Annotated in this window: 61 protein-coding genes and 1 pseudogene (2 of these 62 cut by a window edge); 19 read left to right on the forward strand and 43 right to left on the reverse strand. The window is 45.7% G+C overall.

Translation table 11 applies throughout. The features are described 5' to 3' along the window. Positions 1-698, reverse strand: the 5' portion of a protein-coding gene (glsA, locus tag AC1DN5_RS05955; protein WP_016936239.1) for a glutaminase A. Its footprint begins 232 nt before the window's first position; only the first 698 of its 930 coding nucleotides appear in the window; the start codon lies at positions 696-698; its stop codon lies off the left edge, out of view. A 102-nt stretch (positions 699-800) separates the two neighbouring features. On the opposite strand from glsA, the gene AC1DN5_RS05960 reads away from it, so the two are divergent. Next, positions 801-1277 carry a hypothetical protein gene (locus AC1DN5_RS05960; protein ID WP_016936240.1) on the forward strand — a complete coding sequence of 159 codons (477 nt, stop codon included), beginning with the start codon at positions 801-803 and terminating at the stop codon, positions 1275-1277. On the opposite strand, the gene AC1DN5_RS05965 is transcribed toward AC1DN5_RS05960, so the two are convergent. Beyond that, a complete protein-coding gene (locus AC1DN5_RS05965; protein WP_016936241.1) occupies positions 1272-2600 on the reverse strand; it encodes a PhoH family protein in 1329 nt (442 codons plus the stop codon). The genes AC1DN5_RS05960 and AC1DN5_RS05965 overlap by 6 nt on opposite strands. 155 nt (positions 2601-2755) lie before the next feature. Between AC1DN5_RS05965 and AC1DN5_RS05970 the strand changes: the two genes are divergently transcribed. Beyond that, the gene (locus AC1DN5_RS05970) at positions 2756-3382 is read left to right on the forward strand and encodes a YhcN/YlaJ family sporulation lipoprotein (RefSeq protein WP_016936242.1); all 627 of its coding nucleotides are present in this window, start codon (positions 2756-2758) and stop codon (positions 3380-3382) included. A gap of 102 nt (positions 3383-3484) precedes the next feature. After that, on the forward strand, positions 3485-3694 hold the full coding sequence (locus AC1DN5_RS05975; protein WP_016936243.1) for a YlaI family protein: 210 nt from the start codon (positions 3485-3487) through the stop codon (positions 3692-3694). A 41-nt stretch (positions 3695-3735) separates the two neighbouring features. On the opposite strand, the gene AC1DN5_RS05980 is transcribed toward AC1DN5_RS05975, so the two are convergent. Together AC1DN5_RS05980 and typA are read right to left on the reverse strand one after the other, a co-directional pair. After that, a complete protein-coding gene (locus AC1DN5_RS05980) occupies positions 3736-4056 on the reverse strand; it encodes a YlaH-like family protein (RefSeq protein WP_015239793.1) in 321 nt (106 codons plus the stop codon). Between the two features lie 55 nt (positions 4057-4111). After that, positions 4112-5950, reverse strand: coding sequence for a translational GTPase TypA (gene typA, locus AC1DN5_RS05985; protein WP_016936244.1), 1839 nt, complete (start codon positions 5948-5950; stop codon positions 4112-4114). A gap of 111 nt (positions 5951-6061) precedes the next feature. On the opposite strand from typA, the gene AC1DN5_RS05990 reads away from it, so the two are divergent. Then, entirely contained in the window at positions 6062-6250 is a 189-nt protein-coding gene (locus AC1DN5_RS05990) for a YlaF family protein (protein ID WP_016936245.1), read from the forward strand. Positions 6251-6559: 309 nt separating this feature from the next. Then, entirely contained in the window at positions 6560-7177 is a 618-nt protein-coding gene (locus AC1DN5_RS05995; protein WP_016936246.1) for a hypothetical protein, read from the forward strand. A gap of 37 nt (positions 7178-7214) precedes the next feature. Here AC1DN5_RS05995 and AC1DN5_RS06000 read toward each other — a convergent pair whose 3' ends face one another. The 4 genes and pseudogenes from AC1DN5_RS06000 to AC1DN5_RS06015 form a co-directional block, all read right to left on the reverse strand. Further along, positions 7215-7508 carry a zf-HC2 domain-containing protein gene (locus tag AC1DN5_RS06000; protein WP_016936247.1) on the reverse strand — a complete coding sequence of 98 codons (294 nt, stop codon included), beginning with the start codon at positions 7506-7508 and terminating at the stop codon, positions 7215-7217. Further along, positions 7505-8026 carry a sigma-70 family RNA polymerase sigma factor gene (locus AC1DN5_RS06005; RefSeq protein ID WP_016936248.1) on the reverse strand — a complete coding sequence of 174 codons (522 nt, stop codon included), beginning with the start codon at positions 8024-8026 and terminating at the stop codon, positions 7505-7507. The genes AC1DN5_RS06000 and AC1DN5_RS06005 overlap by 4 nt, the downstream gene beginning before the upstream one ends. Next, entirely contained in the window at positions 8027-8296 is a 270-nt protein-coding gene (locus AC1DN5_RS06010) for a hypothetical protein (RefSeq protein WP_016936249.1), read from the reverse strand. After that, positions 8286-10223: pseudogene (locus tag AC1DN5_RS06015) on the reverse strand (hypothetical protein). Before AC1DN5_RS06015 ends, AC1DN5_RS06010 begins: the two are co-directional and overlap by 11 nt. Before the next feature lie 322 nt (positions 10224-10545). On the opposite strand from AC1DN5_RS06015, the gene AC1DN5_RS06020 reads away from it, so the two are divergent. Next, entirely contained in the window at positions 10546-12111 is a 1566-nt protein-coding gene (locus tag AC1DN5_RS06020) for a M4 family metallopeptidase (protein ID WP_064778851.1), read from the forward strand. A gap of 49 nt (positions 12112-12160) precedes the next feature. Here AC1DN5_RS06020 and AC1DN5_RS06025 read toward each other — a convergent pair whose 3' ends face one another. From AC1DN5_RS06025 to AC1DN5_RS06035, 3 genes are all read right to left on the reverse strand, one after another. After that, positions 12161-12613: a GNAT family N-acetyltransferase gene (locus AC1DN5_RS06025; RefSeq protein ID WP_047475188.1), complete on the reverse strand. Its 453-nt coding sequence runs from the start codon at positions 12611-12613 to the stop codon at positions 12161-12163. Next, positions 12600-13397: an inositol-1-monophosphatase gene (gene suhB, locus AC1DN5_RS06030; protein ID WP_016936254.1), complete on the reverse strand. Its 798-nt coding sequence runs from the start codon at positions 13395-13397 to the stop codon at positions 12600-12602. Before suhB ends, AC1DN5_RS06025 begins: the two co-directional genes overlap by 14 nt. Positions 13398-13530: 133 nt before the next feature. Then, entirely contained in the window at positions 13531-13719 is a 189-nt protein-coding gene (locus AC1DN5_RS06035; RefSeq protein WP_366969430.1) for a hypothetical protein, read from the reverse strand. A 238-nt stretch (positions 13720-13957) separates the two neighbouring features. Here AC1DN5_RS06035 and AC1DN5_RS06040 point away from each other — a divergent pair, with 238 nt between their 5' ends. Next, entirely contained in the window at positions 13958-14590 is a 633-nt protein-coding gene (locus AC1DN5_RS06040) for a DUF1054 domain-containing protein (RefSeq protein ID WP_366969431.1), read from the forward strand. A gap of 35 nt (positions 14591-14625) precedes the next feature. On the opposite strand, the gene AC1DN5_RS06045 is transcribed toward AC1DN5_RS06040, so the two are convergent. Continuing rightward, positions 14626-14892 (reverse strand): UPF0223 family protein, encoded by a 267-nt coding sequence (locus AC1DN5_RS06045; RefSeq protein WP_016936256.1) that lies wholly within the window; start codon positions 14890-14892, stop codon positions 14626-14628. Between the two features lie 179 nt (positions 14893-15071). On the opposite strand from AC1DN5_RS06045, the gene AC1DN5_RS06050 reads away from it, so the two are divergent. Then, positions 15072-16544, forward strand: coding sequence for an aminotransferase class I/II-fold pyridoxal phosphate-dependent enzyme (locus tag AC1DN5_RS06050; protein ID WP_045926937.1), 1473 nt, complete (start codon positions 15072-15074; stop codon positions 16542-16544). Positions 16545-16591: 47 nt separating this feature from the next. Here the strand turns inward: AC1DN5_RS06050 and AC1DN5_RS06055 are convergent, their stop codons facing one another. Together AC1DN5_RS06055 and AC1DN5_RS06060 are read right to left on the reverse strand one after the other, a co-directional pair. Continuing rightward, entirely contained in the window at positions 16592-16711 is a 120-nt protein-coding gene (locus AC1DN5_RS06055; protein ID WP_076982563.1) for a GapA-binding peptide SR1P, read from the reverse strand. Positions 16712-16824: 113 nt separating this feature from the next. Next, a complete protein-coding gene (locus AC1DN5_RS06060) occupies positions 16825-17628 on the reverse strand; it encodes a polysaccharide deacetylase family protein (protein WP_366969434.1) in 804 nt (267 codons plus the stop codon). 248 nt (positions 17629-17876) lie between these two features. Between AC1DN5_RS06060 and AC1DN5_RS06065 the strand changes: the two genes are divergently transcribed. Continuing rightward, entirely contained in the window at positions 17877-18251 is a 375-nt protein-coding gene (locus tag AC1DN5_RS06065; protein WP_016936259.1) for a hypothetical protein, read from the forward strand. 49 nt (positions 18252-18300) lie between these two features. On the opposite strand, the gene lpdA is transcribed toward AC1DN5_RS06065, so the two are convergent. The 5 genes from lpdA to AC1DN5_RS06090 all read right to left on the reverse strand — a co-directional run bounded on the left by lpdA (position 18301) and on the right by AC1DN5_RS06090 (position 24353). Then, positions 18301-19713, reverse strand: coding sequence for a dihydrolipoyl dehydrogenase (lpdA, locus tag AC1DN5_RS06070; protein ID WP_045926934.1), 1413 nt, complete (start codon positions 19711-19713; stop codon positions 18301-18303). 4 nt (positions 19714-19717) lie between these two features. Continuing rightward, a complete protein-coding gene (gene pdhC, locus AC1DN5_RS06075) occupies positions 19718-21043 on the reverse strand; it encodes a pyruvate dehydrogenase complex dihydrolipoyllysine-residue acetyltransferase (protein WP_045926933.1) in 1326 nt (441 codons plus the stop codon). Between the two features lie 124 nt (positions 21044-21167). After that, the gene (gene pdhB, locus AC1DN5_RS06080) at positions 21168-22145 is read right to left on the reverse strand and encodes a pyruvate dehydrogenase complex E1 component subunit beta (protein ID WP_016936262.1); all 978 of its coding nucleotides are present in this window, start codon (positions 22143-22145) and stop codon (positions 21168-21170) included. Between the two features lie 3 nt (positions 22146-22148). Beyond that, a complete protein-coding gene (gene pdhA / locus AC1DN5_RS06085) occupies positions 22149-23264 on the reverse strand; it encodes a pyruvate dehydrogenase (acetyl-transferring) E1 component subunit alpha (protein WP_366969436.1) in 1116 nt (371 codons plus the stop codon). A 420-nt stretch (positions 23265-23684) separates the two neighbouring features. Further along, the gene (locus AC1DN5_RS06090; protein ID WP_366969438.1) at positions 23685-24353 is read right to left on the reverse strand and encodes a YkyA family protein; all 669 of its coding nucleotides are present in this window, start codon (positions 24351-24353) and stop codon (positions 23685-23687) included. A gap of 246 nt (positions 24354-24599) precedes the next feature. On the opposite strand from AC1DN5_RS06090, the gene AC1DN5_RS06095 reads away from it, so the two are divergent. Both AC1DN5_RS06095 and def read left to right on the forward strand, forming a co-directional pair. After that, a complete protein-coding gene (locus AC1DN5_RS06095; protein WP_060962889.1) occupies positions 24600-24776 on the forward strand; it encodes a YjcZ family sporulation protein in 177 nt (58 codons plus the stop codon). A gap of 112 nt (positions 24777-24888) precedes the next feature. Further along, entirely contained in the window at positions 24889-25443 is a 555-nt protein-coding gene (gene def, locus AC1DN5_RS06100; protein ID WP_016936264.1) for a peptide deformylase, read from the forward strand. Between the two features lie 34 nt (positions 25444-25477). Here def and AC1DN5_RS06105 read toward each other — a convergent pair whose 3' ends face one another. Continuing rightward, positions 25478-26251: a Cof-type HAD-IIB family hydrolase gene (locus AC1DN5_RS06105; RefSeq protein ID WP_045926931.1), complete on the reverse strand. Its 774-nt coding sequence runs from the start codon at positions 26249-26251 to the stop codon at positions 25478-25480. 354 nt (positions 26252-26605) lie between these two features. On the opposite strand from AC1DN5_RS06105, the gene AC1DN5_RS06110 reads away from it, so the two are divergent. Then, entirely contained in the window at positions 26606-26815 is a 210-nt protein-coding gene (locus AC1DN5_RS06110) for a DNA-dependent RNA polymerase subunit epsilon (protein WP_016936266.1), read from the forward strand. A gap of 5 nt (positions 26816-26820) precedes the next feature. After that, positions 26821-28488 (forward strand): ribonuclease J1, encoded by a 1668-nt coding sequence (gene rnjA, locus AC1DN5_RS06115; protein WP_029575210.1) that lies wholly within the window; start codon positions 26821-26823, stop codon positions 28486-28488. Between the two features lie 32 nt (positions 28489-28520). Here rnjA and ade read toward each other — a convergent pair whose 3' ends face one another. The 5 genes from ade to AC1DN5_RS06140 all read right to left on the reverse strand — a co-directional run bounded on the left by ade (position 28521) and on the right by AC1DN5_RS06140 (position 33699). Further along, a complete protein-coding gene (gene ade, locus AC1DN5_RS06120) occupies positions 28521-30254 on the reverse strand; it encodes an adenine deaminase (RefSeq protein WP_366969439.1) in 1734 nt (577 codons plus the stop codon). Positions 30255-30403: 149 nt separating this feature from the next. Then, positions 30404-31069, reverse strand: coding sequence for a Ktr system potassium transporter KtrC (gene ktrC / locus AC1DN5_RS06125; RefSeq protein WP_016936269.1), 666 nt, complete (start codon positions 31067-31069; stop codon positions 30404-30406). A gap of 40 nt (positions 31070-31109) precedes the next feature. Then, positions 31110-31937 carry a gamma-glutamylcyclotransferase family protein gene (locus AC1DN5_RS06130; RefSeq protein WP_016936270.1) on the reverse strand — a complete coding sequence of 276 codons (828 nt, stop codon included), beginning with the start codon at positions 31935-31937 and terminating at the stop codon, positions 31110-31112. 1 nt (position 31938) lies between these two features. Beyond that, on the reverse strand, positions 31939-33243 hold the full coding sequence (locus AC1DN5_RS06135) for an ATP-binding protein (RefSeq protein WP_366969440.1): 1305 nt from the start codon (positions 33241-33243) through the stop codon (positions 31939-31941). A 171-nt stretch (positions 33244-33414) separates the two neighbouring features. Next, positions 33415-33699 (reverse strand): AbrB/MazE/SpoVT family DNA-binding domain-containing protein, encoded by a 285-nt coding sequence (locus tag AC1DN5_RS06140; RefSeq protein WP_013352109.1) that lies wholly within the window; start codon positions 33697-33699, stop codon positions 33415-33417. Between the two features lie 270 nt (positions 33700-33969). On the opposite strand from AC1DN5_RS06140, the gene mreBH reads away from it, so the two are divergent. The 3 genes from mreBH (at position 33970) to AC1DN5_RS06155 (ending at position 36516) form a co-directional block, all read left to right on the forward strand. Then, positions 33970-34977: a cell shape-determining protein MreBH gene (gene mreBH, locus AC1DN5_RS06145; RefSeq protein ID WP_029575211.1), complete on the forward strand. Its 1008-nt coding sequence runs from the start codon at positions 33970-33972 to the stop codon at positions 34975-34977. 71 nt (positions 34978-35048) lie between these two features. Next, positions 35049-35183: a protein YkpC gene (locus AC1DN5_RS06150; protein WP_016936273.1), complete on the forward strand. Its 135-nt coding sequence runs from the start codon at positions 35049-35051 to the stop codon at positions 35181-35183. Between the two features lie 100 nt (positions 35184-35283). After that, positions 35284-36516, forward strand: a complete 1233-nt coding sequence (locus AC1DN5_RS06155) for an aminopeptidase (protein WP_366969442.1) — start codon at positions 35284-35286, stop codon at positions 36514-36516. A 29-nt stretch (positions 36517-36545) separates the two neighbouring features. Here AC1DN5_RS06155 and AC1DN5_RS06160 read toward each other — a convergent pair whose 3' ends face one another. Together AC1DN5_RS06160 and AC1DN5_RS06165 are read right to left on the reverse strand one after the other, a co-directional pair. Continuing rightward, entirely contained in the window at positions 36546-37454 is a 909-nt protein-coding gene (locus tag AC1DN5_RS06160) for a ketopantoate reductase family protein (RefSeq protein ID WP_366969443.1), read from the reverse strand. A gap of 110 nt (positions 37455-37564) precedes the next feature. Continuing rightward, a complete protein-coding gene (locus AC1DN5_RS06165) occupies positions 37565-39184 on the reverse strand; it encodes an ABC-F family ATP-binding cassette domain-containing protein (protein ID WP_016936276.1) in 1620 nt (539 codons plus the stop codon). A gap of 163 nt (positions 39185-39347) precedes the next feature. Here AC1DN5_RS06165 and AC1DN5_RS06170 point away from each other — a divergent pair, with 163 nt between their 5' ends. Next, on the forward strand, positions 39348-39617 hold the full coding sequence (locus tag AC1DN5_RS06170) for a hypothetical protein (protein WP_015239771.1): 270 nt from the start codon (positions 39348-39350) through the stop codon (positions 39615-39617). 37 nt (positions 39618-39654) lie between these two features. Here the strand turns inward: AC1DN5_RS06170 and lepB are convergent, their stop codons facing one another. The 14 genes from lepB to AC1DN5_RS06240 form a co-directional block, all read right to left on the reverse strand. Continuing rightward, a complete protein-coding gene (lepB, locus tag AC1DN5_RS06175) occupies positions 39655-40272 on the reverse strand; it encodes a signal peptidase I (RefSeq protein ID WP_395940959.1) in 618 nt (205 codons plus the stop codon). Between the two features lie 94 nt (positions 40273-40366). Next, positions 40367-42271 carry a PTS fructose transporter subunit IIABC gene (locus tag AC1DN5_RS06180; protein ID WP_045926923.1) on the reverse strand — a complete coding sequence of 635 codons (1905 nt, stop codon included), beginning with the start codon at positions 42269-42271 and terminating at the stop codon, positions 40367-40369. Between the two features lie 14 nt (positions 42272-42285). After that, on the reverse strand, positions 42286-43197 hold the full coding sequence (gene pfkB / locus AC1DN5_RS06185) for a 1-phosphofructokinase (protein WP_016936279.1): 912 nt from the start codon (positions 43195-43197) through the stop codon (positions 42286-42288). Continuing rightward, entirely contained in the window at positions 43194-43949 is a 756-nt protein-coding gene (locus AC1DN5_RS06190; RefSeq protein ID WP_045926921.1) for a DeoR/GlpR family DNA-binding transcription regulator, read from the reverse strand. Before AC1DN5_RS06190 ends, pfkB begins: the two co-directional genes overlap by 4 nt. Before the next feature lie 284 nt (positions 43950-44233). Continuing rightward, positions 44234-45427 carry an ABC transporter permease gene (locus tag AC1DN5_RS06195; RefSeq protein WP_327814110.1) on the reverse strand — a complete coding sequence of 398 codons (1194 nt, stop codon included), beginning with the start codon at positions 45425-45427 and terminating at the stop codon, positions 44234-44236. Then, positions 45424-46116 carry an ABC transporter ATP-binding protein gene (locus AC1DN5_RS06200; protein WP_049628402.1) on the reverse strand — a complete coding sequence of 231 codons (693 nt, stop codon included), beginning with the start codon at positions 46114-46116 and terminating at the stop codon, positions 45424-45426. The genes AC1DN5_RS06195 and AC1DN5_RS06200 overlap by 4 nt, the downstream gene beginning before the upstream one ends. Then, positions 46117-47253 (reverse strand): efflux RND transporter periplasmic adaptor subunit, encoded by a 1137-nt coding sequence (locus AC1DN5_RS06205; protein ID WP_366969444.1) that lies wholly within the window; start codon positions 47251-47253, stop codon positions 46117-46119. Position 47254: 1 nt separating this feature from the next. Continuing rightward, positions 47255-47950 carry a YknW family membrane protein gene (yknW, locus tag AC1DN5_RS06210; protein WP_327814108.1) on the reverse strand — a complete coding sequence of 232 codons (696 nt, stop codon included), beginning with the start codon at positions 47948-47950 and terminating at the stop codon, positions 47255-47257. A gap of 343 nt (positions 47951-48293) precedes the next feature. Then, positions 48294-48527 carry a molybdopterin converting factor subunit 1 gene (gene moaD / locus AC1DN5_RS06215; RefSeq protein ID WP_015417377.1) on the reverse strand — a complete coding sequence of 78 codons (234 nt, stop codon included), beginning with the start codon at positions 48525-48527 and terminating at the stop codon, positions 48294-48296. Then, positions 48524-48994, reverse strand: a complete 471-nt coding sequence (locus AC1DN5_RS06220) for a molybdenum cofactor biosynthesis protein MoaE (RefSeq protein WP_366969446.1) — start codon at positions 48992-48994, stop codon at positions 48524-48526. The genes moaD and AC1DN5_RS06220 overlap by 4 nt, the downstream gene beginning before the upstream one ends. Continuing rightward, positions 48995-49516: a molybdopterin-guanine dinucleotide biosynthesis protein B gene (mobB, locus tag AC1DN5_RS06225; RefSeq protein WP_366969447.1), complete on the reverse strand. Its 522-nt coding sequence runs from the start codon at positions 49514-49516 to the stop codon at positions 48995-48997. It abuts the gene before it with no gap. Then, positions 49477-50769 (reverse strand): molybdopterin molybdotransferase MoeA, encoded by a 1293-nt coding sequence (locus tag AC1DN5_RS06230; protein ID WP_016936288.1) that lies wholly within the window; start codon positions 50767-50769, stop codon positions 49477-49479. The genes mobB and AC1DN5_RS06230 overlap by 40 nt, the downstream gene beginning before the upstream one ends. 17 nt (positions 50770-50786) lie before the next feature. Beyond that, entirely contained in the window at positions 50787-51806 is a 1020-nt protein-coding gene (locus AC1DN5_RS06235; protein WP_095240778.1) for a molybdopterin-synthase adenylyltransferase MoeB, read from the reverse strand. A gap of 51 nt (positions 51807-51857) precedes the next feature. Then, positions 51858-52460, reverse strand: a complete 603-nt coding sequence (locus AC1DN5_RS06240) for a molybdenum cofactor guanylyltransferase (RefSeq protein ID WP_366969448.1) — start codon at positions 52458-52460, stop codon at positions 51858-51860. 144 nt (positions 52461-52604) lie between these two features. Between AC1DN5_RS06240 and AC1DN5_RS06245 the strand changes: the two genes are divergently transcribed. Continuing rightward, positions 52605-53579, forward strand: a complete 975-nt coding sequence (locus tag AC1DN5_RS06245; protein WP_047475242.1) for a coiled-coil domain-containing protein — start codon at positions 52605-52607, stop codon at positions 53577-53579. Between the two features lie 21 nt (positions 53580-53600). On the opposite strand, the gene rok is transcribed toward AC1DN5_RS06245, so the two are convergent. Continuing rightward, the gene (gene rok, locus AC1DN5_RS06250; protein WP_366969450.1) at positions 53601-54197 is read right to left on the reverse strand and encodes a transcriptional regulator Rok; all 597 of its coding nucleotides are present in this window, start codon (positions 54195-54197) and stop codon (positions 53601-53603) included. A gap of 468 nt (positions 54198-54665) precedes the next feature. Next, positions 54666-55124, reverse strand: a complete 459-nt coding sequence (locus AC1DN5_RS06255; RefSeq protein WP_016936293.1) for a TlpA disulfide reductase family protein — start codon at positions 55122-55124, stop codon at positions 54666-54668. Positions 55125-55418: 294 nt separating this feature from the next. Here AC1DN5_RS06255 and AC1DN5_RS06260 point away from each other — a divergent pair, with 294 nt between their 5' ends. Then, on the forward strand, positions 55419-56084 hold the 5' portion of the coding sequence (locus AC1DN5_RS06260) for a mechanosensitive ion channel family protein (protein ID WP_188154010.1). Its footprint extends 141 nt past the window's final position; the window shows 666 of its 807 coding nt (coding positions 1-666); the start codon lies at positions 55419-55421; its stop codon lies beyond the right edge, outside the window.

Below are 56084 nucleotides of genomic sequence, written 5' to 3' on the forward strand. Positions count from 1 at the left end.
CTCGCCACATCTTTTTTTATGACCTGTTCCCCGGTCTCCGGATGCTTGCCGTCAAGTGCGAATACGCAGCCGATTTTGGCTAAATCCAGACTGCTCATCTTAATCGCGCACTGCTTTGTATACAAATCCATGACCTCTTCAACATCGCCTTTAAAAATGTCATACTGCTTCATGTAATAACACATTGCCCGATTGATCATGGAGGAACCGAATTCTGATGCTGCGACATGTCTGCAATATGTAATTTCCTGATTATTCGCAAGCCTTCTGATAAATCCGAGCAGATAATCCAGACGGTCTTTCGGCGTATGCCCTTTAATAAAACTTGTAACGACGAGAGCGCCCGCATTAATCATCGGATTTAAAGGCTTGCCCGGGTTCACCGTCTCAAGCTTCACAATGGAATTAAACGGGTCGCCGGTCGGCTCCTGCCCTACGCAGCTGAATATCTTTTCCTTTCCGTAATCCATCAGGACGAGCGCCAGAGAAAGCACCTTCGAAATGCTCTGCAGCGTAAATGTCCGGTCGGCGTCTCCTGCCGTCAGACATGTATTTTCCGCATGATAAATCGTGACTGAAAGGCTGTCTTGCCCCGATTCTGCCAAAGCCGGAATATAGTCTGCCACTTTGCCTTCTCCGGTCTTTTTTTTCGCTTCTTGAACGAGTGCGTCCAGCTCCTGGTAATGCCGGCATACCATTTCGATCCCCTCACTTTGCTGCCGTTGGTTACGTCTAATTTGCGACGCAAAGTGACAATTCATGCGAAAACTTTTATACTTTAAGTAAAGGGGGGCTTCACCATGAGCGTTATTCAAGTTAAAGGCAATGTTACATACCCGATTACAATTGATCCGAGTGTCTGGATTTTCGATGACCGCAAGTTTCCGTTTGAAAACAATCAGCCCGTTCACTCAGACGGCTCGGCAGAAACTAAGGAGCATACACTCGATCCGGAACGGGTGATCAGAGAAGGGCGCATTTCGCCGCCGACTTTAAAAAGCGAAAAACGTTTTGAAAAAGAAAGATTAATGAACGGCAGTTTCGCCATGAAGCTCGGTGCTGTCTTAGCAAATGCCGAGCCGAAAGAAAGCGCTGTCCTTTGCGTATTTATTTCAGGATCTGAAAGAACCGAGGTGCCGCTTGAAAAGGCGATGGACGCAATCGCCCATTTCTGTGAGTCAGGGAAGCCTCTTCAAGACGGCGGTCCGGTCCATTTTTACGTGAACGGAAACTTTGAAAAACCGATAACAGGCGTCACAGAAATCGAAGTTCTATAACAAATCGGCCGCAAGCTGTGCAAGGCCGGATCTTTCGCCTTTCATAAGCTTCACGCTGCCGGAGACGGTTTGTCCTTTAAACCGCTCTACGACATAAGCAAGTCCGTTATTTAAACTGTCTAAATATGGGTGATCTATTTGCTCCGGGTCACCCATCAGGACAATTTTGCTGCCTTCTCCCACCCGTGTCAAAAGCGTCTTGACCTCGTGCCTCGTCAAATTCTGAGCCTCATCGATAATAATAAACTGATCCGGAATGCTTCTTCCCCGAATGTATGTCAGCGCCTCAACCTGAATTGATCCGATGCCCGCTAAAATCGCTTCAAGTTCACCCGGCTTTTTCGCATTGAACAAAAATTCAAGATTATCAAAGATCGGCTGCATCCACGGCTTGAGCTTCTCCTCTTTTTCACCCGGCAAATATCCGATATCCTTGCCCACCGGGACGATGGGACGTGCGACGATCAGTTTTTTATAAATACCGAGATCCTCAGTCTGCAGAAGCCCCGCTGCGAGAGCTAGCAAAGTTTTTCCCGTTCCCGCTTTTCCGATCAGGGTGACAAGCGGGATATCTTCTCTCAGCAGGAGTTCAAGCGCCATTGTCTGCTGGACGTTTTTCGGCCTGATGCCCCATACGTGCTCATCATCAAAGACGAGTCTTTTTACGGTCTCCCCTTTCTTATCTGTCATGCCGACCGCAGAAGAAGATCCTCCTAATTCATCTTTCATCAGCACAAATTGATTCGGATAAACCTGATGCTGCTGAAGCTCCTTGACTGAAATTTGTTTGTTTTTATAAAACAAGTCAAACCGCTCTTTATTCATAAATATATCCTTGTACCCACTGTATATCTCATCATGGTCAACGACTCTGTCGTTTAAAAAGTCCTCCGCCAAAAGCCCGATGGCATCCGCCTTTACCCTGACCAGCACATCCTTACTGACCAGGATGACGGGGCGGCCGTTTTCTTTCGTTTCCTCCTCAAGGCTTAAATTTTTTGCCACCGCCAAAATGCGGTTATCATTTGTTTTTTCGATAAAAATTTCCTGAAGCTGATGAAATGACCGGTGGTTCAGTTCAATTCTGATCGTTCCTCCGCTTTCAAGCGGAACCTTTTCGTGCAGCCTTCCTTTCTCCCTGAGCCCGTCTATCAGCTTAGATACGTGCCTCGCATTCCTCCCGACCTCGTCCATATACCGCTTTTTTGAATCGACCTCTTCCAGCACGACGGCGGGGATGACAACTTCGTTTTCTTCAAAAGAAAAAATGGCGTTAGGATCCTGCAAAAGTACATTCGTATCTAACACATAAATTTTACTCAAGTCTCAGCCTCCTGAAAAATAAGGATCAAAGCCCAGCGTGTGCTTCTCTTTTCGTGAAAAACGGGGATGCCTGCTAAAATATATGATTTGGTGAATAAAGATAGAAGGTTAATTCAACAATAAAAGAAATGAAAGCATTAAGGAGGGAATCTGACGTGCGAATTCTTTTCATTATCATACAAGCTTTATTTATTCTGACCGGCTGCACAGCTGTACAGGATAGCCGCGGACGCAGCAATATCCAAAACGAATCAACCGATCAGGGCGGAGCAAAACCGATTCATGTGAGTGATACAGCTCCTGAAACAGCTGCGAATCCCGGCCGGACAGATATTGCAAAGCATCTAGTCGAAGTGACTGAAAAAATCCCAGGCATTACAGACGCCACCGCGGTCGTACTCGGGCGATACTCAGTCGTCGGAATCGATGTGGATGACAATTTAGAACGGAGCAAAGTGGAAAGCATTAAATACACCGTTGCCCAAGCATTAAAAAACGATCCTTACGGCGCCAATGCCGTTGTCGTCGCTGATCCTGATACAGTCTCCCGCCTGAGAGGCATGGGCAGCGATATTAAGGCCGGACGTCCGGTTTCAGGCATTTTGGACGAACTCGCCGCAATCGTCGGACGTGTCATGCCGGAAGTTCCGAATGATGTGACCGACAATGAAAAAGAATCACCGACTAAATCGAATGATGACCAGCTGAATCAAAGAGATCAGAACAAGCTGCAAAACGAGCAGAATGATCAATCGGATCATCACATGAATAACCGCCGGTAAAAAGCAGCGCCCGCTACAAAGGAAGGGCGCTGCTTTCTTTCCCTTTGGCAGGCGGGTCATCCATGATATAATGCTTGTCATAGTGAAAGAGGTGAAAAATCAATGAGAGTTAAATGTTCCATTTGCGACAAAATTGAACAAATTGATGATGAAACACTGACAGCCAAACGCCTCCGCAACCGTCCGATTCATACATATATGTGCCAGGAATGCCATGACCGAATCAAAGTCAAAACAGAGGCGCGGCTGAATACCGGACACTTCTCCTTTCATCCAGGGCAAAAAACGAAAAAAGATAAAGTGAAAAAATAAACCAATAAAAAAATGACCCGCCGAAAGGCAGGGTCATTTTTTTATTGCGGTTTAGCTGACTGGCTTTTTTTGGACTGGTGCAGACGGATTTTGTAAATGATCAAAATCAAGGCGGCGACAACAAGCCCTTCTCCGACCGGCAGAAACACACCGAAAAAAGTCAGCACGGTGCAGCCGAGTACGAGAAAGAGATAAACTGCCGCAGCCTTTAAAACCGGCAGCCTTTTGGCAAAGCCGAGTTTAAATACAATCACCGAGAGCACGACGATCGTTCCGTATAACAGCCACATTCCCGTCAGCGGATGCTCATCCACTTGGTAAAGCGCAGCAAAGAACGACAGCCGTTCACTTACTTCATTCAAAAAGATCCCCTCCCCTTTTCCGTTCGGGTTCTATCTTTTCAAATTCTGCAAGTGATTAAGACATTCCTGCTGTTTTTTTCTTTTTCGCCGCTTTTTCACGTTCGTTTTTGTTCAGGATTTTCTTTCTTAAACGGATGGATTCCGGTGTTACTTCACAGTATTCATCATCGTTCAAGTACTCGAGTGATTCTTCAAGCGACATAATGCGCGCTTTCTTAATCGTAGTCGTTTGATCCTTCGTTGCGGAACGGACGTTTGTCTGCTGTTTCATTTTGCTGACATTGACGACAAGGTCATTGTCACGGTTATGTTCGCCGACAATCATGCCTTCATATACTTCTGTGCCCGGCTCAACGAAGATCACGCCGCGGTCTTCAATACCTTGAATTCCGTAAGATGTCGCTTTTCCATTTTCCATGGAAACGAGCACACCCTGACGGCGGCCTCCGACTTGGCCTTTTTGCATCGGCTGATAGCTGTCAAACGTGTGGTTCAGGATACCGAAACCGCGTGTCAGTGACAGAAACTCAGTAGAATAGCCGATGAGCCCGCGTGAAGGTACGGTAAAGATCAGGCGGACCTGGCCGTTTCCGTTATTAATCATATCGAGCATTTCGCCTTTTCTCGCACCCATTGATTCCATAACAGAACCGGTATGCTCTTCAGGCACGTCAATCTGCACGCGCTCAACAGGCTCGCAGCTTACACCGTCGATTTCCTTAATGATAACTTCAGGTTTAGACACTTGAAGCTCATAACCTTCGCGGCGCATGTTTTCAATTAAAATAGACAGGTGAAGCTCACCGCGTCCTGAAACAACCCATGCGTCAGGCGATGCCGTCGGTTCGACACGAAGACTGACGTCTGTTTGAAGCTGTGCGTTCAGACGCTCTTCAATTTTACGGGCTGTGACATATTTGCCTTCACGGCCTGCAAACGGGCTGTTGTTTACGACAAATGTCATTTGAAGCGTAGGCTCATCAATACGCAGAACCGGCAGCGGCTCATGGTGGTCAGCCGGACAAACCGTTTCACCGACGTTGATGTCTTCCATACCGGAAACGGCAACGAGGTCTCCCGCTCTCGCTTCTTCAATTTCCACGCGTTTCAATCCTTGGAAACCGAAGATTTTCGTTACACGGAATGATTTGACCGTTCCGTCAAGTTTCATCAATGAAACCTGCTGGCCGACTTTCATCGTGCCGCGGAAAACGCGTCCGATACCGATACGGCCGACATAGTCATTGTAATCAAGAAGCGCCACTTGGAATTGAAGAGGCTCTTCGGCGTTATCAACCGGCGCAGGGACATGTTCAAGAATCGTTTCATACAGTGATTCCATGTTTTCGTCCTGCTTTTTCGGATCAAGACTTGCCGTTCCGTTAATCGCAGAAGCGTAGACGACAGGGAACTCAAGCTGTTCTTCGTTTGCATCCAGCTCGATGAACAGATCAAGCACTTCATCGATAACTTCTTCCGGGCGGGCGAAATCACGGTCGATTTTGTTTACGACGACAACCGGATTTAAGTTCTGCTCAAGGGCTTTCTTCAGAACGAAACGGGTTTGCGGCATGCAGCCTTCATATGCGTCAACGACTAACAGAACGCCGTCAACCATTTTCATAATCCGTTCAACCTCTCCGCCGAAGTCGGCGTGTCCCGGAGTGTCCAAAATATTAATGCGTGTATCTTTATAGTTAATCGCAGTATTTTTCGCGAGAATTGTAATACCGCGTTCACGTTCAAGATCGTTTGAATCCATTGCGCGTTCGGCAATATTTTCGTTGGCACGGAAGGTTCCGGCTTGGTGAAGCAATTGGTCTACCAAAGTCGTTTTCCCATGGTCAACGTGGGCAATAATCGCGATATTGCGAAGATCGTTTCGAAGTTTCACATTTTCATCTCCTAAAAAAATTAGATAACTTTCATATTATACCACACATCCTCTTTAAAAGCGTCACGTTTTTCTGTAAACTGAAAGTATGACGTTAAAGGGGATGGAAATATGAAAAAATTGAATTGGCTCTTATTATTATTTGCATTCGCAGCAGTCTTCAGCATGATGCTGATCGGCGTATCAATCGCTGAGAAAAGCGCATGGGGTGTCATCGGAAGCATTGTTCTCGTTATCGCCATGATGGGAAGCGGTTTCACTGTAAAGAAAAAAATGCGCGAACAGGGACTGCTTGATTAAAAGCATGACCCTTTGCAAAATTCCGTAAACATGAAAAGCACAATATTGTATGAAGCCTGAATGAAACATTCAGGCTTTTTTGCATCCTCAAAACCGGTGGGATGTAAGGCTTATCTCCCCCGCCGCCTAGTCAAGAAGCCGGAAACAGCAGTATGCATCCTAGTGACAACAGCAGAGTCCCTCAGAAAAGGCAGCCGGAATTAGTCCGGTATTGTTATGAAGAAAATACCAAACTTCCTATTTCAATTCCATCACTGGATTTTTATACTTGTGGCTGTAAGCAAATACACATGACAAGGAGAGAACAAAATGAAAACATCTTTTTTGAAGAAAACCGCTGTAACTGCCGCTGCAACTGCTTCAGCCGCCTTGCTTGCATTCAGTCCGCTTGAGTCTGCCGGTGCAAAAACAATTCAGGCAAATGAATCGCCTGTCTTGCAGGCTTTTGCCGAGAAAACACCGGAAGATGCGGCAAAGCTTTTAGACATCATCAGCCAATCCATTTACGAAAAAGACGGCGTCTATTATTTTGACGGTGAAAAAGCGGTTGAATTGGGATTAGATAAAGAAGCCGCACAGACCATTCAAAAGCTGTGGGACAGCTCAACGGAATTTTTAACCGTCCTTTCCCAATGTATCGAGAAAACGGACGGCGAATATACATTTAATAAAGAAAAAGCAGTGGAGCTCGGCTTTACGGAAAAAGAAGCTCTTATCGTTGATCAGCTGTTCACCGCTTTCTCCCAGAGTCTTCATATTCTTCAATCTGCTCTGGTTGAAGAAGACGGCGTGTATACGTTTGATCAGGAGCTTGCTGAAAAAGCAGGTGCAGGTAAAAAAGAAGCGAAGCTGTGTGCTGAATTCTTTAATTCACTGCCGCAGGAATTACTTGAAAGCATTTATACAGCCTTTCACCCGGCTGAGTAAACGAAAAAAACGCCCGGTCATTCAGCCGGGCGTTTTTTTAATTCAGCAGTTTAAGCGCAAGCATGATGAGAAATACAGCTCCGAACATACAGGCGGCATTTGTCAGCAGCCTCCCGTAATATCTTTCCTGAAACCGCCTCTCCTCGTCTTCATAACCGTCCGGCGCCTTCATCTCAGCTTCGCCAAAGTCAAGCGGCTCCTTCATCATATGATATACCCTTTTGCACTCACCGCATGTATCAAGATGGCGGAAAATATACCGCTCTGTTTCTGTTTCACAATCGCCTTCAATATATAAAGGGAGTAAATCTCTCACTAAACAGCAAGTCATATGTGTCCGTCCTTCCTTTTTTCCGCCAAGTGCTGTTTCAGCTGCATTCTCGCCCTGTATAAGGTGCTCTTCACCTTCGGCAGGCTCCAACCCAAAATATCAGCAATCTCTTCGTATGACAGCTCTTGAAATTCCCTTAAAATTAAAACGGTCTGCTGATCATTTTTCAGACGCTGAATCTGCCCGGCCAGCGCGTTCTTTGTGTCTGTCCGGTCAACGTAATGCTCCGGCAGTTCATATGTTGTTTGCTGAAGCCCTTCATTCAAGGTGATATCTGAAAATTGGTATTTTCTGTCCCGTCTGTACCAATTGATGAAGGTATGGTGGGCAATTGCATAGAGCCACGTGCGGATAGACGAGTGCCCCTTAAATGACTCAAGCCCGTTAAATGCTTTCATAAATGTATCCTGAGCGAGATCTTTAGCGGTCTCAGCGTGATGTGTGCGTCTGTAAAGGTAATACATAATATCTTGATAATGTTCACGGTACAACTGTTCAATTGACACCTTGTTTTTCATTTAAAAATAAAACCACACTGTCATCCAGATTGAGAGCACAATGAAGAAACCATACAGTCCATACGTCAGGCATTTCATATATTTAATTTGGCGGATGTCGCCCGGCGGCGGCTTCATATCATGTTCATTCTGTCTTTTTCTGTTTTCCGCCTCTGCTCCAAATTCAGGTTCATGTTCTTTCATCCATTGAAGCGTACCGCCTTCAAGTTCCCCTTCCTTATACAGGTCGTATAAATCGAAGAAGACAGCCTTTCTTTCTTTATTGTTCATAAAGGTTCACCGCCTCGTAAGTATCCGCGTTTACTACATATGCGTCATGGCGGTTTGAACCGAACGGCTGAATAATAACGAGCCATGCGTTATATGTTACGCCGTCTTTCACCGCTTTGACAGGCTTCACCCGCTTTTTATAAATGATGCCGTTATATGCCCCCGCCACTCTTTTGAAGGCTGTTTCCCCGTCTCTGTATGTATGCGGGAATGTTTTGGCGCTTACCTGTCCGCAGGATGAGGCCTCTATCATGCCTTCTTCATTTCGGAGCGTAAAAACGGATGTTCCTTCAAGGTTTTCAAAAACGAGACCGTCTTCCGATTTGTCAATTTGCTTAAACTTTGAAGTATCCGCGCCCAGCAATGTAAAAAGCCTCTTCTGAAGTTCTTTTTTTGTCAAAACGGTGCTGCCTGATGAGATTCTGATTTTCACAAGGCGCCCGGATTCGGCATCAAATACCAGCTCCGCCCCGTTATTCGCTGTTACGGTCACACTGCTGCCGATCAGGCTGTTGATATCTGTATTTGTGATTTCAAATGTCTGACCAGGCATTTGAAGCGTATGAAAGACGGCTTTTGATGCTTTCATTATGTCTTTTTCCTTCATGTGCACCTACGGCAGCGACTGAAGCTGATAAATAGACGGGTCTTCTGAAAAACCCATGATCGTTTCTTTTTCCCAGTAAAATACAGCACCCGTTTGTTCGTGATGCTTCCCTTGTCTTTTCGGCGCGATCTCCACGACAAACTGTCCGTCTTCTTTTCTCACTGTTGTCTGAATGCCTTGTGTTTTTAGTTTTCGGCCGTGTACCGACAAGAAATCCAGCGACTTTTTCCGGTACTCTTCTTCTGTTAATGTCCGGCCTTCCGGTTTTTTAAGATATTGATAATTTGTAATCATTCGGGAAACCTCGTCCACTTCCGCTTCATAATCTTCCGTTTTAAAGCGGTAAAAGTAATGGAGATCCTGATTGGTTTCTGTCAAATAAATCGGATTCTCAGCCGGAAAAAATGACGTAAGGATCCGTTCCGCCTGGTCTGAAGTAATATGTTCGCCCACATAATCAACAGAATCTTCAGCTATCGGTTTTGAAACCGCAAATGCGGCATCTCCCGCGTTGTACACCGGATTCAAAAAGACAATAAAACCAGCGGCAACGGCCGCCGCAAGAAAGCTTTTCGTCCGCCGTCTGATCCTGTCTGACCGATGAAATAAATGATGGGTCATCAGAAAACCCGCCATTGTTAAATACACCGTAAACGGGAGAAGCCTGCCGTAATCTTTTGATACCCCGGCCGAGGACGGAGAGAGCACCCACACCAATAGCCCGATGACCGCTGCATAAAACACGCCGATAAAAACCGGCCTCGGTTTCCAATACATTTTAAAAAATAAAACATTCATAGAAATCAGAAGGAGTAAAACAACCGCAACGGAACAAAGCGAGGAGACTAAATCCTCTGCAGCAATCGTGTCACGATTGCTGTTCCAGAAAGCAAAAAAACTGAAGATCAGCTGAATGACGGGCAGTGTCACCACAGTGAGATCAAACGTATAAAACATGCCTTTTCCCCTCTGCTCCTGCGGCATCAGCATATAGTGAAACGCGGTGAGCAGCACATATCCGTACATTAAGAGATGAACGATCGGAAGAAGCTCTCTTTCTTCCGTTGTCAAATAGTGCGCGCTAAAGTGAGTGCTCTGCACCTGATGAACCAATTCAATCGTTATGCCCGCCAATAATACGGCCCGAAGCATGATCCCGCCATAAAACCAAACTCTTTCAGGGCTGATTTTCGGATGGAAAGTCAGCCCGTATAAAACAGCAAGGCAGACGGACGACCACTGGATGATCAACACACTCTGTCTGCTCAAAATGAAATATCTGTCGAAATGCTGAATAAAATGACTGAAAATCTCTGACATCTGTAACAATCCTTTACGTTTATTAAGGCCTCACCCGTTTAGACAACCGGCATTAAAAAAAGTTTTAAAGAACCTAACATTTTTCCCCTATCATTTTTCCCGTCTTCATCTGTCATTTTTTTCAGAAGAAATCGCGTCATTCGACTCATGTCTATTCCGACACGTGCCTCTCGGCTTATCCCCTGACACCGCCTCCCAGGAGCCTGTACGGGACGATTCTATCAATTCAGCTGCGGAGTCTAGTTTTATATTGCAGAATGAGAGATTGCTGGTTTATTATAACAATATAAGTTTTCATTATTTTCAAAAAGGGGGATTTATTGTGGGTTTAGGTAAGAAATTGTCTGTTGCTGTCGCCGCTTCTTTTATGAGTTTAACGATCAGTCTGCCGGGTGTTCAGGCCGCTGAGAATCCTCAGCTTAAAGAAAACATGACAAATTTTGTGCCGAAGCATTCTTTGGTGCAATCTGAATTGCCTTCTGTCAGTGACAAAGCAATCAAGCAATATTTGAAACAAAACGGTAAAGTCTTTAAAGGCAATCCTTCTGAAAGGCTGAAGCTGATTGACCAAACAACCGATGATCTCGGCTATAAACACTTCCGTTATGTGCCTGTCGTGAACGGTGTGCCTGTGAAAGACTCTCAAGTCATTATTCACGTTGATAAATCCAACAACGTCTATGCGATTAACGGTGAATTAAACAACGATGCTTCTGCCAAAACGGCAAACAGCAAAAAATTATCTGCAAATCAGGCGCTGGACCATGCTTTTAAAGCAATCGGCAAATCACCTGAAGCCGTTTCTAACGGAAACGTCGCAAACAAAAATAAAGCCGAGCTCAAAGCAGCAGCTACAAAAGACGGAAAATACCGCCTCGCCTATGATGTAACGATCCGCTATATCGAACCGGAACCTGCAAACTGGGAAGTAACCGTTGATGCAGAAACTGGGAAAATCCTGAAAAAGCAAAACAAAGTGGAACATGCGGCTGCAACCGGAACAGGTACGACTCTTAAAGGAAAAACGGTCTCATTAAATATTTCTTCTGAAAGCGGCAAATATGTGCTGCGCGATCTTTCTAAACCTACCGGAACACAAATTATTACGTACGATCTGCAAAACCGCGAGTATAACCTGCCGGGCACACTCGTATCCAGCACCACAAACCAGTTTACAACTTCTTCTCAGCGCGCTGCCGTTGATGCGCATTACAACCTCGGCAAAGTGTATGATTATTTCTATCAGAAGTTTAAACGCAACAGCTACGACAATAGAGGCGGCAAGATCGTATCCTCCGTTCATTACGGCAGCAGATACAATAACGCGGCCTGGATCGGCGACCAAATGATTTACGGAGACGGTGACGGTTCATTCTTCTCGCCTCTTTCCGGTTCAATGGATGTAACGGCCCATGAAATGACACACGGCGTTACACAGGAAACAGCCAACCTGAACTATGAAAATCAGCCGGGCGCTTTAAATGAATCCTTCTCTGATGTATTCGGGTACTTCAACGATACTGAGGACTGGGATATCGGTGAAGATATTACGGTCAGCCAGCCGGCTCTCCGCAGCTTATCAAATCCGACAAAATACGGACAGCCTGACAACTACAAAAATTACAAAAACCTTCCGAACACTGATGCCGGCGACTACGGCGGCGTGCATACAAACAGCGGAATTCCGAACAAAGCCGCTTACAATACGATTACAAAAATCGGCGTGAACAAAGCGGAGCAGATTTACTATCGCGCCCTGACGGTATACCTCACTCCGTCATCAACCTTTAAAGATGCAAAAGCAGCTTTGATTCAATCAGCGCGGGACCTTTACGGCTCTCAGGATGCTGCAAGTGTAGAAGCGGCCTGGAATTCAGTCGGCTTGTAAACTAGAAAAGAGACCGGATGTCCGGTCTCTTTTTTATATCTGATACATTTCACAATGGCTTTACCATGATCATATATGTCTTTTCCCGATCGTCTTTTTCAAGCTTCAGCTGTTCAAAACCGCATTTGCTTAAAAACAGCAACCATTCCTGCCTGTCCAGGGGAACGGCTGCAAACATCGCTTTATGCTCCGCTCTCAGCCGGCCGGCAATCTCTTCAATGACCGCCCGACCGATTCCTTTCTCTTTTGCCTCTGGAGCGACGGCTACAGTCCCGAGCCACGGTTTTCCGTTTGAGGGCGCCCATTCTAAGTGAAAGCTGACGGCGGCAGGAGCGCCGTCAAGCTCCCATATGAGCCACGTTCCATTGTACATGGAGTATGCAAGCATAAACTCCGCCGCATTTTTTGTTCCGAATTCTTCGGCTCTCCACACCGGGTGTGCCGCCGCCAGCTGCTCCAGAAATTCCAGATCTTCTTCTTCAAACTCCCTATCTGTCAGCATGTAAATAGTCGTCAAAGATGATTTTATGTATCGCCGGATTTCCCGCAAGCACGCTGTGGTTATCTAAAAACGTAAACGGTTCGCCGTCTGTTGTCGTGTAAATGCCGCCGACTTCGTTCAGCAGCACGCAGCCGGCAGCGTAATCCCACGGCGCGAGCCTCATTGTGATGTATGCGTCAATGCGGCCGGCCGCAACACTGGCCAGCTCAAGTGCCGCCGAGCCGTAGGAACGCGTTCCTCTTACCCGTTTTACGAGCGGCGCCAAAATACTCGGGTCGATTCTTCTGTTTTCCGTCACCCATGTGGCATTGATTGCAATAATCGATTCTTCAATAGAAACCTCTTTTAAAGGAGCAAGCGGCGTGTCGTTCAGATATGCCCCTTTTCCGCTGAATGCATGATACAGCTCGTCCTGCATCACATCATAAATTAAGCCGATTTTGCCTTTTCCGTCTTCAAAAATACCGATGGAGATTGCGAAATGCCGCTTTTGATGGACAAAATTCATCGTCCCGTCAATCGGATCAATGATCCAGACGATTCCGTCAAGGGAGCGGAGCTTATCTCCCTGCCCTTCTTCGCCGAGGATGCGGTGTCCGGGAAAAGTTCCCTGTATACGGTCAATGAAAAAGCGTTCCGTCTCTTTATCCATATTTGTGACTAAATCATTCGGATTTGATTTTGTTTCAATCGTCAAGCTTTCCTGCATGGATTGTCTGATTCTCGTTCCGGCTTCTTTTACCCATTGTTTTGCGATATCATCAATTTCCGTCCAATTTGTCATACCGTGTACCTCTTTTCTATGTATAGCTTACTCTATAGCATACTGATAAAAACAATTAAAAAGCAAGGAAAATGAAAAAAATGCCTTCTCACGTAAAAACGAACCATTTCCTGCGGTTCGTTTTTACTATTCTTTATCCGTTAAGACGAATCCATTCTTTTCTGAGACGTTCCAGTTTTCTTTTACTGAGATCGATTTGATCTTCATTCTCTTTTTGTATGGCCTCATAAAGGGTTGCCAATTCATAATCAACCTCTAGTCTCCAGACAGCTACACGGTTATTTTTTTCCTCCCTGAATCCTTCCTTCACCACTTGCCTCATTGTCTTTCGCCCCTTCCAGAGATCATTTGTTAAAAAAGCATCCCATTTTCCAATTCATTATTAATGATACTTCTTATATCCTATGGAAACTTATATTCGGCTGTAACAACATTCTTAAAATTGTGTGTTTACCTATTCATTTTTTACCACCACTCCTCTCCGCTCAAACGTTCTCAATGTTTTTGCGGCCGGCAGGGGCTGTGGTAAAATATGAATACTTACGATAAGGAGGAAAAAGATGACTCAGATGCGTTTTACAAAAGAAGACTTTGACACATTTACAATAGAAGGATTAGATCCGCGCATGGAGGTGTTAAAAGAACAGGTGCGTCCGAAGCTGACTCTGTTAGGAGAACATTTCGCACCGACATTGTCGGCATTGACCGGAGATGAAATGTTCCCGCATGTCGCCAAGCACGCGAGAAGATCTGTCAACCCGCCGGCTGACAGCTGGGTTGCCTTTGCAAACAGCAAACGCGGCTATAAGAAGCTCCCCCACTTTCAGGTCGGACTATGGGACACTCATATGTTTGTATGGTTTGCCATCATTTATGAGTCTCCGATAAAAGAGGAATACGGCAGATTGCTGGAAGCGAAGCAGGATGAAATCACAAAACAGATTCCCGGTCATTTTGTATGGTCGCCGGATCACACGAAGCCAGGAGCGTACAAGCAGTCGGAGATGGATCGGGAACAGCTGAAAACACTATTTGAACGTCTGCAGACCGTAAAGAAAGCAGAGCTTTTGTGCGGCATTCAGCTGCAAAAAGAAGACGTGATCAACATGAACAACAATGAATTCCTGCAAACCATTGAAGATACTTTTAAGAAGCTTTCCTTTTTATACACGCTGACTCAGAAAGTCTCATAACATAAAAAAGCGGGCCGGTTTCCGGCTCGCTTTGTTTACATTTTGATAACCGCTTGATCTGATTGTTTCGCCTCTTTCACAGTCCGATACGGGGAATAGCTGCTGTCCGCTTCAAATTGGCTGCAGATTTTCTTTTCCTCCGCCTTTCCGGGAACGATTTCTTTAAAGCGGCGGTACGCATCCAGAAGTCTGTTGCGGTCAGTTCCTTTTTCATAGGCGTTTTCCACCTGCTGAAAAAACGCAATGACATCCACGGCCTCCTCTGTCGTCCAGTCTTCATTCATCGGATATTGATATTCCAAATGTCTTCACTCCTTTATAATCATGCTCAAAATAAGCATCTTCCATAGATCATAAATTGTTCTTTACTTTCTTTCAAGTTCATAATATAATTCATTTGTTTTACGTTTAAAAAACGGGTAATCATACTGAATGTAATACAAACTAATCCGTAGGTATTATGATAAAGGTGGGAAAACAATTGCCGCAACATGAAACACCCCTGTACAGCGGACTGAAAAAGCACGCGGACAGACAGCCTGTCCAATTCCACATTCCGGGCCATAAAAAAGGCGCGGGAATGGATCCGGAATTCAGACAATTTATCGGAGAAAACGCGTTAAGCATAGATTTAATTAATATTGAACCTTTGGATGATTTACATGCGCCAAAGGGCATCATTAAAGAAGCGCAGGACCTGGCCGCAGAAGCATTCGGCGCAGACCACACCTTCTTTTCCGTACAAGGGACGAGCGGCGCCATTATGACGATGGTCATGGCCGTATGCGGACCCGGAGATAAAATCATCATCCCAAGAAACGTTCATAAATCCATTATGACGGCCATTGTATTTTCCGGAGCGGTGCCGATTTTTATACACCCGGAAATTGACGATGAGCTCGGGATTTCTCACGGCATCACGCTTGAGTCTGCCGAGCGGGCTTTGACTGAGCACCCTGACGCAAAAGGTCTGCTTGTCATCAATCCGACGTATTTCGGTGTGGCGGCTGACCTGAGCAGCATCGTCAAGCTCGCGCATTCTTTCAATGTGCCTGTTCTTGTCGATGAAGCGCACGGCGTGCATATTCATTTTCATGATAAGCTTCCTTTGTCCGCCATGCAGGCGGGCGCTGATATGGCAGCCACAAGCGTGCACAAATTAGGCGGCTCTCTGACGCAGAGCTCCATTTTAAATGTGAGAGAAGGCCTTGTGTCCAAAGAAAGAGTGCAGTCGATTTTAAGCATGCTGACGACAACATCAACATCCTATCTGCTTCTCGCTTCACTGGATGTCGCAAGAAAGCGGCTCGCTACAGAAGGCCGCGGCCTTCTTGAAGATACGATTCTGCTGGCAAATCAGACACGGGAACGCCTCAATCAAATTGAAGGCATCCGCTGTGTCGGCGAAGAAATCACAGGATCTAAGGCCGCCTTCAGTTATGATCCGACTAAATTAATCATTTCGGTCAAAAACCTCGGCCTGACCGGGCATGACATTGAAAAATGGTTGCGCGAATCATATAATATCGAAGTCGAGCTGTCCGATTTGTATAACATATTATGTATTTTCACTCCCGGAGACAGAGCAGGAGATGCCGACCGCCTTGTAAACGCGCTTACAGACATTTCAAAGCAGGCTGCTGCCAATGAATATGCTCATCAGCAAACGGAAGTTCTGCTTCCTGAAATTCCTCTGTTAGCGATGACGCCAAGAGACGCGTTTTACGCAAATACGGAAGTCATTCCGTTAAAAGAATCCGCAGGACGGATCATTGCAGAGTTTGTCATGGTGTATCCACCGGGAATTCCGATCTTTATTCCGGGCGAAATCATTACTGAAGAAAACATCAGCTACATTTTCAAAAACCTGGACGCCGGCCTTCCCGTGCAGGGTCCGGAAGACGCAACGCTTGAAATGATCAGAGTCATCAAAGAACAAAAAGCCATCCAATAAACATAAAGAAGCCCGAAACCAAATCGTTTCGGGCTTTTTTACGCTTTTTACTCTTCTTCAAGATGACACCGGCATTGTCCGCAGCATGTTCCGTATAACGTCGTTACCTTCTCATCCTCAAAGTAATGAATCGCTTCGTTACAGTCTTGGCAAACAATCGTACCCATCTCTCATTCCCCATTTCTCAGAATTTGAAAACGCTTAATTCTTACTTGTTGTTATTATATTATTATGTCACATTTAATATGTCAACCGATAAATTGTATAACACATTTATTTTTTACGGTCTTTTTATAGCTCGAGGATCAATCACGGTATATCCTTTATTACGCAATCCTTTTACAATGTCCGGCATGGCTTCGGCCGTCCACTTCCGGTCATGCATCAATATGTTGGCGCCGTCCCGCAGATAAGGGCTGCTCAGCGTGATATCGGTAAGCGCTTTTTTGGATTGATATTTCTGATCCCAATCGTAGCCGAAGGTCCAGTTCATTTTCACCATACCTTCTTGTTTTATAAGTTTGTCACTGTAGTCCGTATTGCTTCCGAAAGGCGCCCTGAAAAACGCCGGTTTCTCCCCGGTTATCTTTTCAACGGCTTTATTGACGCCGATGATTTCTTCCCGTTGTTTTTGTTCGGAAAGGTCTTTTAAATTTTGATGAGTCATTGTATGATTTCCGATCATAAAGCCTAACTCATGAATATGCTGAAGCGCTTTCTTATTTTCATCTTTTTTCAAAAATTGGCCGTTCACAAAAAAGATCGCTGATGCATGGAGATCATGCAGTTTGTCCGCAATCTCAGCGGCATGCTGATCGGGTGCATCATCTATCGTTAACAATGCAATCGGTTTTTTGTCTTTCTGGTCATCTAGTTTTTCCACGGCAAAGGTTTTCGGATTGATATAGTAACGGGGCTCTGCCTTCTGTTTTTTCCGTTTTTCCTCTTTTGTATGAGTGTTTTCCTGTTTAGCATGATTGACCGCAGCTTGAGAATGGGGTTGTTTATTTGTTTGCGTTTTTTCAGTTGATTGGCAGCCGACGAGCAAGCACATCCATATGACGGCAACAGCGGCTTTATACATGACAATCCCTCCTGATATGGTTTTGCCCACAGTATAACGAAAAAACAGCGCTCTCACGAAAAATAATGTGCCTTTTTTACACATCGGCTTCACAAGTTGTCACACGTATTATTTCTTCATTAAAAACGGTTTCAATTATATAACAATTAAGTAACAAGCCTTAGGTTTTTCACCTCTCGTGATACACTTGATATAGTCCTTATAAATGGATGAACCAATATATTATATAAAACAGAGGAGTAAGATAGATGCGCTACCGTACGGTGATTCCCTTTTTTTTGATGCTGTTCGTTCTGTCAAGCTGTTCGGTTTCTACTGTCAGTCCGTTCAAAAATAACCGGATCGACAGCATTCATCACACTCAAATCTTGTTTTTTTCCGATGAAAATCATATAGATAAAGAAGTTCCTTACTACGATGCGATTCTTGATTTAGAAAAGAAATACCCCCATCATGTTGATCAAATGAAAGTTTATGACAACAGAAAGGGCTGGGAAGAAGAAATCAACACATTCCCGGCACTGATGGTAGTCAATCACCGGCATGTCGTCATGAAGATTGAAGGCGCGGTAAAGAAAAAAGAGGATATTATCAAGCCTATGCAGCATGTGCTTGCACAATAAAAACAGCCCTCGCTTTTAAAAGCGGGGGCTGTTCATTTTCTTGCAATGATTATTTTACGATATGGATCGGGCTTCCGATTGCCACTTCGGCAGCTTCCATTGTGATTTCGCCCAATGTCGGGTGAGCGTGAATTGTCATTGCGATATCTTCAGCAGTCATTCCGCCTTCGATCGCCAGGCTCAATTCAGAAATCATATCAGAAGCGCTCGCGCCGGCAATTTGCGCACCGATCACAAGACCGTCTTCTTTACGAGTGATCAGCTTCATGAAGCCGTCAGTTTCGTTAAGAGACAGCGCGCGTCCGTTTGCAGCAAACGGGAACTTAGCAGCAACGACTTCAATGCCTTCTTCTTTCGCCTGTGCTTCAGTGTAACCGACAGAAGCCAGTTCAGGCTCAGAGAATACAACCGCCGGAATACCGAGGTAATCGATTTCAGCAGGCTCTCCCGCAATAGCTTCCGCAGCGATTTTACCTTCGTAAGACGCTTTGTGAGCCAATGGAGGGCCGTCAATGATGTCACCGATTGCGTAAATGTTCGGTACGTTTGTGCGGCACTGCTTGTCCGTTTTAATGACACCGCGGTCAGTCATTTCGATACCGACTTGCTCAAGGCCGAGCTCATCAGTGTTCGGACGGCGTCCGACAGTGATTAATACGTAATCAGCATCAACCGTTTTTTCTTCGCCTTTTACTTCGAACGTAACTGTTACGCCGTCAGGTCTTTCTTCAACGCCTTTAGCCATAGCGCTTGTATGGATTTCAACGTTGCCTTTTTTCTTCAGTCTGCGGGTAACGAGAGAACTCATTTGTTTTTCGAAGCCCGGAAGAATTTCATCTCCGCCTTCTAAAATCACCAATTCAGTTCCGAAGTTTGCATACGCTGTTCCAAGCTCGGTACCGATATATCCGCCGCCGATAACAACGAGTTTTTTCGGAATTTCTTTAAGCGCCAGTGCGCCTGTAGAGTTCAGGACACGTTCGCTATATTTGAAGTTTGGCAATTCGATAGGGCGAGAACCGGTAGCAATGATCGCGTTTTTAAATGTGTATGTTTGCGCAGAGTTCTCATCCATTACACGTACAGAGTTGCTGTCTACGAAATAAGCTTCGCCTTTTACAACGTCCACTTTATTTCCTTTTAAAAGACCTGCAACACCGCCGGTAAGCTTATTTACAACAGAAGCTTTCCATTCTTGGACTTTTGTAAAGTCAACTTTTACGTTCTCAGCAGTGATTCCCATGTCATCTGAGTGTTTTGCATTCTCGTAACGATGGCCTGCATTGATAAGCGCTTTTGAAGGAATACAGCCGACGTTCAGACAAACGCCTCCAAGAGTTGCTTTTTCAACGACTGTTACTTTTTGTCCAAGCTGAGCAGCGCGGATGGCAGCTACATAGCCGCCAGGTCCCGCACCAATCACAAGAGTATCTGTTTCAATAGGGAAATCTCCTACTACCATAACATTACGCCTCCATTAAAATAAGTTGTGGATCGTTCAGTAAACGCTTGATGTGGTTTAACGCATTTTGTGCAGTTGCTCCGTCAATCATACGGTGGTCAAAGCTGAGAGAAAGAGCTAAGACAGGAGCAGCTACAATTTCACCGTCGCGGACGATCGCCTTTTCAGCGATGCGGCCGATACCGAGAATCGCAACCTCTGGGTGGTTGATAACCGGTGTGAACCATTGGCCTCCGGCAGAACCGATATTTGTGATTGTGCAAGAAGCGCCTTTCATTTCCGCAGGTGCAAGCTTGCCTTCACGCGCTTTTGTAGCAAGGCTGTTAATTTCATCAGAGATTTCGAAAACGGCTTTACGGTCGGCATTTTTCACTACCGGCACAAGCAGGCCTTTTTCAGTATCCGCTGCAATTCCGATGTTGAAGTAATGTTTTTGGATCACTTCATCTGTTTTATCATCAATAGATGTGTTTAAAACAGGGAATTTTTTCAGAGCAGATGTTAGGGCTTTTACGACGTAAGGCAGGTAAGTCAGCTTGATGCCTTGATCAGCAGCAACTTGTTTGAACTGTTTGCGGTGAGCAACAAGATTTGTTACGTCAACTTCATCCATAAGAGTTACGTGCGGTGCAGTATGCTTAGAGTTCACCATTGCTTTAGCAATCGCTTTACGGATACCGCTCATTTTTTCGCGTGTTTCAGGGAACTCGCCTTCAGGAGCCTGAGCCGCTGCAGGTTTAGCCGTTTCCTGAGGCGCCGCTGTTTCTTGCGGTGCCGCTTCTTGAGCTCCGCCGTTTACAAAGCTGTCGATATCTTCTTTTACAACACGTCCGTTATTTCCTGAACCTGTTACTTTTCGGATATCAACGCCTTTTTCACGTGCATATTTGCGTACAGAAGGCATAGCGATCACGCGTTTGTTCGGATCAGCTTCCGCTTGGTCCTGCTGTCCTGCGCCAGTTTCTTTTGCAGGCTCTGCTGCGCGTTCTTCTTTCGCTACGTCCTGTCCTGCCTCAGCGGAAGACTGAACTTGCGCTTCAGTTTTCGCATCGCCGGATTCGTCGCTTCCTTTAAATTGAAGATCTTCGTAACCAGGTGCGTCAAACGTAATAATCGTTTGTCCAACAGTTGCAACCGTTCCCTCTTCAACTTTTAATTCTAATACTTTTCCTTTAACAGGTGAAGGAATTTCTACCACTGCTTTATCATTTTGCACTTCAGCCAGTACATCGTCTTCTTCTACCTCGTCGTTTGGCTTAACAAACCATTTTACGATTTCGCCTTCGTGGATACCTTCCCCGATATCCGGAAGTTTAAATTCAAATGCCACAGTTTTCGACCTCCTAGTTGATTAAGCAAATTTTAGTTATGCATACGCAAGCATTGAACCTTTAAAAACAGGTTTATAATAGAGGAAAAGAACGTGTGTCTTTCCCTCCTGTTATGAAGCCTGATTAAAATTCAAGAACTTTTTTCGCAGTTTCAAGAACGTCTTTATGGTTTGGAAGCCATACGCTCTCAGCTTGCGAGAAAGGAAATACTGTATCAGGCGCTGCGACACGCAGTACCGGAGCTTCCAGGCTCAGGATCGCGCGGTCATTGATTTCAGCTACAACGTTGGCGCCGACACCTGCTTGTTTTTGAGCCTCTTGCACGACAATTGCGCGGCCTGTTTTTTCAACAGAAGCGATAATCGTATCGATATCAAGCGGGCTTACAGTGCGAAGGTCGATAACTTCAGCAGAAACGCCTTCTTTTTCAAGCTCTTCAGCAGCTTTAAGCGACTCATGAACCATTGCGCCGTATGTGATGATAGAAAGGTCAGCACCTTCGCGTTTCACGTCAGCTTTTCCAAGCTCAATTGTGTATTCTTCCTCAGGAACTTCCTGACGGAAAGAACGGTAAAGTTTCATATGTTCTAAGAAAACGACTGGGTCGTTGTCACGGATTGCAGAAATTAAAAGTCCTTTTGCGTCATACGGAGTAGACGGAATAACAACTTTAATACCCGGCTGCTGAGCCACAAGGCCTTCTAAGCTGTCAGCGTGAAGTTCAGGAGTGTGAACCCCGCCGCCGAATGGAGAACGGATTGTCACCGGAGAACTCCAGCGGCCGCCTGAACGGTAGCGCATACGGGCCATTTGGCCTGAAACTGAATCCATTACCTCATATACGAATCCGAAGAATTGGATTTCCATAACCGGACGGAAACCGTTTAACCCTAAACCAAGAGCGAGACCGCCGATACCGGATTCAGCAAGCGGCGTATCAAATACACGGTCTTCACCGAATTCTTTTTGCAATCCTTCAGTCGCACGGAATACGCCGCCGTTAACACCAACGTCTTCTCCGAAAACTAAGACATTTTCGTCATTTTTCAGTTCTGTGCGTAACGCATCCGTGATTGCTTGAATCATTGTCATTTGCGCCATGGCTTACTTCGACTCCTTCTGTGTATAAGTTTCTAATTGCTCTTTTAGGTTGTAAGGCAATTCTTCGTGCATGATTTTGATTAAATCAGTCACTTTTTGTTTCGGTTCAGCATCTGCTTTTTTGATGGCCTGCTTAATTTCTTCTTTTGCAGCCTCAATGACTTTGCTTTCTTCTTCTTCAGACCACAGGCCTTTGTTTTCAAGGAAAGCGCGGAAACGGACGAGCGGATCTTTCTGCTCCCATTCGTTTTCGATTTCTTTCGTGCGGTATTTAGTCGGATCGTCACCGGCCATTGTATGCGGACCGTAACGGAACGTAAGTGTTTCGATCAGTGTCGGACCTTCGCCGTTAATTGCGCGTTCGCGCGCTTCAGCAGTTGCAGCGTACACCGCAAGGGCATCCATACCGTCAACCTGAACGCCGACAATACCTGCTGCGGCTGCTTTTTGAGCGATTGTTTGAGCCGCTGATTGTTTTTCAACAGGAGTTGAAATCGCATAGCGGTTATTTTGCACTACGAAGATCGCTGGGGCTTTGTAAGCTCCGGCAAAGTTGATTCCTTCGTAGAAGTCCCCTTGAGAGGCGCCGCCGTCACCTGTGTATGTGATAGCTATGGCTTTTTTACCCCGTTTTTTAAGACCGAGCGCTACACCGGCAGTTTGGATGTATTGAGCACCGATAATGATTTGCGGAGAAAGGGCGTTCACATCATCTGGCATTTGGTTTCCACGGAAGTGTCCGCGGGAGAATAAGAACGCTTGGTAAAGCGGCAGACCGTGCCAGATTAATTGAGGCACATCGCGGTAGCCCGGAAGAACGAAATCTTCTTTTTCAAGCGCGAAATGCGTTGCGATTTGTGAAGCTTCCTGGCCGGCAGTAGGAGCGTAGAAACCGAGACGTCCCTGACGGTTTAATGAGATAGAGCGCTGATCAAGCACGCGTGTGTATACCATGCGGCGCATAAGCTCTTTTAATTGATCATCTGTTAAATCAGGCATCGCCGCTTCATTCACGACTTCTCCCTTTTCATTTAAAATTTGGAACGTTTCGAACTGCTTCTTAATGGCATCAAATTGCTTCTTACTGTCAACGATTGTTTTTTTCGTTTTTGCAGCCATACTAAAGTCACCTCTTCCTTTCTTTTAAACAGTCATTAGACGTGCATTCCTGTATACATACAAACTTAGGATACCCTAAAGTATTAGCAGCAAGTCGTATATATTTAGCCTATCCCCAGTTTGCCGAAACCTTTATGTAGGATCATCACTATCTGATCTGAACTGTATTATTTCGGAGTTGTAAAAGACTGATACAACACCGCTTAACATGGATAAGTTTACACTAAATAAAGAAGACCCGTCAATCGTTTTAAATGTTGATTTTAAATAAATGTATTCGCTTTATATTTTTCCGGCGGGACAAGCTGTTCATCCGCCGAAACTGTACTAGTATACATACATCTGCTGTACTACAATAGAATTCAGAATCCTTTTTTCCGCATAAAAAAAGGGCCGGACATCCGGCACCTTTCATCGTTTTCAGCTTTCATTGACATGAAAGCCGGCCTCTTTATACAGCTCTTCTCTGGCCTGATTATACTCTTTTGTCTGCTTGTTAAACGCCCCGCCCTGCTTTAATACCTTTTTGTAGGAATCGTTCACTTTGCCGATCTTCTTGTCGAGGTCTTCTGCAGTCAGGTCTTTTTTCTTAATGGCGCTGTACAATTCTTTATCATATTGAATGGCTTTCATATAGTCTTTATAGAGACCGCCGTATAAATCATAGCGTTTTTCCATACGTGAGGCTGCTGCTTGCGCCTTTTTCTTAATGGACCGGTCTTTAATCGATCCGGCTGTTTGTGTGACGGTTTCAAATTCTTTTTTCGAACTGTCTATACTGTCTTTTTCCGCTTTCAGATGCTGCTTGCGCTGTTCCGCGTTTTTAAGGGCTTCATCCGAAAGAGAGACGATTTTTTCGTAATCATTCATATTCAGCTGAATGACTTCGTTATACAGCTCATCTTCCTTTTTCTCCAATTTTTCTAATGTTTTCTGCTCTTTTTGAAACGGTTTTTCTGCCTGTACGGCTTTTTCCATCGAATCATGAATCGTTTCAACCGGGTCTTTCCCCCCGCAGCCTGCAAGCAGCATACTTGCGGCGGCGAGCGCTCCGATTCCCGCCAGCATCTTTTTTTGTAACATATTCACTTAAAATCCCCCAATCTTGACAATTTCCACTATAGAAGCCAGAACGCCTTTTGACAATAGCTGAGCTGTAATTGGTATTCCCGGAAATTTCGGGCAAAGACATTTATGGCGCCGTGAGAGCGTACTTGCGTAAAAAATTGAGAAAACAGGGCGGATGACCATACATCTTTTTGGCTTTTACATAGTTTATAGTAGACGCCGGCCCTGCTGAAAAGGGTCAGCGTAATTAAAAGAGGAGGTTTTTTTATGTACGGATATGGATTTGGCGGCGGATTTGGCGGCGGTTGCTGCGGCGGATACGGTTATGGCGGCGGATACGGATACGGCTGCGGAGGCGGTTACGGCCGCACCTTCGCATTAATCGTCGTATTGTTTATCTTATTAATCATCGTCGGTGCCGCTTATTTAGGCTGCGGCTGCTGACCTTATACACCATGAACATCGGCCGGCCTGCTATGGCCGGCCAATTGTTTCGTTGCGCCGCGATAAGGAAGTTCGCTATAATTTACATATTAAGCTTTAGGAGTGAAGTTTCTTGATTACTATGGAAAATATTGTCCGCGACGGACATCCCGTGCTCAGAGAGATCGCTGAAGAGGTCCGGCTTCCCGCTTCTGACGAAGAAAAACAGCAACTTGCTGATATGATTGAGTTTGTGAAAAACAGCCAAAATCCTGAATTAGCCGAGAAATACAACCTTCGTCCCGGAGTCGGTCTTGCCGCTCCTCAAATAAACGTAAAAAAACGGATGATCGCCGTTCATGCTGAAGATGCGAAAGGCACTTTATACAGCTATGCCCTTTTCAACCCTAAAATCGTCAGCCACTCAGTAGAAAAAAGCTACTTGACGAGCGGAGAAGGCTGCCTGTCAGTAGATGAACCCATTCCCGGCTATGTGCCGCGCTACGCACGCATCCGAGTAAAGGCGACGACGCTTGAAGGGGAACAGATTGACATCCGCCTCAAAGGTTTTCCGGCCATCGTGTTCCAGCATGAGATCGACCATTTGAACGGTGTGATGTTTTACGATCATATCGATCAAGAAAATCCGTTAAAAGAACCTGAAAACGCCATTGCTATTGACCGTTAAAAAGAACCGGCACTTCTTTAAGTGCCGGTTTTCTTCATTTCAAAAGCCCCAGTTCTTTGACAGCCCAGCTGATTCCCTCTTCATCCACCGGCTTTGTGACGAAATCAGCGGCAGCCTTTAATTCCGGAACTGCATTTCCCATCGCCACCCCGGTGCCGACAAAACGGATCATCTCTAGATCATTTAGTCCGTCGCCGAAGGCATAAGTGTCGCTTATGCTGTACGGAAGGCGCTCAAGCACTCTTTTAATGCCTTCCGCTTTTGAACCGCCCTTCGGAAGCACATCCGTTGACAGTTCATGCCAGCGGACATAATCAAACTCCGGAAAAGCGGCGTATGCTTTTTCTTCATGTCCGCGGCAGAATAAAAGCAGCTGATAAATATCTTTTCCTTTATAAAATGTTTCATCAACTTCGGGATAAGGCGCTTTCAGACTGCCGATTCCTTCGGAGACGTGCGGATGTCCCGGAACGGTCGTTTTCATCGTGTCTTCCGCCATGAATACGACGGGGTGCTCCCCTTCTGCCGCCTGCTTTAATAAACGCGCGACTGCATCTTCCGGCAGCGGATTTTTATAAATAACATCGCCTTCAAACACGACATATTGGCCGTTGTATGAAATAAATGATTCAATCTCCAGCTCTTCCAGAATCGGCTTTACCATAAACGGAGACCGCCCGCTGGCGATAAAAACGTGATGGCCGGCCTCTTGAAGCGCCGCCACGGCGTTTCTTGCGCTATCGGGGATATGTTTATCATGGTCATAGATCGTGCCGTCAATATCAAAAAAGATCAGTTTTGGTTTCATGTCAATTTCTCCTTTATCCCGTTTATCAGTCGTGTCTTGTTCAATCTCATCATACAGAAAGTTTTTCTTCCGGCAAACAGCCTTGACGAAATTCCAATTTTACCCACGAAAACAAATCCGGTTTTGCCGCATACTACTGCTATAAAGGGCTTTAAAGGAGGTATATGATGCTGCGCCGGTTACGGAAGAAACTCAGAAGACAGTGGGGCGGAATGCTCCGGAAAAAAGTCATCGCGTAGAAGGGATCTTTCGGTTTTTGAAAGTCCCTTTTTTGCTCGAGACTTTCCTTATAATCCGTTTTCGAATATAATAGAATAAGCGAGTCTAACATACGGCATTTAAGGAGAGATTTGGATGATTTATAAGGTATTTTATCAAAAGAAGGCTGACGAAGTACCTGTACGGGAAAATACAGATTCACTTTACATTGAGGGCGTTTCAGAACGGGACGTCAGAACAAAACTGAAAGATAAGAAATACAACATTGAATTTGTTCAGCCTGTGGACGGTGCTTTTTTAGAATATGAGAAGCAGAGCGAAAATTTTAAAGTATTGGAGTTATGAGCGGAATGAAATTTGTAAAAAATGACCAGACTGCCGTTTTTGCCCTCGGCGGATTGGGCGAGATCGGGAAAAACACGTACGGGGTGCAGTTTCAGGATGAGATTGTACTGATTGATGCGGGAATTAAGTTTCCTGAAGATGAACTTCTCGGCATTGATTACGTAATCCCCGATTACACATATTTAGTAAAAAACGAAGACAAAATTAAAGGTCTGTTTATCACCCACGGTCACGAAGACCATATCGGCGGTATTCCGTACCTGCTCAGACAAGTAAATATTCCCGTTTACGGCGGTAAACTCGCGATCGGCTTACTTCGGAATAAACTTGAAGAGCACGGGCTATTAAGACAGACAAAATTAAACATCATCGGTGAAGACGACATCGTTAAGTTCCGGAAGACGTCTGTATCCTTCTTCAGAACGACACACAGCATTCCGGATTCATACGGAATCGTCGTCAAAACACCGCCGGGCAATATCGTACATACCGGAGACTTTAAGTTCGATTTCACACCGGTAGGCGAACCGGCAAACTTGACAAAGATGGCCGAAATCGGGAAAGAAGGCGTTTTGTGCCTGCTTTCTGACAGCACGAACAGTGAGGTGCCCGATTTCACCATGTCAGAACGCCGTGTAGGCGAAAGTATTCACGATATTTTCCGAAAAGTGGACGGCAGAATTATATTTGCGACATTCGCTTCGAACATTCACCGTCTTCAGCAAGTGATTGAAGCTGCCGTTTTAAACGGCAGAAAAGTTGCCGTATTCGGACGCAGTATGGAATCGGCTATTGAAATTGGACAGACTCTCGGTTACATCAGCTGCCCTAAAAATACGTTTATTGAGCATAACGAAATCAACCGTATACCTGCCAATAAAGTAACGATTTTATGTACGGGCAGCCAGGGTGAACCGATGGCGGCGCTATCACGCATCGCTAACGGCACGCACCGTCAGATATCCATTAATCCCGGAGATACGGTTGTCTTTTCTTCTTCTCCGATTCCCGGAAACACAATCAGCGTAAGCCGCACCATCAACCAGTTGTACCGTGCGGGCGCAGAAGTCATTCACGGTTCGCTGAATGACATCCATACATCCGGACACGGCGGACAGGAAGAACAAAAATTAATGCTCCGCCTGATTAAACCGAAGTTCTTCATGCCGATTCACGGGGAATACAGAATGCAGAAAATGCACGTCAAACTCGCGACTGATTGCGGCATTCCTGAAGAAAACTGCTTTATTATGGACAATGGCGAAGTGCTGGCGCTCAAAGGCGAAGAAGCAGCTGTGGCAGGCAAAATCCCGTCCGGTTCCGTGTACATTGACGGAAGCGGAATCGGTGACATCGGCAATATCGTGCTCCGCGACCGCCGCATTCTTTCAGAAGAAGGCCTTGTTATCGTTGTTGTCAGCATCAACATGGACGACTTTAAAGTATCGGCAGGACCTGATTTAATTTCAAGAGGTTTTGTATACATGAGAGAATCCGGTGATTTAATCAACGACGCACAGCAGCTCATTTCGAACCATCTTGAGAAAGTAATGGATCGGAAAACAACGCAGTGGTCCGAAATTAAAAACGAAATTACCGACACGCTCGCTCCGTTCCTATATGAAAAAACAAAACGCCGCCCGATGATCCTTCCGATCATTATGGAGGTCTAAAAAAAACTGCACTCATGATGAGTGCAGTTTTTTTATTGCAGCGGAATATGCTGAAAGGCTTTGACATCAAACAGACCGGCTGCCGTCATTTTAATATCCGGAATCACCGGAAGAGCTAAAAACGATAATGTAAGAAACGGATTGAAATTACCGGTGAATCCGAGCAAAGGAAGCTTTTCATGAAGCACGCCCAGGCTGTCATTCACCCATTCCGCAGACTTATCAGACAAAAGCCCGGCGATCGGAAGCGCGACAGAGTGAAGCAATTCTCCGTTTTTCACGGCTGTCAGCCCTCCTCCGGTGTCACGCAGTCTGTTGATTGCTTTTGCTAAATCGGCATCGTTTGTACCGACAGCGATGATGTTGTGGGAATCGTGAGAAATGGTTGTGGCAATGGCGCCTTCTTTTAATCCAAACCCTTGTACAATCCCGAGACCTATCATTTTTTCTCCGCTGTGGCGTTCAGCGACGGCGATTTTTAATAAATCATTTTCTGTATCAGGACAAAATGTGCCGGCAGACGGTGCAGAGACTTCTTTTTTCCTCGTCTCTAAATGATTTGGTATGATTTCGATTACATTCATTAACCTGCCCTCTTGAATCGGCATATGAAAATCTGATTCAGTCAGCGGCGCTTTCAGCCGTACTGTATCCAACAGCGCCTGACCCGGAGAATAAGAGCCGGCAGACTGCTCATAAACCGGGCAGCCGTTCTCGGCAACGGTCCGGCCGGCGACCAAGGTCTTTGTGACGGCAGCCTCCCGCAAATCCGAAATAAACAAGAGATCTGCATCAAAACCCGGTGCCACCGCGCCTTTTGTTTCAAGACCGTAGCACTCGGCCGCATTTAAGCTGGCGAGCTGATACGCAAGGAATGGATCAAGTCCCGCTTTTATTGCCATTTTGACTTGGTGGTTCACACTTCCTTCTGAAAGCAGATCGTCTACATGTTTATCATCCGTACAAAAGAAGAAGCGGCGCGCATTTTTTTCGTTCACCGCCGGCAGCACATTGAGCGTATTTTTGGCCACCGATCCTTCGCGCAGCATGACATACATTCCCCGCCTGATTCTGTCCAGCGCCTCTTCTTTTGTCGTCACTTCATGATCATTTGACACTAGCGCGGTTCTGTATATATTGATGATATCTGAAGACAGTCCGGCTAAATGCCCGTCAATCCGTTTCCCATAATGCTTGGCATCAAGCAGTTTCTGAAGCATATCCTCTTCACCTTCCGCAACAGACACATAGTCCATTACTTCCGCCAGTCCCAGCACCTCTTTTTCCTGATAAAAAGGCTTTAAATCTTTGGCTTTTAATACGGCTCCCGAGCGTTCAAAGCTTGCGGCGGGAACACAGGAAGGAAGCATGAAACGGATGTTCAGCGGCGCTTTTTTCGCCTGCTCTATCATAAATGAAATGCCTTTTGCCCCCGAAACGTTCGCGATTTCGTGAGGATCAGTAATGACAGTCGTCACTCCATGAGGGAGGACTGCTTTTGCAAATTCAATCGGAGTAACCATAGAGGACTCGATATGAACATGTCCGTCAATAAAGCCCGGAACGATCATTTGGCCTTCTGCATCAATGACTTCTTCCCCTTCATACTCGCCCAACCCGACGATCACTCCGTCCGTAATGGCGATATCTGCAGAAATCCATTCCTGGTTAAATACATCCATGATTTTTCCGTTTTTAATGACGGTATCGGCTTTTTGTCGGCCGGCCGATGCATTCAGCCGTTCAGCCAGTGTTTCTTTGTTCAAAATGAGGCCTCCTCTTTTTCTTTATATGGTACAATATGCTATCGGATCGCCTGATCATAGTCAATAAAAACTGCAGAATATACCGCTTACACGATAAATGTCTTTCTATTCTGACATATAAAAAAGACCGTCCTTTTACGGACGGCTTTTCACTTTGTATGAAGCACTCTTTTTTCAAATCGGGAAATGTCCGTAAGAGAGCCGATAACAATGAGAATATCGTCTTTTTGGATCATTTCAGTCGCCAGCGGAGATACGATTACTTCTTTTTCTCTCTTGATGGCCACGATGTTAATGCCGTACTTCGCGCGTATGTCCAGATCAAGCAGTGTGTTGCCCGCAAGCCTGCTGTTGGCTACGATCTCCACGATGCTGTGTTCGTCAGACAGCTCTAAATAATCAAGCACATTATTTGATACGATGTTGTGGGCGATGCGTTTTGCCATGTCACGTTCAGGGTGGACGATGTGGTCGGCCCCGATTTTCGCAAGCACTTTTTCATGATAGTCGTTCTGCGCTTTGACCGTGATCGTGTTCACGCCGAGTTCCTTTAAGATGAGCGTCGTTAAAATGCTCGCCTGTATATTTTCGCCGATTGCCACAATGACGTGGTCAAAATTGCGCAGCCCCAGATTTTTCAGCACCGATTCATCGGTTGAATCGCCGATGACGGCGTGTGATGCGATTTTGGCATATTCATTTACTTTATCTTCATCAATATCCATCGCCATGACCTCAAGGCCTTCTTCACTTAATGCTTTGCAAATACTCCCGCCGAAGCGTCCGAGACCGATAACGGCAAACTCTTTTCTCATAACAGTACTCCTTTAAACAATATCTCTAATAGGAATAGTATCACATTTTCGGCAATGAGTTCATATGGCGTTTGAGCTTTTCTGAAAAGGCGGGCGATAAATACAGGTCTGCTCCGCGTTCGATTTCTTCCTGATAGTGACCCGGAGGCGCAATTTCCTCAGCTTTATCAAGCACAAGAAACGTCAGGCAGCCCCTGTAAATACGGCCGCCGGCATTCACTTCTATGAACGCGGGACGATATGTATGGCTATCAACACCTTCCCGTTTATACAGATAGGTTGCCGCTTCAAACGGGAGCTTGTACAGCACACCTTCAGTACGGCCGCCGTCTTCAACAAGATCGGCTCTGGAACCGTCAGGACGCCTTAACGTGAATCTCGTCGAATACCCTTCAGCAACCGCCCCTCCGACCGGCTCGGCAAAAAAGTGATCGACACCAGCCTGTTTAAAACGGGCATTATCCATACATGAACCGTAAGCGAAATAATAAACCGGGCTGTCATCCTCCCGTTTCATAAAACGATATTCTTTCCAGTCTCCGCTTTTGATCCGGCTGAATGAAGCACACTGCTCAGGCTTTACGACATATGCGAAGGCGGTTTTATTCCCGAGATCCGTCGTCACGGCGACTTCCTCCCGGTCAAAATCGGCATAATGCGCATCCAGCTTACGGATCATCTGATGATCTGTTTCATACAATTCTCCGTATACAAAAGCTGTTTCTGCTAAAGACGCCGCGGGCTGACCTTTTTCTGTTTTATACAGCACGCCGTTTATCGCGGCCTGCTCGCACACACACGGAGCGCCTTTCAGCAGCTCATGGTTTTCTTCACGCTTCCGTAACAAACCGTATACAAAAAGAAGCAAGTTAGTTTTCCTCCTTTTGGACAGCAGCCGCTTCTAAAGGCAGAAATACCTGAAACGTACTGCCTTCTCCATTTTTGCTCTTAATGTTAAGTTTACCATTATGCTCCTTGAGAATTCGTAAACAAATCGGAAGACCGAGGCCTGTTCCCTGATCTTTTGTCGAGAAAAACGGTCTCCCGATGTTTTTAAGCTTTTCTTTCGACATGCCGTTTCCTTCATCCTGTATGCTGATCACCGCGTATTCTTCATCCCGTTTTGTGTAAATATGAATATTCCCGCCGTCAGGCATCGCCTCAATCGCATTTTTAATAATATTGATAAATACCTGTTTCAGCTGGTTTTCGTCACCGTTGACCATACAGGACTCAGTCTGCCTGAAATCCTTCTCAATCACAGTGTTTGACAGCACCGCGTTTGTGTCAAGAAGCGTCGCCACCTGCCTTAAAATATGGTTGAGATGATGGGCGGTAAACGTCACGGTCTGCGGCTTGGCGAGCAGAAGCAGCTCTCCCAGCACAAGATCTATCCTTTTAATTTCCGAAAAAATAATATCAAAATAATCCGTTCGTTCCGGATACTGAGCTTTCATCAGCTGGAGAAAGCCGCTGACTGATGTTAAAGGATTTCTTACTTCGTGGGCGATTCCTGCCGCAAGTTCACCGGCGATAGCCAGCTTTTGAGATTGCATGGCGAGCCGTTCGTTCGTTTCCAGAAGCTCATCAACCGCTTTTTTCCGTTCACTGATATCAGACATCGTCCCCAGGCTTCCGACAAATTTCTGTCTGCGGTCATAATACAGCTTATAATGAACTTCTCCCCAAAAGATAGTGCCGTCTTTTTTAATATATTTAGCCGTGAACATTCCTGACGGAGACTGCTGCTTAATTTGGGAGATAATATAATCAATGATATGTTTCTCTTTTATAAAATAATCATTATACATCGTGCCCATACATTCGCTGATGGAATAGCCCGTAATCGCCGTCCAAGCTTGATTCAAATATGTAATATTCCCTTGTGAATCCGTCTGAAAAACAATTTCCTGCAGATTGTCCATGATCCGGTTTTTCTCATCTGAAAGCGCCTTTGCTTTCTGCTCGCTGTCCTTCAGCTCCGCCAGCAGCTGCTTTTTATGATCTACATAATAAGCCAGCAGCCAGACGCTGATTAACGTGACAGTGGTAAAAGTGATATCAACAGGCCAGTTAATCGGATTCCGTTCAATTATATAAAATAAATAATCCCAAAACATAATAAAAATCATTGCCAAGATTAATGAAATGATACGCGCTTGATATTTTCCCATAGTCCCACCTGCCGCTAGCATTTCTACATATATTGTAACATTGTTGACCGCATTATTGACTAAAAAATGATAACTATTCCCAATTATTTGAGCAGGTTTGCTTGATTTTACCGTGAGTTTTTGCACAAGTTCATAATAAAAGGGCGGAATGACGCTCCGCCCTTTTTATCATTATGATTTATCTTTTAACGCTTCCTCGATTTCCTCAAGCAGCATTTTCGCTCCTTCAGGGCTTAAGATGATTTTACCGTTGCCGTATTCCTGATTGTCGGGGGTAATTTCTCCGGTCATTAAGCAAATGCCGTGCGGTTTGTATTTTTTCAAGACAATTTTGTCTCCGTCAACAAAAAATTCAATACTATCTTTAATAGCGATATCCAATGCTCTTCTCAATTCAATCGGCATGACAATACGCCCTAGTTCGTCTACTTTTCTTACTACACCAATTGATTTCATAGAAATCCCCTACTTCCTTTAATGTCTCTTATATATGTCCAAGGAAAATCCTTCATAAACGTAGACGAAAGTAACGGAGCAAAAGTTTCTCCGCATCCAGTAATGAATGTTTTTTTACAGAAGAAAGCCTTTTTGAAATACGGGATACAGACTTTCCCTCCTTTTTTACAAAAACATTTCATTCCCGGCGGAAACCCCCAAAAATCGTGGTTTTTCTCAGAAACTTTAAATGTAGAATCAATTAAATCAGGATAGGGATTGGGTGAAAATATGTTTCAATCAACTGAGATCGGAATCGACTTAGGAACCGCTAATATACTTGTTTACAGTAAAAATAAAGGAATTATTTTAAACGAGCCTTCCGTTGTCGCTGTAGATACAACAACGAAAGCGGTGCTTGCCATCGGAACAGATGCCAAAAACATGATCGGAAAGACGCCGGGGAAAATCGTCGCCGTACGGCCGATGAAAGACGGCGTCATTGCTGATTATGATATGACAACTGACTTATTAAAACACATTATGAAAAAAGCCGGAAAAAAAATCGGGATGACCTTCCGCAAACCGAATGTCGTCGTCTGCACACCTTCAGGATCAACAGCCGTTGAACGCCGCGCCATCAGTGACGCTGTCAAAAACTGCGGAGCAAAAAATGTTCACTTAATTGAAGAACCCGTAGCAGCTGCAATCGGAGCCGACCTCCCGGTTGACGAGCCGGTCGCAAACGTCGTCGTGGATATCGGAGGCGGTACGACTGAAGTCGCCATCATCTCATTCGGAGGCGTCGTGTCCTGCCACTCTATCAGAATCGGCGGCGACCAGCTTGATGAAGATATCGCTTCGTTCGTCAGAAAAAAATACAACCTGCTGATCGGAGAACGTACGGCAGAACAAGTGAAAATGGAAATCGGTTTTGCATTGATTGAACATGTGCCGGAAACGATGGAAATCCGCGGCCGTGACCTCGTAACCGGTCTGCCGAAGACGATCAGACTGCAGTCAAATGAAATTCAGCACGCGATGCGTGAATCGCTCCTACATATTCTTGAAGCCATCAGAGCGACTCTTGAAGATTGTCCGCCGGAACTCAGCGGGGACATCGTTGACCGCGGCGTCGTGTTAACCGGCGGGGGCTCGCTTTTAAACGGGATGAAAGAATGGCTGACAGAAGAAATCGTCGTTCCCGTTCATTTGGCCGCAAATCCGCTTGAATCAGTCGCTATCGGCACGGGGCGTTCGTTAGACGTCATCGACAAGCTGCAAAAAGCGATTAAATAATAAGATTGTGCTTCTTTTTTCTCCTGCCGGCTCATATTGTGAGAACTGGAGAAACATTAAGGAGGAAGCATATGCTTAGAGATGTGGGAAGACGCGTAGCGGTAGCTGTCATTTTAAGCGGAATTATCTTGGGGGGGATGAGCATTTCGCTGGCCAATATGCCCCATTCTCCGGCCGGCAGCACCGTAAAACTGAATCATCCGTAAAGACGCAGCAAAGGCTGTGTCTTTTTCATTTACGCTCCTTTCTTTTCTTTATGAGGCGATATTTGATATGATGAGAAAAACCGATGAGGAGGAATGAACGATGAGTTCGTTTACTGAAAAGTTAAATACATATGCTCGGCTGGCGGTAGAAGTCGGCGTCAATGTCCAAAAAGGACAGCATGTCGTAATCAATGCCTCAACCGATGTCCGGGAACTTGTCAGACTGCTGGCTAAACATTCGTATGAAAAAGGCGCAAAAAACGTCACCGTAAATTGGCAGGACGATGAATTGTCCAGATTAAAATACGAAATGGCCCCGTTTGAAGCGTTTGAAGAATATCCTGAATGGGAAGCGAAAGGCAAAGAAGAGCTCGCGAAAAAAGGAGCTGCGTTTATTTCTGTCGTCTCATCCGACCCCGACCTGTTAAAAGGCACTGACGGGAAACGGATTGCAGCGTTCCAAAAAGCCGCCGGAAAAGCATTGCATACATACAGACAATATATTCAATCAGATAAGGTCAGCTGGACGGTGATCGGAGCCGCTTCAACAGGCTGGGCGAAAAAAGTGTTCCCGGATCAGCCGGAAGAAACAGCCGTTCAGCTTTTATGGGAAGAAATTTTCAAAACGACCCGCGTAAATGAAGAAAACCCAGTGGAAGCATGGAAAAAACATGATCAAAACCTTCATGAGAAAGTGGAACACCTGAACAAAAAACATTACAGCGCCCTGCATTATCAAGCTGAAGGAACAGACTTAACCATTGAATTGCCGAAAAAACATGTATGGGCGGGCGCGGGAAGCGTGAATGAAAACGGGCACGAATTCATGGCCAACATGCCGACAGAAGAGGTTTTCACTCTTCCGCAGCGTGATGGGGTGAACGGCACGGTTTCCAGCACGAAACCGCTGAGCTACGGCGGCAACATTATTGATAACTTTACACTTACCTTTGAAAACGGCCGCATCGTTGATGTGAAAGCTGAAAAAGGCGAGGAGATTTTAAAAGGCATCGTCGAAACCGATGAAGGCTCGCATTATCTCGGAGAAGTGGCCTTAGTGCCGTACGATTCACCGATTTCACAATCAAATATTTTATTTTACAACACACTGTATGATGAAAATGCATCAAACCACTTGGCGATCGGCAGCGCGTATGCCTTTAATATCGAAGGCGGCAAACAAATGACACGGGAAGAGCTTGTTAAAGAGGGCTTAAATGAAAGCATTACGCACGTAGATTTCATGGTCGGCTCCAAAGATATGAATATCGACGGAATTACAGCTGACGGCAAAAGAGAACCGATCTTCAGAAACGGAAACTGGGCATTTTAATAAAAAAGGAGGCGCTTCGGCCTCCTTTTTTATTTTGCTTCATACATTTGCAGGTTGGCAAGGACGGTTTCCAAAACAGGGGTATCAACTGACAAGCCTTTCGCTTTCTCAAGCAGAAAACCGTGTAAATGATCACCTTCTGTCACCCGGCCCTTTTCCATGTCTCTCAGCATCGACGATTTCATATGATAAGACATGCTTGTCAACGTACGATAACTCTCTTCTTCAAGGTCAGCGTCCTTCGGAATGCCCGCAGCCTTGAAAATGGCTCCGATTTCTGCAAAAAGACGCTTTGCCGTATTGCGGCCGCCTTCTGTATCTAAAATAGGTCCGACCGGCTGTTGAAACAAAGTGGTTACTCCCGCCTGCGCGGCAATGAACATGTACTTTTTCCAAATATCCTTTTCAATATCCCGGCTGATGATGACATCCGCTTTCACACCCGCAAACGCTTTTTCCAGCTCATTTATACGTTCTGTGCGTTCCCCGCTCCATTCACCGAACACAAAGCGGTGGGCAGCGCTCGTATGAAGAATTTCCCCTTTTTCGTTAAGGGCGCTCTCAATAAAGCAGAGGCCTCCTAACACCTGCCGTTTTGAAAAAGCTTCGAACAGCTCGTTATAGTGCCTGTACCCGTTTAAAAAAGGAATAATGACCGACGAAGGTTTGACAAACGGCTTGACATCCCCAATGACGTCCTGCAAAGAATACGCTTTTGATGCGATGATAAAGGCGTCAAACTCTCCTTCTTCGCCCGCCATGATTATTTTCGGCTTGATTGAAACATCACCATTTGCACTTTTGACAGTCAATCCCGTCTCTTTTAATTGTTCCGCCCGCTTCTGACGGACGAGAAACGTAACGTCATTTCCCTTCTCTGCAAGACGTGCGCCGATATAACCGCCCACTCCCCCTGCTCCGACAACTAAAAACTTCATGATGCATTCCTCCGTCTCTTTTCAATTCATATGTTCCTTATTGTAACGGGAAGTCAGAAGATTGAAAACTTTTTTCACAAATAAAAAGCAGAGTCTCCTCTGCTTTTTTATTACGCGTATAGCTCCTCAAGCTTTTTCTGCACATCCGCATTTTCAAGAAATTCGTCATAAGACATTTGTTTGTCAACGATGCCTTTAGGCGTTAATTCAATGATGCGGTTGGCAATTGTCTGTACAAACTGATGGTCATGAGATGAAAACAGCATAGCGCCTTTAAAGCTGATTAAACCGTTGTTAAGCGCTGTAATGGATTCCAGGTCTAAATGGTTTGTCGGTTCATCCAAAATTAAAATGTTCGCGCCGGAAAGCATCGCTTTTGAAAGCATGCAGCGCACTTTTTCTCCTCCGGAAAGAACGTTTGATTTTTTGTTGACTTCTTCCCCAGAGAACAGCATGCGTCCTAAGAAGCCGCGCAGAAAGCTTTCGCTTTGGTCATGCGGCGAGTATTGGCGGAGCCAGTCTACAAGGTTCGCATCGCTGCCGTCGAAATATTCGCTGTTGTCTTTCGGGAAGTACGCCTGAGAAGTGGTGACGCCCCATTTGAATGTGCCGCTGTCAGCTTCCATTTCCCCGGAAATGATTTTGAACAATGTCGTAACGGCAAGCTCATTGCGGCCCGTAAACGCGATTTTGTCTTCTCTGTTCATAATAAAGCTGACGTTATCAAGCACCTTAACGCCGTCAATCGTTTTCGTTAAGCCTTCTACCCGCAGCACGTCATTTCCGATCTCGCGTTCCGGCGTGAAATTGACATAAGGATAACGGCGTGATGACGGTTTGATATCATCAAGCGTAATTTTATCAAGGAGTTTCTTTCTTGATGTCGCCTGCTTTGATTTAGAGGCGTTGGCGCTGAATCTGGCCACGAACTCCTGAAGCTGTTTAATCTGCTCTTCTTTTTTCTTATTGGCTTCCTGAGAAAGCTTTAATGCAAGCTGGCTGGATTCATACCAGAAATCATAGTTGCCGACATACACTTGAATTTTATTAAAATCAAGATCGGCGATGTGCGTGCACACTTTATTTAAAAAGTGACGGTCGTGGGATACGACGATGACTGTGTTCTCAAAGTTGATCAGAAACTCTTCCAGCCACTGAATCGCTTTCAGATCCAAGTGGTTCGTCGGTTCATCAAGCAGCAGAACGTCCGGCTTGCCGAACAGCGCCTGCGCCAAAAGCACTTTCACCTTTTCTGATCCGCCTAAGTCCGCCATTTTCTTCGTATGCAGGTCTTCAGAGATGCCCAAACCCTTTAACAAAATAGCGGCTTCACTTTCAGCTTCCCATCCGTTTAATTCCGCAAACTCTCCTTCAAGCTCAGCGGCGCGGATGCCGTCCTCATCAGAAAAATCCGGTTTCATATAAATCGCGTCTTTTTCCTGCATGACTTCGTATAAACGTTTATGTCCCATAATGACGACTTTCAGAACTTCGTAATCTTCATATTCAAAATGGTTCTGCTTCAGGATGGCAAGGCGTTCGCCCGGGCTCATATGGACATCGCCGGTCTGAGGCTCCAGTTCACCGGATAAAATTTTCAAGAATGTTGATTTTCCGGCACCGTTTGCGCCTATTAATCCGTAGCAATTGCCCGGCGTAAATTTAATATTGACATCTTCAAATAACTTGCGATCCGCAAAACGCAAGCTCACATTATTTACAGCAATCATTTATAATCCTCCATCGTGTCTAACATCAATAAAAGTATACCATGAATAAAGGGGAAGAGAAATGTTTCCCTGCGAATATAAGGGTTTTGAAAAGACGCAAGCGCCAAACCCGAAGCCCTGTGATACAATAGATATATATACATATTCATCACGGAGGAACAAGTTGAAGCTTTTAACACTCACAGAATATTGTCTTATGATTTTCTTTACCGGGGTTTTTCTGGCCGTCACAGGCTTTACCGCACGTGACATCGGCTTGTACGTCGGAATCGCCCTCATTTACACGTTTTCGCATCTCTTTTCAAAACGGATGCTTGAAAAACGCGGCAAAGAGAAGCAGCAGGTGAATCTTTTTTTCAGCGTTCTGGCCATTGTCGGATCAGTGCTGGCCACGGTAATGTTCATTGCCATCGCCGCCTCGTTTGCCAAATAAAAAACGCCGGCCGTCCGAATCGGGCAGCGCGGCGTTTTTATTTTGTCTGACGCATATCATGAAACGGGAAGAACACAAACTTCGAGGTGCCGACGATCCGTTTTTCGGCAATTAAACCGAGTCCGTTCCGGCTGTCCATTGAGTTCAGCCGATTGTCGCCCATGACGAAGTATTTGCCTTTCGGAACCTTTACGGGGCCGAAATCTCCCGTCAGGTTGACTCCCAGTTTTTTCGCTTCTTTTTTATTGCTCGCGAGGTACGGTTCATCGATTTTTTTGCCGTTTATATAAAGCGTGTCATTTTTCATTTCCACCGTTTCTCCGGGTTTTCCGATGAGCCGCTTTACATAATGGACTTTCGATGTATCACCGTTAATAATGACGATGTCCCCCCGCTCGATTTCTCCGATATAATTGACGCTTTTGTTGACAAACAGCCTTTCACCGTCATGTAATGTCGGGTACATTGATGATCCTTCCACTAAGTACGGTTCAAACAGGAAATGGCGGATTAAAAGCGCAAGAGCGACCGCTATTATGATGGCCTTTCCCCATTCCCAATACGTGTTGGATTTTCTTTTTACCGATTTTTCAGAAGTAGGTTTTTGTTCTTCAGTCAACGTGGTTCCTCCTAGACGATCACTGTTACGGTTCATGTACTATCTTTACTTTATCACAACTCATCACAAAATACATAACGCTTCTATGCGCATATGATTGAAAAAAGCGCCCGTAAAGGACGCTTTTTGTTTATTTCTCTACTACCGGTTTTTTGACGATTCCCAAGATAACCGCCGTTACAACCGCTCCGATCACGATGCTCATTAAGTAAAGCAGCGGATGGTTCGTAATGAATGCAACGAATATTCCTCCGTGCGGTGCAGGGAGCGTTACCCGGAAAAACTCTGTCAGTCCGCCCGCTACCGCAGAACCGATAACGGCTGCAGGGATGACGCGAAGCGGATCAGCCGCCGCAAACGGGATGGCGCCTTCTGTAACGAAAGCAGCTCCCATGAAGTAGCACGTAATACCGGCTTCACGGTCACGTTTAGAGAATTTATGTTTAAAGAATGTTGTCGCCAGTGCAATTCCAAGCGGCGGAGCCATTCCGCCCGCCATGATGGCTGCGTGCGGGGCATAGTTTCCGGCGCCGATCATCGCAATCCCGAAAGTGAACGCCGCTTTATTGAGCGGGCCGCCCATGTCGATAGCCATCATACCGCCTAAAATAATCCCCATTAAGACAAGGTTTCCGGTTCCAAGGCTTTCAAGCCAATTTGTTAAGAAATTCATAAACGCTGCTACAGGTGTGTTAATGACAAACTGCATCAGGACACCGGTGATAAAAATACCGAGCAGCGGATAAATCAATACAGGTTTTAATCCGTCAAGAGTCTGAGGAATAAAGACAAACAGCTTTTTCAGCAGGACTACAACATAACCGGCTAAGAACCCGGCAATCAGTCCGCCCAAGAATCCGGCATTCGCCTGCGTAGCCATAAATCCGCCGACCATACCCGGCGCAAATCCCGGACGGTCCGCAATACTCATTGCGATGAATCCGGCAAGAACGGCAACGATCAGTTTTAACGCATTATCGCCGCCGATAAAGTTCAGCGCTGCAGCAAACGTGTTATATGTCGGATCTTTCGGCTCAGCTGAATGAATTCCCCAGAAGAATGAAATCGCAACGAGGATTCCGCCGCCGACGACAAATGGCAGCATGTTGCTGACACCGCTCATTAAGTGTTTATAGAAAGTGCTTCCGATGCTTGTGCCTGATTTCTGTTTCGGGCCGTCTTCATTAGAAGAGGCAGATCCTCCGCCGCTGCCTTCGTAAATCGGCGCATCTTGATTAACGGCTTTTTCAATCAGTTCTTGAGGACGTCTGATACCGGCCGTTACGGGCACTTGAAGAACATGTTTGCCTTTAAAGCGCTCCATTTCAACCTGTTTATCAGCCGCTACGATAATCGCAGGCGCATCTTCAATTTCCTGAGCCGTCAGCTTATGCTTGATTCCGCTTGAGCCGTTTGTCTCTACTTTAATGTCGACGCCGAGCTCTTTCGCTTTTTCTTTCAGTGCGTCAGCAGCCATGAATGTATGGGCGATACCTGTCGGACATGCAGTAACCGCAAGAATTTTGCCCTTTCCTGACGGCGCTGCCTGTTCTTCCTGCTCTTCTTCTTCCTCATCGTCATCTTTGTCATGCTGATTGATGATGTCAATGATCGCATCTTCTGATTCAGCCTCAAGAAGCTGTTTGCGGATTTCTTCACGCATGAGAAGCGTTGAAAGTCTTGATAATGCTTCAAGGTGCGTATTGTTCGCTCCTTCAGTTGCCGCAATCATAAAGACCAGGTGTGCCGGCTGACCGTCTAATGATTCATAGTCCACACCTTCTTTTGAACGTCCGAATGCGATGGCCGGGTTAATGACGCTCGCCGTCTTCGCGTGAGGAATGGCAATGCCTTCGCCGATTCCCGTCGAGCTTTGGCTTTCACGATTTAAAATGGCTGCTTTGTAAGCCTCTCTGTCATTTAATCTGCCGGCTTTGTCAAGCACTGTCACCATTTCATCGATAACGTTTTCTTTCTCTTTGCTTTCTATATTGAGATGAATTGTATCTCTTGTTAACAGCTCAGTTATCTTCACTTTTCTTTCCTCCTCTATAGACGTGTGACTTTAACTTCAGGAAGAAGCTGCTGTACAAACTCTTCAGTTCCGAGCTCCTCAGAAAACGCCGTCGCGCTTCCGGAAGCAACACCTAAACGGAACGCGTCTTCCAAAGGCAGCTGTTTTGAGATTCCCGCAAGGAATCCCGCGACAACGGAATCACCCGCGCCTACGGAATTGACCAGCTTTCCTTTAGGAACATTAGCGAGGAAAACCGCCTCTTTCGTAAATAAAAGCGCACCGTCGCCAGCCATCGAAACTATCGCATGTTCAGCGCCTTGTTCAATTAATTTTTTGCCGTACGGAACGGCTGCTTCGGCTGAGTCAATGACCGTATTGAACATTTCGCCAAGCTCGTGATGGTTCGGCTTCATCAAAAACGGTTTCATTTCTGTCGCTTTCATAAGCGCTTCACCAGAGATGTCTACCACCACCCGGGCATTCTGCTTTCTGCATGCCTCAGCAATTTTTTCATACGTGTTATGCGGAAGAGAAGATGGGATGCTTCCCGCTAAAACGACGATGTCTCCTTCTTTCAGAGCGGAGAACTGTTCTAAAAAGGCACTGAACACTTCGTCTGAAATCGTCGGGCCCTGACCGTTAATTTCCGTTTCATCGCCCGTTTTCAGTTTTACATTTATACGCGTGTCTTCATCCACCTCAGAAAAAGCCGTTTCCAGACCTTCCTGCTGCAAAAATGACGTGATATAATTTCCGGTAAATCCGCCGACAAACCCCAATGCTTTTGACGGCACATGGTGTCTTTTCAGTAATCTCGAAACGTTAATGCCTTTCCCGCCGGGGTACTTCGTGTCATAGCTGGAACGGTTTAAACCGCCTACGGCAAAATCTTCAACGTGAACGATATAGTCAACAGACGGATTGAGGGTTACAGTGTAAATCATGATTTCACTACCTTTACGACAGTTTTTTCTTGGTAATTATCGAATGCAAGTTCTTCAGATTCAGTGGTAATGATAACGGCATCGCCCAAAGCGGCGAACGCTGCGAAAGAAATCTCGCCGAATTTGGAAGGGTCAGCTAAAACATACGCGTTTTTCGCCTGTCTCACAGCCTTTGTCTTCAGAAGAGCCTCATCCGGATCGGGTGTTGTATAACCGGCTTCAATGTGCACGCCGTTCACTCCGAGAAAGCTTTTGTCAAATCGGTATTGGCTGACCGCCGATAATGAGGCGCCGCCGATCATCGCACCTGTTCGATGCTTCACATATCCTCCGAGAAGATAAAAGGGGATTCCTTTCCTTATTAAAGCGTCGATATGCATAACTCCGTTTGTGACAACCACAATGTCCTTTGTTTGATCTATAAAATCAATCATATGCAATGCAGTTGTTCCCGCATCAAGATAAATACAGTCACCTTCTTCTAATAAAGATGCCGCTTTTTCTGCAATCTTCAGCTTATCTTGAAGGTTTTTGGAGGATTTTTCAAGCATATCGGGTTCTTGCCGGCTGTTGGAAAGCTTAGATGCCCCGCCGTGAACGCGCTTTAAAAACCCGCGCTCTTCAAGCGTTGATAAATCTCTTCTGATTGTTGATTCAGAAGCGTTTGTCATGCTTATCAGCTCTTGAATCTTTACCACGTCACGCTTTTCAATCTGATCAAGGATCAGCTGATACCTTTCAGGAGTGAGCATATTCCGCCTCCTTTGAAAACGTATTCATTTCACCTACAAGATTATTGTAAACGCTTTTTTTACTTTGAGCAACTAAAATCACTCAAATTCATTCAATAACTATCAAAATCTTTCACATTTGTTCATATTAACGTATGTACATAGGGTTTGTAAACTGTAAATTCGACAAAAAGGGGGACAATTGTATGACATTTCTTTTTATCATAAATGAAAAAAGTCTATTATATTCATTCAATCTTTAAAACACAGAAAAAACCCCATGCGGACTGCATGGGGAGGTTTCACTATTCATACCGTAACGCTTCAATCGGATCTAAGCGGGATGCTTTGTTGGCCGGCAGCATGCCGAAGATGACACCGATCAGCATACTGAACAGCACGCCGATACAAACCACCTGCCAGGAAACGAGCGACGGCCAGCCCGCGATAAGGGAAACGAGTGATGCTCCCCCGTAGCCGAGACCGATTCCGATTAAGCCGCCGATTAAAGTAAGCACAACGGATTCAATTAAGAATTGTGTCAGAATCTGTCCTCTCGTGGCACCGAGCGATTTGCGGATGCCGATTTCTCTTGTCCGTTCCGTTACCGATACGAGCATAATATTCATGACCCCGATTCCGCCGACAACGAGAGAAATACCGGCGATCGAACCGATGATTGTCGTCATGACGGTCGTGACCTGACCGATGCCCGCGGCGATTTCTTCCATATTCATGACTTGGTAGGCCTCTTTTGTGCCGTGATTGTCATTTAAGAGGCGGGCCGCTTCTTTTCCTGTCGTTTTGATTTGATCAGCGGATTCCGTCTGAATCGAAACGTTGCTGTAGTCATTTGTGCCGAAAGACGTTTTCAGCATGTTGAACGGAACATACATTTCACTGAGCCCTAATGATAAAAATCCGCTCTCTTCTTTTAATACACCGATTACTTCTACGGGCTGTCCGCCGGCCCAGACGATTTTTCCGAGCGGAGATGTTTTCCCGAACAGCTTTTCAGCCATTTTTTTCGAGATGATGCCCGCTCTTTTCCCGGAAAGGAAATCGTTATCCGTAAATGTCCGCCCATCCTGAACGTCCAGTTTTTTTACGTCCGTGTAGCCGCTGTTAATGCCATTCAGCGTAATGTCCGTTTTTTCTTGATGATAACGAGCCGTCATTGATTTTACTGCGGAAGCGACAACCTGCTTTACGCCGTCCACTCCTTTTAATCCTTCAATATCTTCTTCTGTAAAACTCACTTGCTGCGAAGCGTTCAGGTTGGTTGTTAATTCTTCATCACTCGGCATATAATACAATTCAATCGTATTGCCCGGCCCGCTGATGGATTGCTTCAGCATTTGCTCTCCGCCCTGGCCGACAGCCACAACAACGATTACTGAACCGACGCCGATAATGATGCCGAGCATCGTCAGAATCGATCTCATCTTGTGAGCTCTGACGGAACTGAGAGCCATCCGGAGATTTTCTAACAGGCTCATTCCCCCACTCTCCTCTGCTCAGAATCGCGGGAAACGATACTGCCATCACGGACGAAAATTACTCTGTTTGTACAATCCGCCACTTCAGGCTCATGTGTGACAAGCACCACGGTTACGCCCTCTGCATTAAGCTCTGTGAACTGCTCCATAATGGAAATGCTTGTTTTCGTATCCAGCGCGCCGGTCGGCTCATCAGCCAAAATGAGCTTCGGCTCGTTAACGATGGCTCTTGCAATCGCGACACGCTGCTTTTGGCCGCCGGACAGCTCATTCGGCATGTGAAGCATCCGATCCGCTAAGCCGACTTTTTCCAGCGCATATTCCGCCCGTTCCTCACGCTCTTTTTTGCCGATACCTGCGTAAATCATGGGAAGTTCGACATTTTTTCTTGCATTCAATCGCGGCAGCAGCTGAAATTGCTGAAAAACAAACCCGATTGATTTGTTCCGGACCGCCGCAAGCTCTTTTTCCGTGCATGAAGATACATCTTCTCCCGCAAGTCTGTAACTGCCTGATGTCGGTCTGTCCAGACAGCCGATGATATTCATAATCGTAGATTTACCTGATCCCGACGGTCCCATAATGGATACATATTCCCCTTCTTCAATCGTCAGGTCGATTGAACGGAGGACATCAAACGTTTCCTTGCCGATCTGATAGCTTTTTTTCACCTTTGAAAGCTGAATCATCTATGCTTTCACATCCGTTCCGTCAGTCAAACCGTCAGCCGGATTCAGAATGACTTTATCATTCTTTGAAAGTCCCTCTTTTATCTCCGTTAACTGATTCGAGGTGTCGCCGACTTTGACTTTCACGCGTTTGGCCTTCCCGTCTTTTACCGTAAAGACCCAGTGCTCATCTCCGTCTTTTTTGACTGCGGAGGACGGCAGCGTATCGGCTTTCCGCTTGTCGGTTTCAATGTTCATAATGAGTTTAAACCCCGGTTTGCCCTCCGGAAGCTTTCCGATCAGCTTGACCTGAAACGGATACTGCACGGCTTGTTCCGTACTTTCACCAGAAGCAGCTCCTGACTTTTGTTCCGGAACGAGACCGACAGCCGTCACTTTTCCCTTCCATGTTTTATCCGGAATGGCGTCTGAGGTTATTGTAACGCTTTGTCCTTTTTTCACTTTCAGTGTGTCGTATTCAGACAAATTGCCGGCAACGATCAGGTGTTCCGGGTCGCCTATATGTATTACCGGTTCTTGAATATCCGATTTCTTAGAAGCGGCTTCTTGATTTACCGAGATAACCGTTCCGTCCATCTCACTCTTGACATTGAGGTTCGCCACCTGGTTTTCAAGAGATTGCTTTTGCAAGTCAGATTGCTTTAATTCAATTTCAGCCGTTTTTTGCTGAAGCTGCAGATCAGTCCGTTCGGAATCAATTTGTTTTTTGGCTTCCGCTTCTCCCGCTTGTTTTGCCAGATCTTTTTCTTTACTGTTTAAGGCTTGCAGTTTTTCTTGAATTTGTTCCATTTGCAGCCGTTTTGATTGTTCTGTCAACTCATTTTGCTCTTTATCAAGGTTGAGCTGGTCGTTTGTATAAGTGACTAGCGACGACCCTTTTTTTACTTTGTCGCCTTCTTTTACTTTTACTTTATCAAGGGTTCCTTTATCCGCTTCATAAAAAACATACTGTTCTTTGGAGAATTTAAGTGTTCCCGGAACCATGACCGCAGAGGAGATTTCTCTTTTTTCCATAGTCCCGGTATCGACTTTTTCCCCGGCGCTGCCGCCCGCGGGAGAGACAGACCGATAAATATTGATAACCATGAATACTGCAATAATCACTGCAATGCCGATTCCGATCAAAAGTTTTTTCATATTATACACCTACCGCTGAATTTAACAGTCCTCCGACTGCCGATACCAAAAGCATAATAACAAACAGGACAATTGCGGAAATCCAGCCCGCTTTTTTAGAAATGCCGCCAGTATAGCGCAGACCTAACGCGAGCAGAATATAGCTCCAGATGCTGAAAATATCGATCGCGCTTAAAAAGACCGATACGCCGTCTCCGGCCGGTATGACACTCGCCAAAGATGTGACAGGGTACAGTGAGCCCGCACCGGTAAAATAAATGACAAGTCCGTTAATGACTAAACCGATGTTGGTAATAAATGCAGTAAAGAGGCCGAGTGAGAGCATTTTTTTATAAGTTGTCACGCCGCCTGAAATTTTGACGCACAGCCAATAAATAAGCGGAACGATAAAGAGAGCGATAATGCCCCCGAAAATTCCTCCGAAAATCGAGCCGAATTTCGCAATGGTTTTGGTCATTTCAATCTGATCATCGGTCAGTCCGTCAAGAGATGAGCTGTTCAGCAGTTCTTCATAATTCATTCCGAGCCCGCGCAAAATACTCCCCGCCGCGATGAGAATGATGACAATCAGGAGAGGAAGGCCGATGACCGGGTGTTCTTTTAATCTTTTAAACTGCACAACAGGACTTGTAATGACGCCGAAAATTGACGGCTTTTCCGTTACTGCCGTATTGTTTTTTTCCAGATTTGGTTCCATATTGCTGATGCCTCCTATGTATTATTCTGTTTATACGTACGCATCCGGCTTATAAAAGTTTCAATTTTTTTGCCGTTTGCGTATTTATGCTAAATTGTAACACAAAATCTTAAATGTAAGTTCCATAATTATGTAAAAAACAACCAGCGCCGGACTGATATAAAAGCAGGCTAAAAATCTTGTGTGACGCCGTTTTAAGCCTGTGTATGTAAAGAAAACCGCACAATTAAAAATCCCCTTTAAATTCCATTTGGTCTCCCCCTGGAATTCAGCCTTTCTTGCCGATGTTATCGGCGTACTGTGCAAAAAAGCCGGATGGCAATGATGCACATCCGGCTTTTATTCACCCTCCGCTTACAGGCGGGATAAAGGCAATGGTATCGCCTTCTGTTACGATGCTGTTATCTTTTACGTAAGTTTCATTGATTGCGATCATGGCATTGTCTATCGTCTGAAGGCCGTATCGTTCTTTTAACAGCGTTTTTACAGCAGACGCTGCCGCCTCCTTTTCGTCAAGTTCAATGACCGGCGTTCCCGCCTGCTCCGCAAGTCCGGCAAACAAAAGCACTTTAATCATCGTGATTCCCCTTTATTTAAATTCGGTTTTCCGTTCGGATAAGGCGTCGTTTCCAGCTGATCGCCTATCCATTCTTCGCCGTCTTCCCAGATTTCTTTTTTCCAAATCGGAACAATCTGTTTTATCCGTTCAATGGCATATTCATTCGCCTCATATGCCGCCTTTCTGTGCGGAGAAGACACGGCGATTACGACCGCCGCTTCTCCGATATCAAGGACGCCGACGCGGTGAGTGATCGCAGCTTCGGCTCCCTCCCATTTCGCGCTGATTTCATCGCCGATTTGAGAAAGCATTTGAACAGCCATCGGTTCATATGCTTCATATTCAAGACGCACCGTCCGCCGTCCGGCAGTCCACTCTCTGACTGTGCCGATAAACGTTGTGATGGCCCCGGCTTCGCGCTTTTCAACTTTTTTTACGATATTTTCCGCAATGATAGGTTCCCTTGTAATTTGAAAACGTTCCATTTATGCAGATCCCCCTTTCAGCTGCGAAAGCACAAACATAATGGCAGCCGGATCATCCGCATGGAATACGGGTATGCCCGCATCTGCAGGCATATGCTCCGTACTTCTGCTGACAACCGCGAGCACGCGCTCCAAATGCTTCAGCTTTTGCCAATCTTCGCTGCTTTTAATCATAATGATTTTCGGATTCGGCGCATGTTTAAAACCCTCAATGAGAAGACAGTCGATTCCCAAATATTCATACAGGCCGATCAAACCAGCCAGATCCCATTTTTTTCGCGCCGTAAGCTGCAAGACCCCGTCCCCTTCTACTGCCGTAACCGCGGCACCGGCTTTTGATAAGCGCTCTGAATCCTTTCCGTCAGAAAAAGGTTCCGGCTCTCCGCCATGTCCGTGATGCTTTAAACATCCAACCGTGCATTCTTTCGGCGCCGCTTTCAGTATACGTTCGATAAACGTTGTTTTACCGCTGTTTTGAAACCCTACGATCTGGACGATCGGGAAAGAATTGACCACGGCCACTCACTTCCATTCTCGTCGCGGATGAGAAGCACGTGAACCGTCCGTCCCGCTTCATATCCTCTCGTTCCTCCCGGCAGAAGGATAAACGCGTTTGCTTCGGCAAGAGATGTGACTGAGCTTGATTTGTCGAGACCGACCGGTGACGCCATCATCTTTCCGTCCTTATGATAAACAAACGCCCTCACAAATCTCGCAAACGGATTCGGCTTCGGAAAGTCGTTTGTTAACACGGCTTCCGCCCATCCGGCGTGAGGTTTTTCATTCAGAAGCCAAGACTGAATCATCGGTTTGACAAACAGGGTGAAACCGACGTAACATGCTGACGGATTGCCTGAAAGGCCGAACAGCAGCATGTCATCGGCCCGTGCGACAGTTGTCACGCTCCCCGGGCGCATTGCCACTTTGTTAAATAAAACTTCCGCTCCGAGCTTAGCATAAATGTCAGGAAGAAAATCAAAATCACCGACTGATACGCCGCCGGTCGTGATCAGAAAATCGGTTTTTTTCATGGCTTCCTTCACCGCCGCATAACTGTCATCAAAATCATCGGAAATTTTGCCTAAGTTCAGCGGCACCGCACCCGCTTCAATGATCTGGGCATACACCATGGCCGCGTTGCTGTTGCGGATTTTGCCCGGTTCAAGCGGATCGCTTACATGAAGAAGTTCGGTTCCCGTGGCGATAATTCCGACCACCGGCTTTCTCACCACAGGAACAGAAGCATAGCCGAAGGTTGCCAAAAGAGCGGTGACGCCCGGCGTGATTTTCGTTCCTTTTTTTAAAAGCGAGCTGCCCTTTTTTGCATCTTCTCCTTGGTATGAAATATTATCACCCGCATGGAAAGGGCGTTTCACCGACATGTAATCCGTGCCGTTTTCAGAATACGTTTTTGTCAGCTCAAGCATCACTACGGCATCCGCGCCTTTTGGAATCTGCGCCCCTGTCATAATGCGGACCGCTTCATATGGTCCGAGCTCTTTTTCTGACACGGCGCCGGCTCCGATATGGTCAATGACTTCAAACGTGACGGCATTATCACGGGAAGCCGTCTTTGAATCGCACGCCCTGATGGCAAAACCGTCATACGGAGAGCGGTCAAAGGCAGGCACATCATGGTCCGCCTTAACATCTTCCGCCAAATAGCGGTGAAGGCTGTCCTCCAGCGGCACCCATTCGGTATCCCCCTGTTTTTTATACCGGCTCACCCGGCGGACTGCTTCGCCCACCTGAATCGGCGTTCTTTTTTCAAGCATAGCAATACCTCCCCTTACTACAGTCCGATCACTCTGGCCAGAACTGAATTTGCTTCTTTGATGTCGTTTGTACCGTGAATCAGAGCCCGTCCGTCTTGAAAAATAACGATCCTGAAGCGTTCGTACGCCATGTGCAGCAGAAATTCATTTGCTTCGACTTTGCCGATCTGCTTCAGACGTTTGACGAGCTCTTCTTTGTCCAGCCTCTTTAACGCTTCCGATCTGATTTGAACGGTGTCTCTTCCGCACAGCACGCTTGCTTTTGGCCTATTTTCAGGCTGCAGGTACGGGTATACGGGCTCCGCGCCGCAGGAAGGGCAATGATCCCGTTTGGTCTGATCCACATTTACGCTCATATTGGTGTTATTCCACACATCAAACGTAAAAAAGCGCCGATTTACCGCTTCATGGTTACCTGTCAGCAATTTCAGCGCCTCAGCCTGCTGATAAGCAGAGACGATATGAACGGCCGGAGGTATGATGCCTGCTGTATCACATGTCGCTCCGCCCACCGGTATTTGCTCAAACAGACAGGATAAACACGGCGTAACCCCCGGGATAATCGTCATACTCATCCCCTGACTGCTGACACAGGCACCGTAAATCCAAGGCGTTTTCGTTTTCAGCGCCAGATCATTGATGACCATTCTCGTTTCAAAATTATCTGTCGCATCCACGATGCAATCCGCTTGTTCGATCAGCGGTTCGAGCGTTTCCGCCGTACCTTCGGCCGCATAAGCCTCTATATGTATGTCACTGTTTATCGCCAAAAGACGCGTCTTTGCCGCCACGGCTTTCGGCAGGCGCTCCCTCGCGTCTTCTTCTGTATACAGCTGCTGTCTTTGTAAATTGCTCCATTCCACATAATCCCGGTCAATAATCGCCATACGGCCTGCTCCGGCTCTTGCCAGCCCCTCTGCTGCGGCTGTTCCGAGGGCCCCGGCCCCGACAATCAGGACACTGCTGTCAGCCAGCGCCTTCTGCCCTTTTTCCCCTATCGGCTTAAATCTTGTCTGCCGCGAATAGCGCTCTTCCATCTGTGTTGTCCCCTTGCATTTTTATTTCCATCATACCATGTTTCCTCACCATCAGTCCTGATGTGAAGACTCGATAAGCGCCAAAAGTCTGGCGTAATCATCCCGGGTGTTGATATTGACGAACTCTTCCGGCCCGGCGCCGATGTCTTCAGCCTGCACATAACAGACAGACAGATGTTTCAGCGTGTCTGCCATTTTCAGCTTGTTTTGTGCCAGCTGATCAAAAAGCACCTCTTGCACCCGTTTATGATAAACAGCCAAGAGAGGCTGCGCTCTGTTTTCACAAATCGGAATGACAGCGTCCACATTTCCGGTCAGCTTCATTTCAAGCGCTGCCATGGTCTTTCTAGTCACGAGCGGCGTGTCACAGGATATGACCGTGTATGTTTCGCCTTCCGTTTGTTTCATTGCCGTATATATGCCGGCCAGCGGCCCCATTCCCCGAAACTGCGGCACATCGGAGAAAACATGTCTCTCTTTGTTTGCTAAGAACTTATTTATATGCTCAGGGCGGCTGATAATCACCGTCTCTCCGCAGCCGAAGGCTTTTTTCGCCTGCTCATAAAACATGCCGCCCTTCCACTTTGCAAAAGCTTTCGGTTCCCCGAACCTTCGGGAAGCTCCCCCTGCTAATATTACATTCACCCGTTTCATGTCATCTCTCCCCATTCTATATAAAAGCATAGCAAACGCCTCAGCCGAAATACAATATTACAGTGCTTGTCAGTTTAATTAAGAGGAATAGCCGTCTGTCCTATCCCATATTGTAGTGTTAACATCATGAGGGAGATGGTTCTTATGAAAATATCAGGTCCGTTTTTCCACGACACTTCTCAAGAGAACCTTTATTTGAAGTCTGAACTTTCGAGATGCAGAAAACTGATTTCGGAGTTTGAAGCAAGCTACTTTCATCAAAAAAACAATAAGCTTCAGGAGGAAAACGCCAATATTAAAGAGCGGCTTCACAAGCTTACTGACGAACTGGAAGCAATGGCTCAAAAACACAAACAGACAAGTAACACGGAACGGTCTCTGCATGAAATCAGGGCCGGGCTGCTCGATAAAATCGTCATTCTGCAAGAACTGCTGCAGAAGGAAACGTTTCGGCGGAAAAATGAGATGGAAGAAAAACACCGTCTCCATCTTACGAATGTAAAATTTGAAGAAGAAAATAAAAACTTACATACCCGTATCCGCTCACTTGAGACCGCAATGGAAACGGAACAGACTTCTCACGAAGATACGAAACGGCGTTTTCAGGCTGCTGCAGAAGAAAATATCCGGCTGCAAACACAAATGACAGAAAAAGAATACCAGCTCAAACATATTAAAATAGAAATTAATCATATGAGAGATCGAATACTAGAAACAAAAGAACGGCTTGTAGAAATAGAAAAAACAAAAGAAAAGTTATTTCAAGAAACCATTCTCTCGTACAAAAGGCAGCTGGACGAAAGTGATGCTTGGATTGCCGGTCATTTTGCTGATATTGACAGCCGGACGGCGGAACCGGCAGAAAAAGAGCTGGAACTTCCTTCTGCTGCGGCCGAGACTGTTCAGGCAGAAGACTTGCTTAAAGCGGTCACCGAACAAGTCATCTCCCTGCAAAAACAGTTTGCACAATCAGAGTCCCGTGATCAGTCGTTTGAAGAAAAGCTGGACGCGGTGAAAGAACGGGCTGATGAAGAAAAACCGTTCCAGAAATATGTCGTCAAGCTTGAAAAAAAGGCGTTAAAAGATACGCGGGACAGCACAAAAAAACTGCTTGAGTAACGCAAGCAGTTTTTTACTGTTTTATTCAGCAGCCGTATCATTTGCCGTTTCTTCTGTTTCCTGAGAAATTTCTCCCTCAAGAATATATTGGCCGCGGTATGGTTTTTTCACTTCCGGATACATTTTAATTAAACTTTGCATAAACGTTGTCATATTAGGAATTTCAAGGCCGCTTTCCTTCTCAATTTCCTTTTGCAGCTCCGAACTTTTGATCGCCGCATTGTGGCGCTTCAAAGTTTTAATGGCTGCTTCGCGCAGTTTTGCCGCTTTTGAACCCGGTCTTGCCGTCCCTCTTCTTCTTCTTGTAGAACCGTCCGGAATGCCAGCGGGAAGAGACGTAATAGATTGCATTTGCGGCTGTGAGGATTGAGGCTGTGTCTGCGGCTTTTGGTAGCTTCTCATTTCCTGTGCCGCAAGCTCTGCAAGCACTGGGAGAGAGTCGCTTTTTTTCTCCGGACGAAACTCTTTTTTTGTATCAGACAGGCTGCCCGTATGGTCTAATTCTCTCAGTTTTGCATATATTTTATCTCGTTCTATTTGATATTCACGAATGACTTTTACCTCTGCCTCGTTCAATTGTTCTAAACGTAAGCGCAGCGCTTCTCTTTCATTAAACATGTGTAAAACCCCCTGTCAAAAATTTAAACGCTTTTATTTAGATATTAGATTACAAAAGTAATTTTATCAACTATTATTTTAGCATTTTACTATTTTATTTACTCTATGAAAAATTGCTTATTTTCTGAAAATGGTACTTTCTATACAAAAACCCTCGTCATATAGGGGATTCTGGGCGATGTTCCATTTTATTCAAACCCTTCAAAATATAACTTGAAATTACTTGTTTAATGAAAATTAGCGTAATATCTACAATTTTCGACTATAATATGTAAAAGCTAAAGATATGGAGAAAACATGCGATACAGCGTGTTTTCTCCCGTTTTTCTTCATTTTCGTTTTCACTCCAGCTCAACAATCACACATGTCATTTTGGAATTTTTTATCCAATAAGCACAAAAAAACCCTATTACCTAACGGCAAAGGGTTTGCAGAACCGAGACAATAGTCCGACGGAGATTGTCCCAATTATTCAGAAGCCTGCTCCATTTCTGAAAGTACGCGGCTGACGCGTTTTTCAAGCATTGTCATCCCGGCTCCTCCCGCTTGAAAATGACGGAGCTGTCCGGTTTTATCAAAAACGTAATAAGCCGGCACATATTGATTCTCAAATGCTTCAGTCAGCGTATGATCGCTGTCCACGTAAATCGGCTGAGAGATATCGTGTTCAGCCGCTGTTTCCTTGATTTTCTCAAGGTCAAGATCATCTTCGGAACGGGGCATATGAACGGCTGCCACATTCAGCTGATCTTTATATTTATTACGAAGCCCGTTCACCTCAGGCATCGCTTCTTTACACATGCCGCAGCTGACGGACCAGAAGTGAATCAATGCCGGCTTTTCACCGATCAGCTGTTCCTTCGTGACTTCTCCGTTAATCCAGGCTTTGGCGCCTGTCAATTCAGGCATTTGCTGATGTAATTTCATCTGATGTCCCTCCTTATGAAAAAGATTTGTGATCTTTCGTCCGCACTCTCACTTCGCTCGGGCAACATCCGGCTGTTTTCCCTCCAAAGTAAATGATTTGGCTGAACCGACATGTTAAAATGAGAGCGGAGATTCTTTAGTTAGTATCTTCACGAAAATAATGAGATTGAAACCGTTCAATAGAATAAATCATAACTGTAAATAACTGATTTCTATTAAAAGGTTTATCCTATTGTAAAACGGGTAAATAACTTTTAGCTTTTTCTGCAATAGACTTGAAAGGAAGACATCACTATGATTGATTTAAAACACTTTGATTGGGCCGGGCTCATCACTTCTGCGGGGATTTTCATCATAAAGCTGGCACTTATTATTTTAGCGTATTTTATTTTCAGAACGGCAGGCAAAAAGCTGATCAAGCATTTGTTTCTGAAATTCGAGAAGCAAAACAACCTCTCCACAGGCCGCGCTTATACTTTGCGGAGTCTCGCGCTTAATGTGTACGGATACATACTGATTTTCGTTTTTATCGTCATGATATTGGATTTATTCCACTACAATCCGAGCGCTCTCATTGCCGGTGCCGGCGTGGTCGGTCTTGCAGTCGGCTTCGGCGCTCAGGGACTTGTCAGTGACATTGTCACCGGATTTTTTATCCTTTTGGAAAAACAGATCGATGTCGGTGATTATATTACAGTTGCCGGCTACAGCGGCATTGTCGAGCAGGTCGGTCTGCGTACGACGCAAATCCGGAGCTTTGACGGCACGCTTCACTATCTTCCCAACCGGGGGATCACAAATGTGAGCAACCATTCTCGCGGAACGATGCAGGCGCTTGTCGATATTAAGGTGCCGCTTGAAAAAAATCTTGATGAAACCATTCAAGTCCTGCAAAACGCCTGTGACAAAGCAGCCCTTGAGCTTCCGCAGATTAAGGAAGGACCGGACGTCATCGGGGTT

The organism is Bacillus sp. 01N42_2, from assembly GCF_056399565.1.

Bases quoted from the DNA above. Each gene is read 5' to 3' on its own strand.
- AC1DN5_RS06140 (WP_013352109.1), bottom strand. From the start codon at position 33,699: ATGAAATCAATTGGTGTAGTAAGAAAAGTAGACGAACTAGGGCGTATT.
- AC1DN5_RS06240 (WP_366969448.1), bottom strand. From the start codon at position 52,460: ATGAAACGGGTGAATGTAATATTAGCAGGGGGAGCTTCCCGAAGGTTC.
- rnjA (WP_029575210.1), top strand. From the start codon at position 26,821: ATGAAATTTGTAAAAAATGACCAGACTGCCGTTTTTGCCCTCGGCGGA.
- AC1DN5_RS06025 (WP_047475188.1), bottom strand. From the start codon at position 12,613: ATGCTGACAGATAGGGAGTTTGAAGAAGAAGATCTGGAATTTCTGGAG.
- pfkB (WP_016936279.1), bottom strand. From the start codon at position 43,197: ATGATTTACACTGTAACCCTCAATCCGTCTGTTGACTATATCGTTCAC.
- AC1DN5_RS06055 (WP_076982563.1), bottom strand. From the start codon at position 16,711: ATGGGTACGATTGTTTGCCAAGACTGTAACGAAGCGATTCATTACTTT.
- lepB (WP_395940959.1), bottom strand. From the start codon at position 40,272: ATGAACCGTAACAGTGATCGTCTAGGAGGAACCACGTTGACTGAAGAA.
- AC1DN5_RS06040 (WP_366969431.1), top strand. From the start codon at position 13,958: ATGACTCAGATGCGTTTTACAAAAGAAGACTTTGACACATTTACAATA.
- AC1DN5_RS06160 (WP_366969443.1), bottom strand. From the start codon at position 37,454: ATGAAGTTTTTAGTTGTCGGAGCAGGGGGAGTGGGCGGTTATATCGGC.
- AC1DN5_RS05975 (WP_016936243.1), top strand. From the start codon at position 3,485: ATGAGAGTTAAATGTTCCATTTGCGACAAAATTGAACAAATTGATGAT.
- AC1DN5_RS06005 (WP_016936248.1), bottom strand. From the start codon at position 8,026: ATGAAAAACAAGGTGTCAATTGAACAGTTGTACCGTGAACATTATCAA.
- AC1DN5_RS06155 (WP_366969442.1), top strand. From the start codon at position 35,284: ATGAGTTCGTTTACTGAAAAGTTAAATACATATGCTCGGCTGGCGGTA.
- AC1DN5_RS06245 (WP_047475242.1), top strand. From the start codon at position 52,605: ATGAAAATATCAGGTCCGTTTTTCCACGACACTTCTCAAGAGAACCTT.
- ktrC (WP_016936269.1), bottom strand. From the start codon at position 31,069: ATGAGAAAAGAGTTTGCCGTTATCGGTCTCGGACGCTTCGGCGGGAGT.
- AC1DN5_RS06150 (WP_016936273.1), top strand. From the start codon at position 35,049: ATGCTTAGAGATGTGGGAAGACGCGTAGCGGTAGCTGTCATTTTAAGC.
- rok (WP_366969450.1), bottom strand. From the start codon at position 54,197: ATGTTTAATGAAAGAGAAGCGCTGCGCTTACGTTTAGAACAATTGAAC.
- AC1DN5_RS06060 (WP_366969434.1), bottom strand. From the start codon at position 17,628: ATGTATAAAGCCGCTGTTGCCGTCATATGGATGTGCTTGCTCGTCGGC.
- AC1DN5_RS06035 (WP_366969430.1), bottom strand. From the start codon at position 13,719: ATGAGGCAAGTGGTGAAGGAAGGATTCAGGGAGGAAAAAAATAACCGT.
- AC1DN5_RS06200 (WP_049628402.1), bottom strand. From the start codon at position 46,116: ATGATTCAGCTTTCAAAGGTGAAAAAAAGCTATCAGATCGGCAAGGAA.
- AC1DN5_RS06000 (WP_016936247.1), bottom strand. From the start codon at position 7,508: ATGACTTGCTGTTTAGTGAGAGATTTACTCCCTTTATATATTGAAGGC.
- AC1DN5_RS06190 (WP_045926921.1), bottom strand. From the start codon at position 43,949: ATGCTCACTCCTGAAAGGTATCAGCTGATCCTTGATCAGATTGAAAAG.
- AC1DN5_RS06230 (WP_016936288.1), bottom strand. From the start codon at position 50,769: ATGCTTGAAAAAAGAACGCCGATTCAGGTGGGCGAAGCAGTCCGCCGG.
- pdhA (WP_366969436.1), bottom strand. From the start codon at position 23,264: ATGGCTGCAAAAACGAAAAAAACAATCGTTGACAGTAAGAAGCAATTT.
- suhB (WP_016936254.1), bottom strand. From the start codon at position 13,397: ATGACAAATTGGACGGAAATTGATGATATCGCAAAACAATGGGTAAAA.
- AC1DN5_RS06105 (WP_045926931.1), bottom strand. From the start codon at position 26,251: ATGAAACCAAAACTGATCTTTTTTGATATTGACGGCACGATCTATGAC.
- AC1DN5_RS06205 (WP_366969444.1), bottom strand. From the start codon at position 47,253: ATGAAAAAACTTTTGATCGGAATCGGCATTGCAGTGATTATTGCAGTA.
- AC1DN5_RS05995 (WP_016936246.1), top strand. From the start codon at position 6,560: ATGAAAACATCTTTTTTGAAGAAAACCGCTGTAACTGCCGCTGCAACT.
- lpdA (WP_045926934.1), bottom strand. From the start codon at position 19,713: ATGGTAGTAGGAGATTTCCCTATTGAAACAGATACTCTTGTGATTGGT.
- AC1DN5_RS05990 (WP_016936245.1), top strand. From the start codon at position 6,062: ATGAAAAAATTGAATTGGCTCTTATTATTATTTGCATTCGCAGCAGTC.
- mreBH (WP_029575211.1), top strand. From the start codon at position 33,970: ATGTTTCAATCAACTGAGATCGGAATCGACTTAGGAACCGCTAATATA.
- AC1DN5_RS06165 (WP_016936276.1), bottom strand. From the start codon at position 39,184: ATGATTGCTGTAAATAATGTGAGCTTGCGTTTTGCGGATCGCAAGTTA.
- AC1DN5_RS06010 (WP_016936249.1), bottom strand. From the start codon at position 8,296: ATGAACAATAAAGAAAGAAAGGCTGTCTTCTTCGATTTATACGACCTG.
- yknW (WP_327814108.1), bottom strand. From the start codon at position 47,950: ATGGAACCAAATCTGGAAAAAAACAATACGGCAGTAACGGAAAAGCCG.
- AC1DN5_RS06235 (WP_095240778.1), bottom strand. From the start codon at position 51,806: ATGGAAGAGCGCTATTCGCGGCAGACAAGATTTAAGCCGATAGGGGAA.
- AC1DN5_RS06220 (WP_366969446.1), bottom strand. From the start codon at position 48,994: ATGGAACGTTTTCAAATTACAAGGGAACCTATCATTGCGGAAAATATC.
- AC1DN5_RS06095 (WP_060962889.1), top strand. From the start codon at position 24,600: ATGTACGGATATGGATTTGGCGGCGGATTTGGCGGCGGTTGCTGCGGC.
- AC1DN5_RS05960 (WP_016936240.1), top strand. From the start codon at position 801: ATGAGCGTTATTCAAGTTAAAGGCAATGTTACATACCCGATTACAATT.
- AC1DN5_RS06065 (WP_016936259.1), top strand. From the start codon at position 17,877: ATGCGCTACCGTACGGTGATTCCCTTTTTTTTGATGCTGTTCGTTCTG.
- AC1DN5_RS06135 (WP_366969440.1), bottom strand. From the start codon at position 33,243: ATGGGAAAATATCAAGCGCGTATCATTTCATTAATCTTGGCAATGATT.
- moaD (WP_015417377.1), bottom strand. From the start codon at position 48,527: ATGATTAAAGTGCTTTTGTTTGCCGGACTTGCGGAGCAGGCGGGAACG.
- AC1DN5_RS06195 (WP_327814110.1), bottom strand. From the start codon at position 45,427: ATGAGCCTGTTAGAAAATCTCCGGATGGCTCTCAGTTCCGTCAGAGCT.
- AC1DN5_RS06255 (WP_016936293.1), bottom strand. From the start codon at position 55,124: ATGAAATTACATCAGCAAATGCCTGAATTGACAGGCGCCAAAGCCTGG.
- AC1DN5_RS06110 (WP_016936266.1), top strand. From the start codon at position 26,606: ATGATTTATAAGGTATTTTATCAAAAGAAGGCTGACGAAGTACCTGTA.
- pdhB (WP_016936262.1), bottom strand. From the start codon at position 22,145: ATGGCGCAAATGACAATGATTCAAGCAATCACGGATGCGTTACGCACA.